This window comes from Azohydromonas lata NBRC 102462, assembly GCF_001571085.1.
Taxonomy (GTDB): domain Bacteria; phylum Pseudomonadota; class Gammaproteobacteria; order Burkholderiales; family Burkholderiaceae_C; genus Azohydromonas; species Azohydromonas lata.
Genome location: NZ_BCTC01000028.1, coordinates 1 through 57,547 on the forward strand (window position 1 = coordinate 1; position 57,547 = coordinate 57,547).

Below are 57,547 nucleotides of genomic sequence, written 5' to 3' on the forward strand. Positions count from 1 at the left end.
CTGCGGGGCCTGCGCCGGCATGGGCGAGGCCGCGGCCATGGGCGGCAGCGGCGGCGCCGGCACGGCCGCCGGCAGCGCGGCGGCCAGGCGCTGCGTCTGCCACCACCAGCCCCCTGCCAGCGACACCGCCAGCACGCCCGTCAGGACGATCACGGCCTCGCGCCGCGACACGCCGGCAGGCCGCGGCTTGACGGTCCGCACCGCGCCGCCGCCGTCCTGGGCAGCGGCTGAAGCCCCGCTGCCGCGCCGGTCCAGGTCGCGCAGCATCGTGTTGATGACGCTCATACCGCCCCCATCCATTCGAAGACCATGAAACCCAGCCCAAGCGCCGCCAGCGCGGCCAGGGCCGCGCGCGGCAACACCCGCGCGCGCAGCGACGCCGTGTCGGCGATGGCGCGGCGCATCTCGCGCCAGCCCACCCTGGGCCGGCCCGCGCCATAGGCGCACATCAGCGCCTTGTGCGCCACGATGTTCACCAGCCGCGGAAAGCCGCGCGTGCGCCACTTCAGCAGCCAGCGCGCGGGGGTGGAGAACACGCCCGCGCCCTGGTAGCCGGCCACCGACATGCGATGGTCCAGGTACTGCGCCAGCTCCTGGCGGCCCAGGGGCGCCAGCCGATACTCGAACGTGATGCGCTGGCGCAACTGCCGGATGGAGGGATGGTTGAGCCGCTCATCGAGCTCGGGCTGCCCAAAGATCACCACCTGCACCAGCTTGCGCTTCTCGGTCTCCAGGTTGGTGAGCAGCCGCAGCGTCTCCAGCGTCTCGATGGGCATGGCCTGCACCTCGTCCAGGCACACCAGCACGTGCCGCCCCTGTGCCGCCAGCTCCAGCAGGCGCAGGTTGAGCGACTGGATCAGCAGGTAGGCGTGATGGGTGCGCGCCGCACGCGCCAGCGGCTCGGTGCTCGCGCCCAGCTCGTCGGCCAGCGCCATGAGCAGCCCCATGGGCGTGAGGCAGGGGTTGGGCACGTAGGCCACTTGGAACTCCGAGCCCAGGCAGCCCAGCAGTTGCCGGCACAACATGGTCTTGCCGGTGCCCACCTCGCCGGTGATCTTGATGAAGCCCTCGCCCGTGCGCGCAGCCACCAGCAGCGTGTTGAGCGCCTGCTGCGAGGAGTGCGAAGCGAAGAAGTAGCTGGTGTCCGGGGTGATGCCGAAAGGCAGCTCCCGGAGCTGGAAGTGTTGCGCGTACATGGCGGGGAAGCCCTTCTCAGTCCGTGCGCATGCGGCTGTCCATGTCCTGGATGCGGCGCGACGCGGCGGCGATGTCCTCGGCCCAATCCGCCTCCATCTTGACCACCGTGGGCTTGATGAGGATGACCAGCTCGCGCTTGCTGGAAGCCTGCTCCGCCTTGCGGAACAGCGCGCCGGCCAGCGGCACGTCGCCCGCGCCGGGAATGGCCGAGCGCGTGTTGTTGCTGCTCTCGGTCATGAGGCCGCCGATGACCACCATGGTCCCGTCCACGGTCTTCACCACGCTGTCGGTCTCGTTGACGCTGCTCACGGCCAGCGGCACGGCCGCCGAGCCGGCCTGCGTGGACGAGGGCTTGAGCTTCTCGGTGATGGCGTTGACCAGCGCGTGCACGTGCAGCGTGACGCGGTCGCGCTCGTCGATCTGCGGCGTCACGTCCAGCGAGATGCCGGAGAAGAAGGGCTGATAGGTCAGCGTGGGCGGCACCGACACCGCGGCCGACGAGGCCAGGCTGGTGGAGCCCGGCGTGATGGCGGTGATGAAGGGCTCCTCGGTGCCGACCTTGATCACGGCCTTCTGGTTGTTGAGCGTGGCGATGCGCGGGCTGGAGAGCACGTGCACGTCGCCCTGCGTCTCCAGGAAGTTGATCAGTGCCGCGAACTGCGAGCCGCGCAGCGCCAGGCCCACGCCGGCGGTGAAGGCGCTGGTGCCCATGCCGTCGAGCATCTGCCCGCCCAGGAAGTCCGCCAGCGTGGCGCCGGTGGCCACGCGCCCGGCGGCGGGCGTGCCGGTGGCGCCCACCAGCGCGGTGTTGGCCCCCACGCCGCCGCGCACCAGGCCTTCGCGGAAGGCGGCCCAATTGATGCCCTGCTGCGAGTCCTTGTTGAGCTGGACGTCGATGACCTTGGCTTCGATGATGACCTGGCGCTCCACGGTGAGCTGCATGGCGCGCAGCAGCCGCTCCACGGTGCGCAGCTCCTTGGGCATGCCGCGCACCAGCACCGTGCCGCTCATCTGGTTGACGCTCACGGCGCGGCCGTCGCCGCAGCCCTCCACGCCGCGCAGCCGCTCGCCGGTGGGCGCGTCGCCCAGGTAGGACACGTCGGCGCGGCTGGAGGCGACGGCGGCGCTGCCGCCGCTGCCGGCGGCGCCGGCGCGCGCGCCGGAGGGGCCGAGCTTGGGAATCTGGCAGGCCAGGATGGTGCGCATCGAGTCTTCGAGTTCGCCCCAGAAGTCCGACTTGGAGATGGTGCTCAGCGCACTGGCCTGCGTGGAGCCGTAGCTGGCCGCGCCGCCGCCGTTGCCTCCACTGCCGCCGCTGCCGCCGGAAGACGACGAGCCGCCGCCGCTGCCGCCGCTGCCGGAGGAGCCCCCGCCGCCGCCCGTGGCCGCGCCGGCCACGACCTGGATGTCGCTCACGCCGCGGCGCTGGCCCAGCGTGTAGTTCACGATGTAGAAGCGCGTCTGCAGCTCCGGCGGCTCCACGACGATGCGCGTGCCGGAGACGCTGTACTCGTAGCCGTAGGTCTCGCGTATGGAGTCCAGCGCCTCGAACACGGTGACGTTCTTCAGGTGCACGGTGAGCAGCTCGCGGCGGCTGGCGGCGGCCGCGGCCTCGCCCTGCGCGCCGGACACGGGTGCGGCCGGCAGGCCGGCCCTTGGGCTGAGCAGGATGCTCCAGCGCGAGTCCGACGCGATGGCATGCAGCACCTGGCTGATGGGTGCGTCGGAAACCACCAGGTCAAAGCGCGGCTCGGCCTGCGGCACGGCGCCGCGCGGCAGCGTGCCGCGCAGCGGCGGCAGCAGCGACTGGCTCACGGCCGGCGGCAGCTCAGGCGCCGGCGCGGGCCGGGGCTGCGCGGCCTGGCGCAGCGTCTCGTCGATGCGCTGCTGCGTGGAAGGGTCGCGTGCGCTCTGCGGAGAAGCGCAGCCGCCCAGCAGCACGGCCGCGGCAAGAAAGGCACAGGTTTTCATGGGCGTTCTCCACCGTTGGAGCCGCGGGCGCCGGCCGCCGCGCGCGTGTTCTTGAGCACCGAGGGGTTGACCAGCAGCCGCTCGGAAGCGCCGTCCTCGCCGGAAAGGGTGACGCCCTGGGCGTCTATGCGCGTGACGCGCAGGCCGTTGACGCTGTCGCCCACGTGCACCATGCGCCCGTCGATGGCGGCGGCCTGGCGCCCGCCGCGCAGCAGGACGACGCGCAGCCCCGGCAGCGCATCGCCGCGCGCGGCGCCGGCATCCGGGCGGGCGTCGGCACCGGCGGCCGGGCGGAAGGACGCGCCCAGGCCGCTCATGGAATCCGCCGCCAGGGCGGCAGGGGTCGCGACGGCGGCCGCGGCGGCGGCCAAGGCCAGCGCTGCCAGGCGCGCGCGCCGGGGGCGGCGGCGATGGTGGTCGGACTTCATGGGCGAGGCTCCGCGATGCATCAGTTGAAGGGCGTTTCCGCGCGATTGCTCAGCGTGTAGAGGCTCAGCTGCAGGCTGGCCTGCGGGAAGTTGGCGGCGCTGAACTGCAGCCGGTCCCAGTACAGCTCGCCGGGCGCGCGCTGCAGGCTCTGCAGGTAGCGCAGCAGCGCGGCGAACTCGCCGTCCAGCGCGATCTCGGCGCGGTGGCGGTAGATGGAGGGCATGTCCGGCAGCGCCACCGGCGCCGCGCTGGCGGCCTGCGCCGCGGCGTTGGGGGCGCCGGGCTTGGGCGCGGGCGCCAGCGCCTGGCGCGCCATGGCGGGGGTGAACACGGCCTCGGCCGGCAGCGCCTTGAGCTGGGTGATGGCCAGGCCGGGCACGCCGGAAGCCGTTGGGCGCAGCACCGAGCCCCAGGCCATGGGCTGGCTCACGGCGGCCAGCAGCTCGCGCGAGGCTGCCACGCGCTGCCGCAGCTCGCCGCGCTCGCGCTGCAACTGGTCGGCCGCGGGCAGCGGCGCCGTGGCGGGCTGGGCTGAGAGCTGCGCCTGCAGCGTGCCCAACTCGGTGCGCAGCCGTTCGGACTCCTGCGCGGCGTGCACGGCGGCGTCGCGCGCGGGGGTGAACCACAGCGCCTCGGCCGCGGCCACCAGCGCCAGCGGCACGCCGGCCACCACCATCACGCGCTCGCGCAGCGAGAGGTCCTCCAGACGGTTCAGGAGCTGCAGCAACTTGGCTTTCATCATTCACCCCCGGTCATCAGCGCAGCCGGAAGGACACGGCGCCGCCCTGCCCGCCCTGGCCGCCGCCCTGCGGCAGCGGCTGCATCTCCAGCCCATCCAGCCGCGCGCCCAGGGGCTGCAGCAGCTCGTTGGCGCGGCGCGCGAAGCGCAGCACCGCCGCGCCGCTGCCGGCCACGCCCTGCACCTCCAGGCGCCGGCCGCCCTCGCCCACGTTGAGCGCCGTGAGCCACAGCCCCGGCTCCTTCACGCTGGCCAGCGCCCCCAGCGCCTGCAGGAAAGCGTCGGCGCGCCCGCCCTCGGCCGCGTGCATCGCGTCCGTCAACGCCTGCGCGGCCTGCGCCTGCGGCCTGAGCGACTCGACCTCCTGGCGCAACTGCAGCACGCCGGCGTTTTGCGCCTGCTCGCCGCGCAGCGCGGCCAGCCGCGCCTTGGCCTGCGAGAGCTGCTGCGCCAAATCGTCGCGCTCGCGCCGCGCCCGGGACGAAGCGGAGGAAACGTCGCTGCCGTGGTAGGCCACGCCCGCCAGGGCCAGCGCCAGCAGCGCCGCCAGCGACTTGCCGACCCCGAACGTGGCCGCGCGCGGCTGCAGCAGGTTGATGTGGATGACGCTGGCGTGCCGTCTCATGCCGCTTCCCTCATGCCGCGCAGCGCCGCGCCCAGGGCCACCATGCAGCGCGCCTGCAGCGCGGCGGACTGCGCCAGGTGCGGCACCTCGGTGAGGTCGAACACCTGCTCCAGCGCGAAAGGCAGCACCGGCTGCGCCAGCCGCGCGGACAGGAAGGTACCCAGCTCCGGCCACCTCGGCGCGGGGCCGGCCAGCACGCTGGCGGGCGGCAGGCCGGGATAGGCATGGCCCAGCACGTCCAGCGAGCGCTGCAGCTGCGTGGCGATGCGCTCCTGCTGGCGCTCGTGCGCGGCGGGGTCGGCGGCCCCCGGCTCCTCGGCCGCCAGCTCGGCGAAGCGGTCCAGGACCAGCGCGCCCTGGTGCGTGAACACCATGGCCACGCCCGCTGCCTCGGCGCTGAGCAGCGCCACGCTCTGGCCCGGCGGCTCCACCGCGCCGGCCAGGTTGCGCAGCGCCGTCTCGCGGATGTCCACCACCTTGGGCCGCACGCCGGCCGCACGCCAGGTGGCCAGCCGCGCATCCAGCGCCTCGGAAGGCGTGCTCACTACGTAGCCCTGGCGGCCGCGCGAGGGCGCCTGCTCCTGCGCGGGAATGGGCAGCCAGGCCAGGTTGTGCTCCTCCTGCGGCGTGTCCCCCTCGGTGCTCAGCGCCCAGCGCAGGCTTTGCAACAGCTCGCGCGCCGGCACCGCCGGCTCGGCCATCACGCGCAGCCGGTATTGAGAGCGCGAGAGCGTGCACAGCAGCGGCAGCCGCCGCTCCACCTGGCCCATGAGCCCGCGCAGCGCATCAGGCTCGGCCTGGGCGTCGGCGCACGCCACCTCCACCGCGGCCAGCACCCTTGGGCGCTGCCCGCCGCGCGCGGCACAGCGCACGCTCACGGCGCACATAGACCGCCCGTCGCCGCTGTCCAGCACCGTCCATCCGCTTGTATTGGCACCTAGTCCCATGTGTCCCACCTGAACCAGCCCGCGCGTTTACGCAAAGCCTCGTCCTGTTGTGAATCTCATGATTTGTTACGACGCCATTAAATACCCGCCCCCCATTCAAGACCATGCGCAAAATGTCCCGGCAAATACCGTGACAAGGCGGTACCCCATCCCCAGGATTGGTGAAAACCATCCCTCACTCATTCAAACAATCAAATATTGAACCGATGGCTTCACTGGTGGAGCGGCAGGCCGAAACAGGCAGAAAACACAGCCCTTCAGACCAGGCCTTAAGCAAAAAACGCCTGTCAATCCACGACTTTTCGTGAAGTAGCCTTGGATTTAACAATCTCCTGATCTTTCATCGAAAGGTTTTTGCCGGCGCCAGCAATCCGTCCAGCCGCTATTGGGTAAGCGCCTCCAGCCGCGCTGGGTAATGGCACGCGGTAGGTATTACCCATTTTGTTCAAGACCTTCCCCCAAAACCCGATCGAAACCCGATCAAAACCAGGACGCCGAATATTTCAGGGCATGGACTTATATGAAACGGTCCATTTAGCCTTGTAACGCGCCATCGACAGGGCCGACCGGCCAACCGCCGTCAGAAGGGATCCGGAGGAGGCGGCGGACGCGGACCGGCCAGGGGCAGCGCACCCCAAGACCGTTGACTTTTAAACCGTGAAGGAAACAGACATGAAGACGCGTTTCGGCAAGCTGGCTCAAAAGGGTTTCACGCTGATCGAGCTGATCATCACCATCGTGATCATCGGCGTGCTGGCGGCGGTGGCCATTCCGAAGTTCCAGAACCTCAGCGGCGACGCCGAGGTGGGCGTGGCCGCGGGCGTGGGCGCAGCCATCGCCTCGGCCACCTCGGTGAACTACGGCCGCAAGAACGTGCCCAACGCCACGGCCTGCACCGCGGCGAACACGCCCGCGGGCTGCACCTACTGGCCGCTGGCGATTTGCACCGACCTGGCCAACGCCGCGCTGACCGCCATGGTGGACGTCCCCGCCGGCTATACCGTGTCGGGCACCACCGCGCTGCCCACTAACGGCACCACGGCCACCTGCACGCTGAACACGCCCAACGGCCGCACGGTCACGTTCAACGCCTACGGCGCCTGAGCGAGCCCTGAGGACCGCTCCCGCCGCCGCCGCAGGGCCTGAAGCCTTCGCGCGGCGGGAGCGCTTTGCGCCCATTCCTGGCCTGAGCACCCGCGCATGAACACAAGGCTGCGCCGCTCCCGGCAGGGCTTCACCCTGCTGGAAGCCATCTTCACCATCGTGCTGCTGACGGCGTTGGGCGGCTTCGCCATGGCCAAGCTCGCCACGCCGGCCAGCCTGACGGTGTCCACGCAGGCCCAGGCCCTGGCCGACTTGCTGCGCCGCGCCCAGGGCCTGGCCATGGCCCGCGCCCAGCGCATGGGCGTGAGCGTGGCGGTGGCCGGCGGCAACGGCCGCGTGGCGCTGGCCTGCACCACCGGCACCACGCCGTGCAACACGGACGAGAGCCTCACGTTCAGCCAGGGCGTCTCGCTCGCGGGCGCCGCCGTGGTCTTCAACACCTTGGGCCAGCCCCTCAACGCCGCCGGCACGCCGCTGGCGGCGGACACCAGTTTCACGCTGAGCGTCACCAGCGCCGGCAGCACGGCGACCTGGACCGTCACGGTCGCCGCGCTGACGGGGCGCGTGTCGGTCAGCCCCTGACCCCGGCAAGACGCCATGCACACGCCACGCCTTTGCGCCCAAGCGCGCCGCGCCGCGGCGCGGCCCCGGGGCTTCGCGCTGCTGGAAACGGTGCTGGTCATCGGCCTGCTGGGCCTGGTGGCGGCCGGGCTGCTGAGCATGCAGCCCCGCGTCTTCGCCACCCAGAACGAGGCGCGCGACCAGTACGTGGGCCTGGAAATCCAGCGCGCCTGCGCCGAGCGGCTGCTGGGCCTGCGGCGGCAACTGGGTTTCACCAACGTCAACGCCAGCCTGTGCAACAGCTTGGGCGGCGTGGGCGGATTCGCCGCCAACCCTGGCGTGGCGCTGCTCGACGCCGCCGGCACCAGCATCACCACCTGCGCCAGCGCCACCTGCACGGCCACCATCACCCTCGCCCGCGCCAACGGCGCCGCCGCAGTGCTGCCGGCGCTCACGCTGCAGCTCAGCGCCTACTGAGGTCCGCGGCCATGGCTCCTGTCCCGTCCAGCGCCCGCCCTCGCCTTCGCCGCCACGCGCGGCCGCCGCGCCAGCACGGCTTCACGCTGGTGGAGCTCATCCTCTCGGCCGGGCTGCTGAGCCTGCTGGCCGTGACGGCCACCTTCTTCTGGGTCAACGGTTGGGAGCTGGCGCGCAGGGTCAATGCCGACAGCGCCGCGCTGGACGAGGGCCGCGCCGCGCTGGAGCGGCTGGCGCGCGAAATCCGCGAGCTCAAGTACGACCGCGCCAGTGCCGCCTACTGTGTGAGCACCATGACGGCCACGCAGATGGTGTTCAACAAGACCAGCGGCGGCTACGTCTCGGCCTGCGGCGGCGCGTCGCCGGCCTCGGCCAACGGCGACATCGCCGTCACCATCCAGTGGCCCGCCAACGGCACCAGCCTGAGCCTGCGCTATGCCGGCAGCCTGGCCAGCCCCGCCGCCACGCGCACGCTCACCGGCTACGCCAGCGCGTTTTCCATGCGCTACCTGGACGCGGCGCTCGCCACCACGACCAGCGCCGCGGCGCTGCGCTTCGTGGAGCTGAGCCTCACCGTGCAGCCGCCCGGGCTGCAAGCCACCCAGACCCGCACGCTGGTGGCCGTGCGCAACAACTGAAGCCCCGCGCGCCATGACGCCCCGCCTTCGCTCCCACGCCAGGCCCGCGACCCAGCGCGGCATGGTCACGGTCGTGGCCATGCTCTTCCTCGTCGCCACCGTGGTGTTCGGCCTGACGCAGATGCTCAACATGAGCAGCGGCAACGTGGCCGAGAGCCAGCGCCAGGCCGACCGCACGGCCGCCTTCTTCCTGGCCGAAAGCGGCCTGGAAAAGGCCCAGGCCAGCCTGGCCGCGGCGCTGGTGGGCAGCTACACCAACAACTCCTGCACCGGCATCGCCAGCACCTACACGCTGGGCCGCGGCACGGTGGGCCTGAGCGCCGTCTCCTCGCCCGCCAACTGCGACAACAGCGGCGCCACGCCCTGCGGCGCCTGCACCGTGACCTCGGTGGGCCGGGTGGGCAACACCCAAAGCACGCTGACGCAGGACATGAACCTCACCGTGCGCAACGGCGTCTACTGCAACGGCGCCACCACCGACTGCGCCAACTCGCCCACGCTCAACTGGCAGCTGCAGCTCCAGAACACGGCCGCCGTCACCGGCATCGGCCTCTTCGCGCTCACCTACGACGAGCAGGGCAACAACCAGGCGAGCTGCGCCGCCGCCTCCAACTGCCGGCTGCAGATGAGCGTGAGCTCGCCGGCCGCGGGCAACAACAGCGTGGGCCTGATGGGCAACGCGGTGCTCATCCCGGCCGGCAGCACCTACCCCATCTACCAGACCATGACCAAGGGCCGCAACAACCTCGCGGAGGTGGGCGGCTTCTTCCTGGGCACCAGCGCGCCCACGCTCACCGGCCCCACCACGGCCGCCGGCGCGGCCAGCTACTGGAACACCCGCAACAACGACGCCACCTCCAAGACCGTGGGCTCCAACGGCAGCAGCACCGGCGGCACCAACGACGGCACGGCCACCAGTGGCGGCACGTGCGCCGCGCCCGGCACCACCACGCAGAGCTGCACCAGCTGGTGCCAGGGCGGCGACACGCTGGTCTTCTCCTTCTCCGCCAACGTCACGCAGCTCAGCGATGAGCTCAGCGGCGTGACCTTTGGCACCAACGCCGGCACGGGCCAGAACGTGGCCATGACGCGCATCGCCAAGTACCCGAGCCCGCAGGTCACCGGCGCGCCGGCCAACGTGAACGCGGAAATCTGGTACGCGCGCAACCCCAACTTCACCGGTACCTCGCCGCTGGCCGTCAACGCCTCCTCCTACAAGGGCCGCGGCAGCGGCGCCGTGGGCGCGCGCTGGGTGAGCAACAACGCCGACACCACCAGCATCAGCAGCGGCACGCTCACCGTGGGCGCCAGCTTCACGGGCAACCCCGGCCAGGTCATCAGCGTGGGCGACACGGTGTCGTGGTCCGGCGGCAACGGCAACCCGAGCTGCCCCACCAACACCAGCTGCGGCACCGTCACGGCCCAGGTGACGCCGCTGCTGGCCAATGAACAGTTGGGCGGCCGCGGCCGCTACCAGCTCAGCGGCGCGCTCAACGTGCCCTCGGCCAACAACCGCACCTGGACGGTGAGCTCCACCGTGCTGCGCGTCTCGGCCTGCACCGTCTGCCACTTCGCGGCGGGCGACGCGCTCTCCGGCCTGGTTTCGGGGCGCAGCATCAGCAGCCAGGCCACACCGAACAACGGCTACGGCGCCACCGAGGCCACGGGCGGCGTGGGCCGCTACGCCATCAGCGGCGCGGCCACCTACGTGGCGCCCGGCACCAACCTCTACGCCGGCACGCCGGGCAGCACGCTGTACCTGCCCGCCACGTCCAGCCAGCCCACGGTCACGTCGCCGCAGATGCTCATCGCGCTCAAGTCCGGCACCGGCGCGATCACGCCCGGCACGCGGGTGACGGCGGTGAGCGCGGCCAACGCCGCCACCACCGCCTTCACCGTGAGCACCACGCCCACCACGCCGCTGGACGGCGCCACGCTGTGCGCGGGCACCTGCGCCTTCTTCGTCCCCAACACCGACACCACCTTCGCCCTGGGCGGCGTCACCGCCAACTTCAACGGCTGGGCCGGCGGCTTCACCTGCCTCAAGGGCGTGGACCTCACGCCCCAGCCCGTGACCAGCTCCACCACCAGCACCGCGCGCTGGACCGAGGCCGTGCAGTGAGGCCATGACGTGAAAACGCCCGCCGTCCGGCCCATCTCCGCAACCACCCCCCCCCACAGCAAAGAGGCTCACATGCAAGCCACCACCAAACCCCTGACCCTGGGCACCGTGCTGATCGAGCAGGGCCTGCTGCGCCCCGACCAGCTCGCCCAGGCCCTGGCCGAGCAAAGGAACAGCGGCCAACTGCTGGGCAAGGTGCTCGTGGCGCTGGACATGGCCAGCGAGGAGCAGGTGGGCCAGGCCATCGCGCGGCAGCTGGGCCTGCCCTTCGTGGACCTGCGCCGCTTCGACGTGCTGCCGGACGTGGTGCGCCAGCTCAGCGAGCAGCACGCGCGCCGCTTCGGCGCCGTGGTGCTGGAGCAGCGCGGGGACGACGCCTGCCTGGTCGGCGTGGTGGACCCCACCGACCTGCGCGCGCAGGACGCGCTGGCCCAGCTGCTGCGGCGCCATGTGGAGCTGGCCGTGATCACGCACGAGCAGCTGCTGGCCACCATTGACCGCATCTACCGCAAGACCGAGCAGATCGGCGCCTTCGCCCGCGAGGTGGAGCGAGAGATCGACGACCAGGACCGGGTCATCGACCTGACCTCCATGGGCGGCACGCTCAGCGACGACGAGGCCCCCATCGTCAAGCTGCTGCAGACCATCTTCGACGACGCCGCGCGCGTGAACGCCTCGGACATCCACTTCGAGCCCCAGGAGCACGCGCTGCTGGTGCGCTTTCGCATAGACGGCGTGCTGCACGTGCAGGTGCAGGCCGACCCGCGCATCACGCCGGCGCTCATCGTGCGCCTGAAGCTCATGGCGCAGCTGGACATCGCCGAGCGGCGGCTGCCGCAGGACGGGCGCATCACGGTGAAGTCGGCCGACTCGCGCTTCGACATCCGCATGTCCACCATGCCCACGCAGTACGGCGAGTCGGTGGTGCTGCGGCTGCTGCGCCAGGGCGGCACGCGCCGGCGCATCGAGGACCTGATGCCGCCCTGGGCCGCCGAGCGCATGGACCGCGCCATCCGCGCGCCGCACGGCATCGTGCTGGTCACGGGCCCCACGGGCAGCGGCAAGACCACCACGCTGTACGCCGCGCTGGAAACGCTCAACGACCCCGGCGTGAAGATACTCACCGCGGAGGACCCGGTGGAGTACCGCATGGCGGGCATCAACCAGGTGCAGATCAACGACAAGATCGAGCTGACCTTCGCCCGCGTGCTGCGCTCGCTGCTGCGCCAGGACCCGGACGTGCTGCTGGTGGGCGAGATACGCGACAACGAGACCGCCGATATCGCCGTGCGCGCGGCCATGACGGGCCACATGGTGCTCTCCACCCTGCACACCAACGACGCGCCGGGCACGCCGGCGCGGCTGCTGGACATGGGCGTGCCCGGCTACATGATCGCCTCCACGCTGCGCGCGGTGGTGGCGCAGCGGCTGCTGCGCGTGTCCTGTGCCTACTGCGCCGAGCCCTATGAGCCCACGCCCAACGAGCGCGCCTGGGTGGCCCACCACGCCAGCGCCCACGAGCTGTCGCTGGCCAGCTTCCGCAAGGGCCGGGGCTGCTCGCGCTGCAATGGGCTGGGCTTCAGCGGCCGCCGCGGCGTGCACGAGGTGCTGGAGATCAGCCTGCCGCTGACCGAGGCGCTGCAGCGGGCCGACGTGCAGAGCGTGGAACGCCTGGCGCGCGAGCAGATCGCCGGCCGCACCCTGGCCCACGGCGCCGTGGCCATGGCGCTGGAGGGCCGCACCACCGTGGCCGAGGCCATGACCATCGCCCACTGACCGTCGCGCACCCGGCGGCGCCCTCACACCGGAGCACTCCACATGCAGACCTACCTCTACGAAGGCCGCAACAAGCTCGGCGAGCGCATGAAGGGCCGCATCGAGTCCACCACCCCGCAGGCCGTGGCCCGCTGGATGCTGGACAGCGAGATCTCGCCCGTGCGCATACGCCCAATGCCCAAGCCGGTGGAATCGCCCCCCTGGCTGGCCGAGATCACGGGCGAGAACAAGGTGCCCATCCTGGAGCTGCAGATGCTCACGCGGCAGCTGGCCAACATGGTGCGCGCGGGCATGCCGCTGCTGCTGGCCATAGAAGGCATTCAAAAGACCACCGGCCACAAGGCGCTGGCCAAGGCTTTGACTGCAGTGCGCAACGACCTGGACCGCGGCCTGGAGCTGAGCGCGGCCTTCTCGCGCCACCCGCACATCTTCGACGACTTCTACGTGAACATGGTGCGCGTGGGCGAGCAGTCCGGCCGCCTGGACGACTGCTTCCAGGCCCTGTACCGGCAGATCGAGTTCGACCGCGACATCCGCAAGAAAGTGAAGTCCGCCGTGCGCTACCCGAGCTTCGTGCTGGGCGCCGTGGCCATAGGCCTGGCGGTGCTGATGCTGTTCGTGATCCCGGTGTTCGCCTCCACCTACAAGAGCCTCAAGGCCGAGCTGCCGCCGGTGACGCAGGTGCTCATCGCCATCTCCAACTTCAGCCGCGAGTACTGGTGGGTGCTGCTGGCCGGCGGCGGCGGCGGGGTGGCGCTGCTGCGGCGCTGGCTGGCCACGGAGCGCGGGCGCTACCGCTGGGACAAGCTCAAGACCAAGCTGCCGGTGGTGGGCAGCATCATCTCCAAGTCCAGCGTGGCGCGCTTTTGCCGCAACTTCGCCATGGCCAGCCGCAACGGCGTGCCGCTGGTGGCGGCGCTGGAGCTGGCCGCGCGCGTGGTGGGCAATGCGTTCTACGAGCGGCGCATCCTGCAGATGCGCCGCGGCGTGGAGCGCGGCGAGGGTTTCACCCGCGTGGCCACCGGGGCGGGCATCTTCAGCTCCATGGAGCTGCAGATGATCAGCGTGGGCGAGGCCACCGGCGACGTGGAGGAGATGCTGGAGCAGATCGCCCAGATCCACACCGAGGACGTGAACTACGAGGTCAGCAAGCTCAGCGAATCGGTGGAGCCCATCCTGTTGGGCGTCATGGGCCTGCTGGTGGGCATGCTGCTGCTGGGCGTGTTCTCGCCGCTGTGGAACCTGGGCCAGGCCGCCCTGCACCCGGCCGGGCACTGAGCGGTTGCGGGGGCAATCAGCCGGGTCAGTAGGTCTTGTAGGGCAGGAACTTGCCCGACATCGTGATGCTCACCCGGTCGCCTGCCGGGTGGGGGTCGCGCTGCAGGTCCATCCTGAAGTCGATGGCGCTCATGATGCCGTCGCCGAACTCCTCGTGGATCAGCTCCTTGAAGGTCGTCCCGTACACGCTCACCAGCTCGTAGAAGCGGTAGATCAGCGGGTCGGTGGGCACGCTGGTGGGCAGCGAGCCCTTGTAGGGGACGACCATCAGCCACTTCTTCTCCTCGTCGGTGAGGCCGAAGAGGTCGGCCACCACGGCGGCCTGCTCGGCATTGAGCGTCATCTGGCCCAGGCAGGCGGCCGTGACCCATTCCTTGCTCAGGCCGACCTGGTCGGCCACGTCGGACCACTTCAGGCCCTTGGACACCTTGGCGGCGATGATCTTTTCGGTGACGTCCAGGCGGCTCATGTTGTCGTGTCTCCTTGCGGCATTGGCGGGTGGGCACCCGCGCGGCGGCGGCACGGCAGGCACCGCCGCAGTGCACGGCGGCCGGCCCCGCCACCCCGGCGCGGGTGGAAAAGGTGCGCCGGCATCAAGAGGCTGCCGGCGCGGGGCGCCAGTCCGCAAGGGCCGTGCCACGCGCAGCCGCGCGGTGCGGCCCGCGCCGCTCAGTATTCGCCCTTGAGCAGCCCGTCTATGGCGTGCGCCTGCTCTATGGGCTGCAGCTCGTCCACCACGCGGCCACCCAGGTGGCGGCGCACCTCGGCCGGCAGCGACGCGAAGTAGGCGGGCGTGAGCTGTATGTCGTGGCGCTCGCCGTTGCGGGCGTCCGGCGCGTCCACGCCCACCACCAGCACGGGGCGCGACGACTGCGAGCGGTTGGCCGTGCCGCGGTGGACGGTGAGCGCCGAGCGCGCGGAGATGTCGCCCATCCTGGGCATGCGCACCTGGCGCAGCGCCTCGTAGCGCGGGTAAAGCTCGCGCGGCGGGAACATGCCGGCCTCGCGGCGGCCGCCGGCCTCGGCGTCCAGGCCGAACTCGTCCCACTGCGTGCCGGGAGCGATCTCGAAGGGGCCCATCTCCGCCGTGGTGTCCACGGCCGTGAGGTTGAAGGCCAGCGAGCTCAGGCGGCGGCCCATGGCCGTTTCCGGCGGCATGGGGAAGTCGCGGTGCCAGGGCTGGTCCTGCGCGCCGGGGCCAGGCACATCGAAGCCGATCTCTATCACCTTGTAGTCCGGCCCAAGCACGGCGCGGCACACGGCGACGAACCAGGGGTGGGTGACGATGTCGATGAAGCCGCGCAGGCGCTCGGGGTGGACCTCGACGTAGTAGCGCTCGGGGCCGCGCGGCAGCGCGCCGCGGGGGCGGGCGCGGGCTTCGGCGAAGAGGGTGTCGATGTCCTCGCGCAGCCGCTCGACCCAGGCGCGCTCGAAGGCGCCGCGCAGGGCGATGATGCCGTCGCCGTAGAGGCCGCCCATGATGGCGGCGGTGTCGTAAGGAGCCTGCGGCGCGGGGCCGCCGGGGGCTGGGGTGTTCATGCGCTGTGTCTCCCGCAGGCTGCCAAGTCAGCCCAGGAGACGGGGCAGGCAGCGCGCCCGCCCCGGCTTCAACGCTCAGGGCGCGCCGTAGCCGCCGCCGCCAGGCGTGTCGATGACGAAGCGGTCGCCGGCTTGCATTTCCACCGAGCCGATGTGCCCCAGCGCCTCCTCGCGGCCGTCCGCCCGCAGCACGCGGTTGCGGCCGGGTTCGCCGGGGCTGCCGCCTGACAAGCCAAAAGCCGGGTGCACGCGGCCATTGGAGAGGATGGAGGCCGTCATGGGCTCCAGGAAGCGCAGCACCCGCGTGCCGCCGTCGCCGCCGCGCCAGCGGCCGGCGCCGCCGGAGCCCGGCCGAATCTCGTAGCTCTCCAGCCGCACCGGGAAGCGGTACTCCAGCACCTCGGGGTCGGTCAGGCGCGAGTTGGTCATGTGCGTCTGGACGACGGCCGTGCCATCAAAGCCTTCGGCCTCGCCGCCCAGGGCCACGCCGGCACCGGAGCCGCCGGAGACCGTCTCGTAGTACTGGTATTTCGCGTTGCCGAAGGTGAAGTTGTTCATGGTCGGCTGCGCGCCGGCCAGCACGCCCAACGCGCCGTAGAGCGCGTTGGTGACGCAGGTGGACACCTCCACGTTGCCGGCGACCACGGCAGCCGGCGGCGCGGGGTTGAGCATGCAGCCCTCGGGGACGATGACTTCGATGGGCTTCAGGCAGCCGGCGTTGAGCGGGATGTCGTCGTCCACCAGCGTGCGGAAGACGTAGAGCACGGCGGCCATGGCCACGGCCTTGGGCGCATTGAAGTTGTCGTCGCGCTGGGGCGACGTGCCGGTGAAGTCCACCACCGCCGAGCGCGCCTGGCGGTCCATGCGCAGCGCGACCTCGATCTTCGCGCCGTTGTCCAGCGGCAGCGTGAAACGGCCGTCGCGGGTGAGGGCCGGGTCCAGGCGGGCGATCGCCATGCGCACGCTTTCCTCGGCGTTGTCCTGCACGTGGCGCATGTAGGCCTGCACGGTGTCCAGGCCGAATTGGGCGACCATGGCGTGCAGCTCCTGCACGCCCTTTTCGTTGGCGGCGATCTGCGCGCGCAAGTCGGCCAGGTTCTGCTGCGCGTTGCGCGCCGGGTAGGAGCCGCTTTGCAGCAGCGCGAGCATTTCCGCTTCACGCAGCCGGCCGCCTTCGACCAGCAGCACGTTGTCGATGAGCACGCCCTCTTCGCCGATGCGGCGCGAGAAAGGCGGCATGGAGCCCGGCGTGATGCCGCCGATGTCGGCGTGGTGGCCGCGCGAGGCCACGTAGAAGAGCACGGCCGTGCCGCCCTCGTTCCACACGGGCGTGACCACGGTCACGTCGGGCAAATGGGTGCCGCCGTGGTAGGGATCGTTGAGGACGAACACGTCGCCCGGACGCATGCCGGGGTTGCGCGCGATCACGGTCTTGATGGACTCGCTCATGGACCCGAGGTGCACGGGCATGTGCGGTGCGTTGGCAATCAAATTGCCTTCGCCGTCGAAGAGGGCGCATGAAAAATCCAGGCGCTCCTTGATGTTCACCGAGTAGGCCGTGTTCTGCAGCCTCAGGCCCATCTGCTCGGCGATGTTCATGAAGAGGTTGTTGAAGACCTCCAGCATCACCGGGTCCACCTGCGTGCCCACGGCGCGGGCGGCGGCGCGCGGCGCGACGCGGGTGAGCAACAGGTCGTGCAGCCCGGTGAGCCGCGCCTGCCAGCCGGGCTCGACCACGGTGGTGGCGTTGGCCTCGGCGATGATGGCCGGGCCGTCGATGACGGCGCCCGGCAGCAGCGCCTCGCGTTGGTACAGGCCCGCGTCGCGCCACTGGCCGTCCACGTGCATGCGCACGCCGGCCTGCTTGAGCGGGCGGTGCTCATGAGCTGCGTCGGCCGCCTGTTGCGGCTGCGCGCCGGGGCCCACGGCCTCCACGGCGGCGCTCTCGATGACCAGCGCGCGGCCGGGCATGAGGAAGGCAAAGCGCGTGCGGTAGGCCGACTCGAACGCGGCGCGCACCTCGGCCTCGGTGCCGAAGGGCACTTCCAGGGCCGTGTCCGTGCCCTGGTAGCGCAGGTGCAGCCGGCGCACGATGCGGATGTCGCCGTCCTCAAAGCCCTGCGCGGCGATTTCGGCCGACGCCTCGGCGCCCAGGCGATCCAGCAGCGCCTGCGCGGCGGCCAGGCCCTCGCCGTCCAGCGTGCGCTCCACGGTGGCTTCGCGCAGCGCGAGCTGGTCGGCCAGGCCCATGCCGTAGGCCGAGAGCACGCCGGAGAGCGGGTGGATGAACACGCGCGTCATGCCGAGCGCGTCAGCCACGGCGCAGGCGTGCTGGCCGCCGGCGCCGCCGAAGCACTGCAGCGTGTACTGCGTGACGTCGTAGCCGCGGGCCACGGAGATTTTCTTGACGGCATTGGCCATGTTGGCCACGGCGATCTTGAGGAAACCTTCAGCCAGGGATTCGGCCGTGGTTGGACGGCCCGTGACGCGGCCGACCTCCACGGCCAGCGCGGCGAAGCGGCGCTGCACGGTCTGGCGGTCCAGCGGCTCGTCGGCGCTTGGGCCGAACACGGCCGGGAAGTACGCCGGCTGCAGCCGGCCCAGCATGACGTTGGCGTCCGTCGTGGCCAGCGGGCCGCCGCGGCGGTAGCAGGCCGGGCCGGGGTTGGCGCCGGCGGAGTCCGGCCCAACGCGCAGCCGCGCGCCGTCGAAGTGCAGGAGGGAGCCGCCCCCGGCCGCCACGGTGTGGATGCTCATCATGGGCGCGCGCATGCGCACGCCGGCCACCTGCGTCTCGAAGGCGCGCTCGAACTCGCCGGCGAAGTGCGACACGTCCGTGCTGGTGCCGCCCATGTCGAAGCCGATGACGCGCGACTGCCCGCCCGCCAGCGCCGTGCGCGCCATGCCCACGATGCCGCCGGCCGGCCCCGACAGGATGGCGTCCTTGCCTTGGAAGCGGTCGGCGCGGGTGAGGCCGCCGCTGGACATCATGAAGTACAGCGGCACGCCCGGCATCTCGGACGCCACCTGCTCCACGTAGCGGCGCAGGATGGGCGACAGGTAGGCGTCCACCACCGTCGTGTCGCCGCGCGAGACGAACTTCATCAGCGGGCTCACCTCGTGGGAAGCCGACACCTGCGTGAAGCCCACTTCGCGCGCCAGCGCCGCGGCCCGCGCCTCGTGCGCCGGCTCGCGCCAGGCGTGCATGAAGACGATGGCGCAGGCGCGCAGGCCGGCGTCGAAAGCGGCTTGCAGCTCGGCGCGCAGCGCGGCCTCGTCCAGGGCGCGCAGGACCTGCCCTTGCGCGTCCAGCCGCTCGGCGGCCTCCACCACGCGCTCGTACAGCAGCTCCGGCAGCACGATGCGGCGGTCGAACAGGCGCGGGCGGTTCTGGTAGGCGATGCGCAGCGCGTCGCGGAAACCGCGCGTGGTCACCAGCAGCGTGCGCTCGCCCTTGCGCTCCAGCAGCGCGTTGGTGGCCACGGTGGTGCCCATCTTCACGTTGGCCACCTGGTCGGCCGGGATGACCGCGCCCGCGGGCAGGCCCAGCAGGCGGCGAATGCCCTGCACGGCGGCGTCGCGGTACTGCTCGGGGTTGTCGGAGAGGAGCTTGGCGGTGGCGAGGCTGCCGTCCGGGCGCCGGCCCACGATGTCGGTGAAGGTGCCGCCGCGGTCTATCCAGAACTCCCAGCGCTTCGTGTCCGTCATGGCTTGGCTTCCTCGTCGTCCTTCGTCCGTGCATCCGTGCGCCGGGGGGCGCGGGTTCAGCATAGCCGCAATCCCCTGCCCCCCGAGGCAGGCGGTGCCGGTCCGTGGTGGCGGGCCGGCTCAGCAGAATTCCCGTTGACGACGCCCACCGCAGCGGCCGCCGCCCGGTGCGGCCGCGCAAGCTTTCGAAGGAGCCCCCATGTTGAAACCCCTGCTGGCCGCCCTGGCCCTGGGTGCCGCGGCGCTGGCCGCATCGGCACAAACCGTTTGGGAAGCCGCCACGCCCTTCCCCGAAAAGGACTTCCAGGCCGAGAACCTGGCCCAGTTTGCCAAGGACGTTGAGAGCGCATCCGGCGGCAAGCTCAAGATCAGCATCAAGCGCGACGCCGCGCTCAAGCCCGCCGACGCCAAGCGCGCGGTGCAGAACGGCCCGCTGGCGCTGGCCGACCTCCGGCTGGCCGACGTGCAGTCCGAATGGGCCACCTTCGGCGTGGACAGCGTGCCCCTGCTGGCCAGCGGCTACACGGCCGCGCGCAAGCTCTACCAGGCGCAGCGCGTGCCCATCGGCAAGAAGCTCGCGGGCCAGGGGCTGGTGATGCTGTATTCCGTGCCCTCGCCGCCGCCGGGCCTGTTCGTGAAGAAGCCCGTGAGCAAGCTGCTGGAGCTGCGCGAGCTCAAGTGGGCCGCCTACAGCCCCGCCACCGAGCGCATGGCCAAGCTGGTGGGCGCCAAGCCCGTGGCCCTGGCCGCGGACCACGTGGCGCAGGCCGTGGCGCAGGGCCAGGTGGACGCGGCGCTGGTGGCGGCCGACGGCTTCAACGCCGACGCCTTCGAGCCCATGCACGCGTTCGTGGACCTGCAGGCCTGGCTGCCGCGCAACGGGCTGTTGATGAACCTCAAGGCCTTCGAGGCGCTGGACAAGGACACGCGCGCCGCCGTCGTGAAGGCCGCCATCGCCGCCGAAAAGCGCGGCTGGAAGGAGTCCGAGACACGCCACACCCGCTTCCTGGGCCTGATCAAGGACATGGGCATGGACGTGGTCACGCCGTCCGAGCCGCTGCGCACCGGGCTGCAGAAGACCGTGGGCGAGCCCATGCTCGACGAGTGGCTGCAGCGCACCGGCCCCGAGGGCAAGCAGCTCATTGACGACTACCGCCGCTGAGGCGCGCCGGGCGCCGGGGGTTTCCCCTGGCGTGAAAAATTCACACGCAACGCGCGCGCGGGCAGCTACACCGCGCGCGTTGCCTACAGTCCGGCCGTTTTCGAACGATCACCTCGTTCAGCCAATTCGTTCAGCAGAAACAGGCGCTGGTTCCGGACTCCTCGAATGCAGGCGGATGCACTCCTCGATCAGCCCTGCCCGTGGATTTTGAGGATCAAGCGTGACGCTCTTATTGCAGGACTCGTGTTGCCCGCCCGCGGCGAACACCGACGCAGCGCTGCGCCGGCTGGCTGACGAGATCACGGTGCTGGTGTGGGTGATCGACGAGCACGGCGTCATCACCCAGCTCAACCGCCAGGCCCGCGTCTACTTCGAGCGGCCCAGCCAGTTCTCCTTCTCGGCCTGGCGCAGGTTCATCCACCCGGAGGACAAGCCGCGGGTGCGTGCCGCGCTGGCCAGCGCCACGGCCGCGCGCGAGGACTACCAGATCCGCTACCGCCTCGTGCGCAGCGACGGCAGCCTGCGCTGGATGAAGGGCGTGGGCGCGCCGTGCTTCGACGCGCAGGGCCGCTACTGCGGCTACGCGGGCACGATCACCGACGTGTCGGCCTCGCACGCGCTGCGGGAGCAGCTCACCCGCAGCGAGGCCGAGTACCGGCTGCTGGCCGAAAACGCCAGCGACCTCATCACGCGCCACGACGCCGCCGGGCGCTACGTCTACGTCGCACCCGCGTGCGAGCACCTGCTGGGCTACACGCAGGCCGAGCTGCTGGGCCGCAACGCCAACGAGCTCATCCACCCGCAGGACGTGGGCGCCGTGCGCGCCGAGGTCGAGGCCCAACTGGCGCACGGCCGCCACCCGGCGCAGATCGAGCTGCGGCTGCGCCACCGCGACGGGCACTACGTGTGGCTGGCCACCGCCACGCGCGCGATGGCCGACCCCGACACCGGCGCGCTCAGCGGCACCGTGGCCGTGTCGCGCGACATCTCCGTCGAGAAGGCGATGCGCGAGCAGTTGCAGGTGCGTGAGGAGCGCTACCGCAGCCTGGCCTCGCTGCTGTCGGACTGCTACTGGGAGACCGACGCCCAGGGCCGCTTCACCGTCATGGGCCCCGAGGCCTCGTCGTGGCTGGGCATGGACGTGGGCTGCCTGCTAGGCAAGACCCGGCTGGACCTCGCCGCCGACCCCGCCGACCCCGGGCTGCAGGAGTACCTGCGCCGCTTCGCGCAGCGCCAGCCGTTTCGCGACCTCTGCTACGGCGTGCGGTCGCAGCACGACCAGGAGCCCTACTACATGTCCATCGCCGGCGAGCCCATGGTGCGCGACGGCAGCTTCGTCGGCTACCGCGGCATGTCGCGCAACGTCACGGAGCAGCGGCGCATCGAACAGCGGCTGCAGGCCCTCAGCGACGAGAACCGCAACCTCATAGACAACTCGCTGGACATGGTGTGCACCCTCGACGCCGAGGGCCGCTTCCTGCGCATCAACCCGGCGGGCTGCCGCATCACCGGCTATGCCGCGCAGGAGCTGCTTGGGCAGCGCTGGCACCAGTTCGTGCACCCGCAGGACCGCGAGCACGCGCTGCGCGTGGACCGCAACGCCTTTGGCGACGGCCACGACGAGCTGCACGACTTCGAGATCCGCTGGGGCACCAAGGACGGCAGCGAGGTCTGCCTGGCATGGTCGGCCAAGTGGGTGAGCGCCCAGCAGATGCTCTACGTCACGGCACGCGACATCACGCTGCGCAAGCAGGCCGAGCAGCGGCTGCGCCGCCTGGCCACCAGCGACATGCTCACGGCCTTGCCCAACCGCGCGCGGCTCTACGAGCACACGGACCACATGCTGGGGCTGGTACCCAAGGACCGCGATTCGCTGGCGGTGATGTTCATCGACCTGGACCGCTTCAAGGAGGTCAACGACTCCATGGGGCACGAGGCCGGCGACCTGCTGCTGCAGCAGGTGGCGCGGCGGCTGCGGCTGCGGCTGCGCCCCAACGACATGGTCGCGCGGCTGGGCGGCGACGAATTCGTCGTGGTGCTGCCCTGCGACCATGGAGCCGACTCCGCCGCGGCGGTGGCGCGCAAGCTGCTGGAGCAGTTTGACGAGCCCATGCTGTTGGGCGGCCAGGAGGTGTTCGTCGGCGCCTCCATAGGCATCGCGCTGTACCCGCGCGACGGCCAGACCAAGGAGGCCCTGTTCCAGAGCGCCGACAGCGCCATGTACCGCGCCAAGTCCGGCACCGGCGGCCGCGGCAGCGGCAACTACCGCTTCTTCACGCCGGAGATGCACGAGCAGGCGCGCGCGCGGCTGACGCTGGAGAGCGCCCTGCGCCGCGCGCTGGAGCGCCGCGAGCTGGAGCTGCACTACCAGCCGCGGCTGGACGTGGCGACGCTGCAGGTGGTGGGCATGGAGGCGCTGCTGCGCTGGAACCACCCGCAGCTCGGCAGCGTGCCGCCGGCCACCTTCATCCCGCTGGCCGAGGACACGGGGCTCATCAACGCCATGGGCGCCTGGGTGCTGCGCCAGGCCTGCCGCCAGAACCAGCTGTGGGTGCAGACCCTGGGGCGGCCGCTGAAGGTCTCGGTCAACCTCTCGCCGCGCCAACTGCACGATCCGCAGCTCGTGGCGGACGTGCAGTTGGCCCTGCGCGAGGCCGGCATGGCCCCGGCGCTGCTGGAGCTGGAGCTCACCGAAAGCTCGCTGATGCAGGACCCGCAAGCCGCCGCGCTGACGCTGCAGCGGCTCAAGGCCCTGGGCCTGGAGCTCTCGGTGGACGACTTCGGCACCGGGCACTCGTCGCTGTCCTACCTGTGGCGCTTCCCGGTGGACGTGCTCAAGCTGGACCGCACCTTCCTGCCCCGGCTCACCAGCTCGGTCGAGTGCGGGCAGGCGGGCAAGCTGGCGCCGGCCATCGTGCACCTGGCGCACACGCTCAACCTGCGCGTGGTGGCCGAGGGCGTGGAAACGCGCGAGGTGTTCGACTTCCTGCGCGACGCCGGCTGCGACGAGGTGCAGGGCTATTTCTTCTGCAAGCCCGTGCGGCCGGCCGAGTTCGAGCGCTACTTGCGCAGCGGCATGGCCGCCGCGCCGGGGGCGGGTTCGTAAAGGGCGGACCAAAGGGTGGACAATTCCATCCCGCGCCGGCGCGGCGCGGGCTGTGTCCTTGTTGCCGGAACCCCCTGCCATGCCCTTGCTGCTGCCTCCCAGCGTGATGTCGCTGGACGACATCCTTCCCCAGGAACCCCTGCTGATGATGGGCGCCGGTCCCGTGCCCATCCCGCACAAGGTGTCCTACGCCAACTCCATCGTGATCAACCACTTGGGCGAGACCATGAACAAGGTCATCGAGCAGGTGAAGGCCATGGGGCGCTACGTGTTCCAGACCGAGTCGGAGCACGTGCTGGGCGTGGCCGGCCCGGGCTCGGCGGCCATGGAGATGGCCATTGCCAACCTGGTGACGCCGGGCGAGCGGGTGCTGTCCATCTGCAACGGCTACTTCTCGCGCCGCATGGCCGAGATGGCCACGCGCGTGGGCGGCCTCGTGACGGTGCTGGAGGTGCCCAACTTCGAATTCGCCGCCGCCGCGGCCGTCGAGGAGGCGCTCAAGGGCGGCGACTACAAGGTCGTGACCATCGTGCAGGGCGAGACGTCCAACACGGTGTTCAACCGCGAGCTGGAGGCCATCACGCGGCTGGCGCATGCGCAGGGCTGCGTGGCCATCGTGGACGCGGTGTGCACGCTCAGCACCATGCCGCTGGAGATGGACGCGTGGAAGGTGGACGCGGTCATCACCGGCGGGCAAAAGGGGCTGTCCTCCATTCCCGGCGTGTCGCTGCTGGCGCTGTCGGAGAAGGCGTGGCGCAAGATCGAAAGCCGCAAGCACGTCCTGGCGCACTGGTGCCTGGACGCGCTGCTGGCCGACAACTTCTGGAACAAGAAGTCCTACCACTACACCGCGCCGGTGTCGGGCGTGCTGGCGCTGCACGAGGCGCTGCGCCTGGTGTGCGAGGAGACGCTGCCCAAGCGCTTCGAGCGCCACCTGGTGTGCTCCAAGGCGCTGCAAAACGGCATCGAGGCCATGGGGCTGGAGCTGCTGGTGCCCGAGGCGGCGCGGCTGAACTCGGTGATCGGCATCAAGGTGCCCGTGGGCATCTCGGCCGACGCGGTGCGCTCCTACATGTCGCGCGTGCACCGGGTGGAGATCTCCGGCTCCTTCGGCCTGGAGATCGTGCGCATCGGCCAGATGGGCGAGCAAAGCCGCGCGCACAACCTGTTCCGCACGCTGCACGCGCTGGGCGCGAGCATCCAGTACGCAGGCGCGGCGCTGGACCTGCCGGCAGGCATCGCCGAGCTGGAAAAGGGGCTGGCGCAGGAGAGCGTGACGGTGGCGTGAGCGCAAGCGGCCGGCCGCCTGTGCGGCCGCCGTTACCCGTCACCCAATCGTCATCAGGCTCGCGTTGCCGCCGGCCGCGGCCGTGTTGACGCTCAGCGCGCGCTCCACCAGCAGCCGCTCCAGCGGGATGGCGGTGTCGCCGGGCTGCAGCGCCGTGACGGACACGATGGCGCCGGCGCGCTGCGCCAGGCCGGCCGACAGCGCCTGCCGCTCGGCCGCGCCGCCGTGCAGCAGCACGGCGTCGAAGTCCGCCTTCAGCAGCGCGGCGTCGGCCTCGTCCACCACCTCCACGCTGGCGCGCACGGCCTCGGGCAGCGACAGGTGCAGCGCACGCGCCGAGGCCGGCCAGACGGCGCGTGCGCCCACGGCCAGCACGGCGGCCAGTTGCGCCAGGCGGTCCTCGTCGCTGCCCGCCACGCTCAGCACGCCCTCGCGCGGCGCCAGCGTGTAGACGTTGCGCTCGCCCGTGGGACCGGCCAGCACGCAGGCGGCGCCGGCGCGGGTCTGCCCGGCGAACTGCTCGCACAGCTCGGAGAGCGTGGTGCGGTTGTGCGCCGCGGCCCAATCGCCCAGCGCCTCCAGCGCCGGGCGCGCCGGGGCCGTGGTCTCCACGCGGCCCAGGGCATCGAACGCCACCGCCGGCGCATGCGCCGGCCGCGCGGCCAGCAGCCGCAGCAGGTACAGCGGGCCGCCGGCCTTGGGGCCCGTGCCCGACAGGCCCTCGCCGCCGAAGGGCTGCACGCCCACCACGGCGCCGACCATGTTGCGGTTCACGTAGACGTTGCCCGCGTGCGAGCGCTCCACCACGCGGGCGATGGTCTCGTCGATGCGCGTGTGCAGGCCCATGGTCAGCGCGTAGCCCGTGCCGTTGATCTGCGTGAGCAGCGCGTCCAGCTCGGCGCGGCGGTAGCGCAGCACGTGCAGCACGGGGCCGAAGACCTCGCGCTGGAGCTCGTCCAGGCTCTCCAGCTCGATCAGCGTCGGGGCGATGAAGCTGCCGTTGGCCGGCACGGGGCGCAGCGCCTGGTGCACGAAACGGCCGCGGCCGCGCAGCGCGTCGATGTGGCGCTGGATGCCGGCCTGCGCCTCGGCGTCGATCACCGGGCCCACGTCCACGGCCAGCTCGTCGGGGCTGCCCAGGCGCAGCTCGGCCATGGCGCCCTTGAGCATCTCCACGATGCGGTCGGCCGCCTCTTCCTGCACGCACAGCACGCGCAGCGCCGAGCAGCGCTGGCCGGCGCTGTCGAAAGCGGAGGCCACGGCGTCGTTGACCACCTGCTCGGCCAGCGCCGAGGAGTCCACCACCATGGCGTTCTGGCCGCCTGTCTCGGCGATCAGCGTCACGGGGTTGCCGCGCGCATCCAGCCGCTGCGCCAGCGTGCGCTGCAGGATGCGGGCGACCTCGGTGGAGCCCGTGAACATCACGCCCTGCACGCGGGCGTCGCCCACCAGGCGCGCGCCCACCGACTCGCCCTGGCCGGGCAGCAACTGCAGCGCCGCGCGCGGCACGCCGGCGGCCAGCAGCACGCGCACGGCCTCGGCGGCGATCAGCGGCGTCTGCTCGGCCGGTTTACAGAGCACCGGGTTGCCGGCGGCCAGGGCCGCGGCCACCTGGCCGATGAAGATGGCCAGCGGGAAGTTCCAGGGGCTGATGCAGACGACGGGGCCCAGCGGCACATGCTTGCCGTTGTCCAGCTCGCGGCGGGCCTGCGCGCCGTAGAAGCGCAGGAAGTCCACGGCCTCGCGCACCTCGGCGATGGCGTTGGCGCAGGTCTTGCCTGCCTCGCGCACCAGCAGGCCCATGAGGCGGGGCATGTCGGCTTCGAGCCGGTTGGCGGCGCGCTCCAGCATGGCGGCGCGCTCGGCCGACGCGGTGGCGGCCCAGGCCGGGGCGAAGGCGGCGGCCTCGCGCAGGGCGGTTTCGACGTCCTCGGCGGACGCCTCCTGCACCTGGCCGACCAGGTCGTCATGCCGCGCGGGGTTGACCACGGGCTGCGCGGGCAGCGGCGAGGGCGAGCCCGCCAGCAGCGGCGAGGCGTTCCAGCTCTCGGTGGCGCTGGCGCGCAGGGCCTCGGTGAGCGCGGCGAGCTGGTCCTCGTTGGCCAGGTCCAGGCCGCGCGAGTTGGCGCGCGCGTCGCCGTAGAGCTGCGAGGGCAGCGGGATGGACGGATGCGGCAGGCCGGCCGAGCCCTCCTTGCGCGCCATGTCGCGCACGGTGCGCACGGGGTCGCGCACCAGCGTGGCCAGGTCCACGGCCGGGTCGGCGATGCGGTTGACGAAGGAGGTGTTGGCGCCGTTTTCCAGCAGCCGGCGCACGAGGTAGGCCAGCAGCGTCTCGTGCGTGCCCACGGGGGCGTAGACGCGGCAGGGGCGGCCCAGGCCGCCGTCCTTGGGCTGGCCCACGACCTGCTCGTACAGCGGCTCGCCCATGCCGTGCAGGCACTGGAACTCGTACTGGCCGGGCTGCCAGCGCGCGGGGCCGGCGATCTCGTGGATGGCCGCCAGCGTGTGCGCGTTGTGCGTGGCGAACTGCGGGTAGATGGCGTCCGGCGCCTCCAGCAGCTTGCGCGCGCAGGCGATGTAGGCGACGTCGGTGTAGACCTTGCGGGTGTAGACGGGGAAGCCGTCGGCGCCGTCGATCTGCGCGCGCTTGATCTCGCTGTCCCAGTAGGCGCCCTTGACCAGGCGCACCATCAGGCGGTGCTGGCTGCGGCGGGCCAGGTCGATGATGAAGTCGATGACGAAGGGGCAGCGCTTCTGGTAGGCCTGCACCACGAAGCCGATGCCGTTCCAGCCCGCGAGCTCCGGCTCGAAGCACAGCTTTTCCAGCAGGTCCAGCGACAGCTCCAGGCGGTCGGCCTCCTCGGCGTCGATGTTCAGGCCGATGTCGTAGCGCCGCGCCAGCAGCGCCAGCGAGCGCAGCACGGGGTAGAGCTCCTCCATCACGCGCGCCTGCTGGGCACGCGCGTAGCGCGGGTGCAACGCCGACAGTTTGATGGAGATGCCAGGGCCATTGACGATGCCGCGGCCGGCGCTGGCCTTGCCGATGGCGTGGATAGCGGCCTCGTAGGAGGCGAGGTAGCGCTGCGCGTCCTCGCCGGTGAGGGCGGCCTCGCCCAGCATGTCATAGGAGAAGTTGAAGCCCTGGGCCTCGCGCTTGCGGGCGTGGGCCAGGGCGTCTTCTATCGTTTCGCCGCAGACGAACTGCTCGCCCATGAGGCGCAGGGCGCGGTCCACGCCGGCGCGGATCAGCGGCTCGCCGCCCTTGCCGATCAGCCGCGCCAGCGCCGAGGACAGGCCGCGCTCGCTGTGGGTGGCCACCAGGCGGCCCGTGATCATCAGGCCCCAGGCGGCGGCGTTGACGAACATGGACGGGCTGCGGCCCAGGTGGGCCTGCCACTGGCCGCGCGCGACCTTGTCGCGGATGAGCGCGTCGCGCGTGGCGCTGTCGGGGATGCGCAGCAGCGCCTCGGCCAGGCACATCAGCGCCACGCCTTCCTGCGAGGAGAGCGAGAACTCCTGCAGCAGCCCCTGCACCAGCCCCGCGCGGCCGGCGTCGGCCTTGCGCTCGCGCAGCGTGCGCGCCAGGCGCTGCGCCAGGGCCTCCGCTGCACCCGCTTGCGCCTGGGGCAGGCTGGCCTGCTCCAGCAGCGGCGGCAAGGCCTGCGGCTCAGGCAGCCGCCAGGCGGCGGTGATGGCCGCGCGCAGCGGCGGCTGCGGCAGCAGCGGGGTGAAGGCGGAAAAAGGCGGCACGGGCATGGCGACGCTCGCAGTATTTGGTGAATCCTGCGATCATGTTCCTAATGCTTCCGAATAACTGATCGTTATTTCTTATTTTCAACGAATATTTCTCTAGACAACCATGCCCAATGACCTGGACGGCCTGGACCGCATCGACCTCAAGATCCTGGACGTGCTGCAGCGCGACGGGCGCATCTCCAACCTGAAGCTGGCCGAGACGGTGGCGCTGTCGCCGACCTCGGTGCTGGCGCGGGTGCAGCGGCTCACGCGCGACGGCTACATCCTGGGCTACGAGGCGCGGCTGAACCCGGAGAAGCTGGGTGCGGGCATGACGGTGTTCGTGGAGGTGCTGCTGGACCGCACCACGCCCAACGTGTTCGAGCAGTTCCGCGCCGCGGTGCAGGCGCATCCGCAGGTGCAGGAGTGCCACATGGTGGCCGGCGGGTTCGACTATCTGCTCAAGACGCGCATGGCCGACATGCACGCCTACCGCGCCTTCGCCGGCGACGTGCTGTGGCAACTGCCCGGCGTGCGCGAGACGCGCACCTACGCGGTGATGGAAGAGGTCAAGAGCTCGACGCGGCTGCACCTGGGGTGAAAGCCGCCACGGCCGCCATCGCTGTCACGGCAGTACCACCGCCATGTAGGGCACGCGCCCCACGGGCACGCTCTTGAGCGCCTTGGCGGTGGCCGTGTCGATGATGGTCACGTCGTCGCTCAAGCCGTTGCTCACCACCAGGCGGCTCTCGTCCGGGCTCAGCGCCACGTGCCAGGCGCGCTTGCCCACCAGCACGGTCTTGGTGAGCTGGCGGCTGGCCACGTCGATGATGCCCACGTGGTTGGCGCGGCCCATGGAGACGTAGAGCGTCTTGCCGTCGCGCGTCATGGCCAGGCCCACGGGCGTGATGTCCTCGGCGCGCGCTCCCTTGAGCTCGAGCTTGACGGTGTGCGTCACGGCCAGGTCCTTGACCGAGATGACGCTCACGCTCGCGCCGAGCTCGTTGCTCACCCACAGCTGCGCGCCGTCGGGCGAGAACACCATGCGCCGCGGGCGCTTGCCCGCGGCGATGTTCTTCACCAGCTTGCCGGTGGCCGTGTCCACCACGTGGACCATGTTGGCCACCTCGGAGGTGACGAACACCAGCTTCCCGTCAGGCGAGGTCTTCACGCCCTCGGGTTCCTTGCCGACCGCAACGGAGGCCAGCGCCTTGCCGGTGGCGGCATCGATGGTGACCAGGGCACCTTCATCCTCGGCCGACACGTACAGCGCCCGGCCGTCCTTGGAAAAATCGAAGGCCTCGGGCTCGTCGCCCAGCGAGATGCGGCCGACCGACTTGCGCGTGGCGACGTCGATGATGTCGGCCTGGCCAGACTCGGTGCACGCCACGAACAGCCGCTTGCCGTCGGGCGCGAGCTGCATGTGGCGCGCGCGCTTGCAAGTGTTGATGACGCCCGCCACGGCCTGCGTCTTGAGGTCCACCAGCGTGATGGCGTGGTCCTTCTCGCTGGATACCCAGGCGGTCTGGGCCAGCGCCCCAGTGGTGCCCATCAAGGCCAGTGCGGCGCCCAGGAACAGCTTGGGCTGGAACATGTCCGGTCTCCTTGTCATGCGCGCAACGCTATCCGCAGCCCAGGACCCCTCCTCCAGGAAAAATTCCCGAAAGCGCATCGCGCCCTGGGCAACACAATGCGCGGCCGCAACGCGCGGCGCCCACCGCCCCGGCACCTGGTGCGCTGGTGGTACTGCCGCCATGGCCCACACCCCTGCGCGGCCGAGCCCGCGCACTGCCGCCTGCAGCCTGCCGCCGCGCTTGCCGGCGCTCCCACCGTCAACCTGCGCCCAAGCACGCCATGGATCTGCGCCGCACCCTCGTCTTCCGCCTGGCCTTGTCCTTTGCCGGGCTCATCGTGGTCTTCGGCGCCATCTGGGTGCACGAGCTGCGCGAGGACACGCTGGCCGAGCAGGTCGCCGCCTCGCGGCTGGTGGAGCTCATGCAGGCCGGCGAGGGCCTCGATGCGCAGGACCGCGTCGTGCAACTGCTGGCCCAGGGCGGCTTGCGCCACGTCACGGTCACGCTGCTGCAAGCCGGCGAGGCCGCCCCGCCCGCGCCAGGGGCGGCCTGGCCTAGCCTGCTGGGACTGGCTGCCAGCCCGGTCACGGACCACCGCATCGCGCTGGGCGACCGGGTGCTGCTCATCCGGCCGGACCCCAGCAGCGAGTTGCAGGAGAAGCTGGGCCCGTCCATACAACTGCTGGCCATGCTGCTGGTCTTTTGCGCTGCCTGCCTGGGCATGACCTGGCTGGCCGTACACCGTGCGCTGTCGCCCGTCAAGGAGCTTGAGGCCGGGCTGCTGCGCCTGGAACGGGGCGAGCCTACGGCCGGCCTGCCCCGCTTCCAGCTCAGGGAGTTCGCGGCCATCGCGGCCGTGATGGACCGCGTCGCCATCAACCTCAACCGCGCCCACGAAGGCCAGCGCCGCCTGACACAGCAACTGATGGAGGTGCAGGACAAGGAGCGCCGCGACCTGGCCGCCGAGCTGCACGACGAGTTCGGACAGTCCCTCACCGCCATCAGCGCCTCGGCCGCCTACATCGAGCACCACGCCCGCAGCGCCGATCCCGCGGTGGTGGTCGAATGCGCCCGCGAGATCGGCAACGAGTCGCGCCGCATCTCCGATCACGTGCGGCAGATGCTCTCCAGCCTGCGCCCCTACGGCATCGAGGACAGCGGCATGCGCGAAACCCTCTCCGAGCTGGTCGCGGCCTGGCGCACGCGGCTGCCGGACCGGCGCATCGAGTCGCGCATCGACACCTTGCCACCGCTGCCCGCGGCCGCCGGGCTGGCCCTCTACCGCAGCCTCCAGGAAGCCCTGACCAACTGGGTGCGCCACAGCGGGGCCGACACGGTGAACGTCGAATGCCTGGACCAGGGCTCAGTCATTCGGCTCAGGGTGGCCGACAACGGACGCGGCACGGCGCGGCAGTTGCTCGACCAGGCCGGCGGCGGACTGCTGGGTTTGCGCGAACGCCTGACGATGCTGGGCGGCAGTTTCGCCATTGAAGACGTACCGAATGGAGGTATTGTCCTCACCGCTTATGTGCCCGTGGTCGAAAAGGAAATGCAATGAAGATTCGCGTGATGCTCGTGGATGACCATGCGGTGGTGCGCACGGGTTACAGGCGACTGGTGGATGCGGAGCCGGATATGCAAATGGTGGCCGCCGTGGCCACTGCCGAAGAAGCCTGTGCCGCCTTGCGGGATACCGAGGTGGACGTGGCGGTCATGGATTTGTCGCTGCGCGAAGGTAGTGGTCTGGAGGCCATACGCCGGCTGCTGGAGCGAAAACCCGATTTGCGGGTTCTGGTTTTCAGCATGCACCAGTCGGCTGGTTATGCGACGCAGGCGATGCGCAACGGCGCCATCGGCTACATCACCAAGAATTCAGAGCCCTTGGAAATGATCGATGCCATTCGCAGGACATTCCAGGGCCAGCGGGTATTTTCGCCCGAGATCGCGCACGCCTTGGCCTGCCAGGCCGTTCAAGGGCCCGGCGCGCTCGAATGCCTGACTCCACGTGAATTCGAGATTCTGCGGCTGGTGACCGGCGGTGTTTCCTCGGCCGGCGTGGGCGACCAATTGCACCTGAGCCCCAAGACCGTGCAGAACCACCTCTCCAATATCCGCCGCAAGCTCGACGTCAACAGCGAGCTGGAGTTGCTGCTGTTCGCGGCCCGGCGTGGCCTGGTGGACCTGCCCGCGGAACACGGGCGTGAGGGATCTGCCTGAGCGCGCACGCGGGCACCAGGGAATGGTTCTTGGCATGGCCGGGAGTTTTTCCCGGGCAGCGAATTCACCGCCGGCGCACCACCCAACGCTTACACTGCAATGACAGGCACGGCTCGTTTTGTGCCAAAACTCCACTCAGATTCCATCCCGGGACAGCCGGGAATTATTCCCGGCTTTGCCAGGAATAATTAACTGCGACCAGATTCGGGCGACCCCATAACATCGTGCCCAGCGGGGAAGAAATTCCGCTGTGTACGGCGTCTTGCCCCAAATGGCGCGCCGGTTCGAATTGGAACGAGAATGTGAGGAGCACAAATGGACAAAAATCAACTCGTCCGCGGCGCCATGGCGATGGCCGTTTCGACCCTATTTTCCATCGGCACGGTCCACGCAAGCAAACCCGTAACCTGGGAAGATCTGCAAAACGACGACAAAACCACCGGGGATGTGCTTTCCTACGGCCTGGGCATGAAGGCCCAGCGTTACAGCCCGCTCAATCAAATCAATGCCAAAACGGTGTCCGGGTTGCTGCCAGCCTGGAGTTTTTCGTTCGGCGGCGAGAAACAGCGTGGCCAGGAAGGCCAGGCGCTGGTGCACGACGGGGTGATTTACATCACCGCGTCTTATTCCAGAATCTTTGCCATCGATGCCAGGACAGGCAAGCGGCTTTGGGAGTATGAGCACCGCTTGCCCGACGATATTCGTCCGTGCTGCGACGTGGTCAACCGCGGCCCGGCCATTTACGGAGACAAGGTGTTCTTCGGCACGCTGGACGCCAGCATCGTGGCCCTCAACAAGGACACCGGCAAGGTGGTCTGGAAAGAGAAGTTCGGCAACCACAAGGTGGGCTACACCATGACCGGAGCGCCGTTCGTCATCAAGGACCAGAAGACCGGCCGCGTGCTGCTGGTGCACGGTTCCTCTGGCGACGAATTCGGCGTGGTGGGCTACCTGTTCGCACGCGACCCCGACACCGGCGAGGAGGTGTGGGCCCGTCCCCTCGTGGAAGGCCACATGGGCCGCCTCAACGGCAAGGAAAGCACGCCCACCGGCGACGCGAAGGCACCGTCATGGCCGCGCGACAAGGACGGCAAGCTGGTGGAGGCCTGGAACCACGGCGGCGGCGCGCCCTGGCAGACGGCCAGCTTCGACGTCGAGAACAACACCATCGTCATCGGCGCGGGCAACCCGGCGCCCTGGAACACCTGGCACCGCACCAAGGAAGGCGACGACCCGCGCAACTGGGACAGCCTCTTCACGTCGGGCCAGGCCTACGTGGACGCCAGCACCGGCGAGCTCAAGGGCTTCTTCCAGCACACGCCCAACGACGCCTGGGACTTCTCGGGCAACAACTCGGTGGTGCTGTTCGAGTACAAGGACCCGGCCACCGGCAAGCAGGTGAAGGCCTCGGCGCACGCCGACCGCAACGGCTTCTTCTTCGTCACGGATCGCCAGAAGCTCGCCACGGGCGCGGGCTACCCGAACAAGCCGACCTCGCTGATCGGCGCCTGGCCCTTCGTGGACGGGATCACCTGGGCCAAGGGCTTCGACAAGGCCACGGGCAAGCCCATCGAGGTCAGCGGCCAGCGGCCGCCGCTGCCCAAGGACGGCGCCGACAAGGGCGAGTCCATCTTCGTGTCGCCGCCCTTCCTGGGCGGCACGAACTGGCACCCCATGTCCTACAGCCCCGACACGGGCCTGTTCTACATCCCCGCCAACCATTGGGCGATGGACTACTGGACCGAGAAGCTGACCTACAAGGCCGGCTCCGCCTACCTGGGCCAGGGCTTCCGCATCAAGCGGCTGTTCGACGACCACGTGGGCACGCTGCGCGCCATCAATCCCGTCACGGGCAAGCTCGCCTGGGAGCACAAGGAGAAGTTCCCGCTGTGGGCCGGCACGCTGACCACCGCGGGCGGCTTGGTGTTCACCGGCACGGCGGACGGCTTCGTCAAGGCCTTCGATGCCAAGGACGGCAAGGAACTGTGGAAGTTCCAGACCGGCTCCGGCGTCGTCTCGGTGCCCGTCACCTGGGAGATGGACGGCGAGCAGTACGTCGGCATCCAGTCCGGCTATGGCGGCGCGGTGCCGCTGTGGGGTGGCGACATGGCCGAGCTGACCAAGCAGGTCACGCAGGGCGGCTCCATGTGGGTGTTCAAGCTGCCCGGCAAGGTCGCGTCCCGGTAATTCCCGCGCATCGACCCGCGATGCCGTCGCCGGCCGGCCACGCCAGTGGCCGGCTTCCGCTGCCTGAACCCTTGAACATCGCCATGCCTTCACCGATGAATGCCCTGACGCGTCTGCTGGGTGGCGTGCTGCTGTCCTTGCTGGGCGCCGCAGCAAGCGCACAGGACAGCGCCGCGGGCGACGCCCGCGAGCCCATGGCCGTCAACGGCTGCCACATCTGGCCGCATGCCCGCTGCCGCGGCGCGGACCTGCGCCATGCCAACCTCGCCGGCCAGGACCTGGCCGGCGCCGACCTCACGGGGGCCGACCTGTCCCGGGCCGACCTGCGCGGCGCCAACCTGGCCGGTGCCGTGCTCGACGGCGCCAACCTCACCGGGGCACGGCTCAACAAGGTCAATGCCCCGGCCGCGACCTTCCGGGGCGCGAGGTTGATCGCCGCCGACCTGGAATTCGCCCGCGTCATGCGCGCCGATTTCAGCGACGCGGACCTCACCGCCGCCAACCTCGAAGCCGCACGCGCCAACTTCGCCTGGTTCCCGCGGGCCCGGCTGGTCAGCGCCAACCTGCAGGAGGCCAAGTTCGTGTCGGTGAATTTCGAAAACGCCTTCATCGAAGGCAGCGTCCTGCGCTTTGCCATCTTCCCCGACGGCTACTTCAAGGGCTGCACCGGCTGTCCGAAGGACTGGTACGCCAATCAATCCGAGTAGTCCCGTGCCGGCCTTGGCGTCCGCATCGCCCATTCATATCGCCGCCACGGCCCGGGCCGGCCCGTTCCGGGCGGCATCAGGAGAACACCTTGAGCAATTGCTTCGTCACCGCCGGGTGGCGCGGGAAAGCCAGCGTCCTCGCCGCCGCCATGGCGATGTTCACGGGCACCGCCGCCGCGCAGGCGGACGCGCCTTACAACGTGGAGGACGTGCCCGCACTGGGCAGCCCATGGTCGCCCAGCAATCCCTACCGGGGCAAAGCCGACGTGGCCCGCTCCGGCGGTGTGGCGTTCAACCACAACTGCGCCCGCTGCCATGGCGTCGATGCCGTGGCCAGCGGCATGGGCGGGATGCCTGCGCCGGACCTTCGCCGGCTCGGCCGGTTCTGCCGGCGCATCAAGGACACCACGCTGCAGAGTGCCTGCATGGACGACGACGACGCCTACTTCCGCACCACGGTGCTCGAAGGCAAGCTGGTGGTGGGCGTGCGCCACATGCCGGCATGGAAAGACCAGTTGAGTCAGGAAACCATCTGGGCCATCAAGACCTATGTCGACTCCCGCGGCGACGTGAAGCGGTGAGCGCGCCGCGCCCGCGTCCCCGTGTTGCCCCCGCGGCGGTGCCGTTCACCGTGGCGACCCCGACCGGCACACGCCCTGCGCAAAGCGCCTCACCTCGCAGCCAGCACCCCCAGGGACGTGCCGCCGCCCGCCGCCAGCGCCGGGGCCGGGTAACGCGCCAGCACGGCTTCCACGTCGTCCAGCGCCACCGGCTTGGTCAGGTGGGCGTCGAAGCCGGCCTCGGCGCTGCGGCGCTTGTCGCCCTCGCTGCCCCAGCCGGTGAGGGCCACCAGCAGCGTGCCGGCCAGCGCCGGATCGGCGCGCAGGCGGCGCGCCACCTCGTAGCCGTTCAAGCCCGGCAGGCCGATGTCCAGCAGCACGATGTCCGGCCGCCACGCGGGCGCGGCCTGCAGCGCCGCGGCGCCGTCGTGCACCGCGCGCGCCTCGTGGCCCATGAGCTCCAACATCATCGCCAGGCTGTCGGCCGCGTCCACGTTGTCGTCCACCACCAGCACGCGCCGCCCAAGGGACTGGAGCCCGTCGGCCGCCTCGCCGGGCTGCCGCGCCTTCACCAGCGCCTCAGCCGCCGCCTTCAGGTTCGATTCCAAAGTTGATTCCAAGCTCGATCCCACCGTCGCTGCTCCCCGCGACGCCAGCGGCAGCCGCAAAGTAAAAGTGCTGCCCAGGCCCAGCCCTGGGCTTTCGGCGCTGATGCACCCGCCGTACATCTCCAACCCAACAGCCTGCGGCCACGCCTGCTCCCGCGTCGCGCTGACGCTGCTCGCCATAGGCACTACTCCAAGTCACGGCCCGCCGGCCTCAACAGCGCTGAGCTTGCGCATCGAACGCACCCTGTTCACGCCGGCTGCCGCAATATTTTCGGCGCACGCACCGCGCACGGCCCTGCAGGCGAGGCGGGCCGAAGCGGGCGGCTAGCATCGCCGCCCATGTCCGAATCCGCATCCCGCCGCCCGCCGGCCCCACGCCGGCGCGAGCCCGCCGGCTCAGCGCATCCACCGCCCGGCTCCCACCCTGCCGACGCGGCGCCTGCCCAAGAGGCAAGCGGCGCGCCTGAGCTGGCCAGCCTGAAATACCTGGCCGGCTATCCCGAGCCGCTGCTGGCGCAGGTGAGCACGCTCATCAGCCAGAACAAGCTGGGTGCGCTGATCGCGCGCCGCTACCCCGAGGGCCACACCGTGCGCACCGACCGCGCGCTGTGGGACTACGTGCAGGCGCTCAAGACAAATCACCTGCGCAGCAGCGAGCCGCTGGCCAAGGTGCAATACGACCCGCAGATACGGCTGCTGCAGCACGCGCTGGGCACGCACCGCCTGGTGTCGCGCGTGCAGGGTGGGCGCTTGAAGGCCAAGCGCGAGATACGCATCGCCAGCCTGTTCCGCGAGGCGCCCGCGGCCTTCCTGCGCATGATTGCCGTGCACGAGCTGGCCCACCTGCGCCACCAGGACCACGACAAGGCCTTCTACCAACTGTGCTGCTACATGGAGCCGGAGTACCACCAGCTCGAATTCGACTTGCGGCTGTACCTGACGCACTTGGAGCTGCAGGGCCGTTTGGCCGGCTGAAACGAAACGGGCGGCCCACGGGAAGGCCGCCCGCATTCAAGTCAAGAACAGGAGCGGCTCAAGGCCGCTTGGTGTTCGAGCTCTTGGGCACCGAGCCCTGGTTGTCGCTGCTGCCCACATGCGCGTCACGCTCGGCCGCGCGGGGGGCGTTGGTGTAGTTGCCGTCCTCGTCGTCAGGAGTGAGGAGCTCCTCCAGCTCTTCGCGCTCCGTGGCGGCCTCGCGGCGCTCGGTAGTGGACTTGCCGGGGCCGGCGGGGCTTTTCGCGTCAGGCATGTCGATCCTTTCTGCTGCTTGCACGCGGACCAGCATGTCCGCCCCCCATCCGCGGCAAGGGCCATGCCCTGCCCCCGGGAAATACCCGCCTGCGTCCCAAGCCAAGGAATTTCCAACACATCACACCCCATGCTGACGTTTCCAAACAAGCTGATACGGACCGAAGATGCCGCCCAATTGCGGCAAACGCACGAAGGCACCGGAGACATTGCATGGGAAGAAACACCGCCGCCGCAGGCCCGCTGCAGGGCCTGCGCATCGTCGAGTTCGCGGGCCTGGGCCCCTGCCCGCTGGCCGGCATGCTGCTGGCGGACATGGGGGCCGACGTCATCGTCATAGAGCGCGCCGCCGCGCCCGCCAGCGGCGTGCTGCCGCGCGTGGCCACCGACCGCAACAAGCGCTCCATCGCGCTGAACCTGAAGCATCCCGACGGGCTGGAGGCCGCGTGGCGGCTGCTGGAGTCGGCCGACGCGCTCATAGAAGGTTTCAGGCCCGGCGTGATGGAGCGCCTGGGCCTGGGGCCGGACGCCGCGGCGTCGCGCAACCCGCGGCTGGTCTATGGCCGCGTCACCGGCTGGGGCCAGAGCGGCCCGCTGGCGCAGGCCGCGGGCCACGACCTCAACTACGTTGCGCTCACCGGCGCGCTGGACCTCTCGCGCCGCGACGGCGCCGCACCCACCGTGCCGCCCAGCCTCGTGGGCGACATGGGCGGCGGCGCCATGTTCCTGGCCTTCGGCCTGGTGTGCGCGCTCATGGAGGCGCAGCGCAGCGGCCGGGGCCAGGTGGTGGACGCCGCCATGGTGGACGGCGTGGCCGCGCTCTCGGCCATGGTGCGCCACATGCGCGGCAGCGCCTGGTGGCCCAGCGAACGCAGCCATGCCGTGCTGCTGGGCAGCGCGCCCTTCTACGACGCCTACGAGTGCGCCGACGGCCGCTTCGTGACCCTGGCCGCGCTGGAGCCGCCCTTCTACGCCGAGCTGCTGCGCCGCCTGGGCATGGACGACGTGGACCCCGCCCACCAGCACGAGCACGCGCGCTGGCCGGCGCTCAAGGAGCGCATCGCCGCGCTGATGCGCACGCAACCACGCGCGCACTGGTGCGCGCTGCTGGAGGGCAGCGACGCCTGCTTCGCCCCCGTGCTGGATTTGCAGGAGGCCGAGACCCACCCCCACAACGCCGCGCGCGGCGTGTACGTGAACATGGCCGGCGAGGTGCAGCCCGCCGCCGCGCCGCGCTTCTCGCGCACCCCCGGACGCGAGCCCGCACCCGCGCCGCGCCCGGGCGAGCACGGCGCCGAGCTGCTGCGCGAGCTGGGCTATGGCGACGACGCCGTGGCCGCCCTGCGCGCTGTCGGCGCCTGTGCCTGAGCCGGCGCACCGCCGCCGCCGCGCCCGCACCGCCTCCACACCGGGACCTTGATGCCCCCGCTCCTGTACGCCTGGGCCGCCGACGCCGTGGTGCTGCTGCACCTGCTGTTCATGGTGTTCGTGGCGGCCGGCGCCGCGCTGCTGCCGCGCTGGCCGCGGCTGCTGTGGCTGCACCTGCCGGCGCTGCTGTGGGGCTTCTACGTGGAAGCCGGCGACCGCCCCTGCCCGCTCACGCCGCTGGAAAACCGCCTGCGCGCCCTGGCCGGCACGCGCGGCTACGAGGGCAGCTTCATCGAGCACTACCTGCTGCCGCTGCTCTACCCTGAGGGCCTCACGCGCGAGCTGCAATGGGGCATTGCGCTCACCGTGCTGGCCGTCAACGCTGCGCTGTATGCGCGCTGGCTGTCGATGCGGCCCTCGCGCGTGCGCCGGCACCGCCAGCACCCGCCGCCGGGCTGAACCGGCGGCGATGCGCGCGCAACCAGGGCCGCGGCGCGGCGGGCGCGGCGGGCGCGGCGGGCGCGGCGGGCGCGGCTGTATCAGCGCGCGCACTGACACAGTCCCACGCCGCGCGCGGCGGCTTGTGCCTTGGTGCGGCGGCATCGCGCCGATACGGTGGCGGCATAGCCCAACCGGAGATGCCGCCATGACCCGCAGCGAAGCGCTCGCCCCGCCTTCCACCGCCCCCGCAGTACCATCGCGCCGCGCCCGGCGGCCCTGGCGGCGCATGGCGCAAGCCCTGGCCCAATGGCTGCGGCGCACGGGCCTGGCGCCCCGGCTGGACGAGGACGGCCGCTGGCTGGCCGGCGCCGCCAGCCTGGAAGAGCTGGAGCGCCGCCAGCGCCGGCTGGAGCGCCACGGCAGCCCGCTGCCCCCCATCCGGCTGCCCTGAAAAGGAAGCACGACCCCATGTTCACCCTGGACCGCGACTCGCCGCTGCCGCTGGCGCAGCAGATAGAGCGCCAGCTCCTGGCGCTGCTGCGCCAGGGCCGGCTGGCCCCGGGCGCGCGGCTGCCCTCCATACGGCAGCTCGCGGCGCAGTTGGGCGTGAGCCCAAACACCGTGGTGGTGGCCTACGACCGGCTGGTGGCCGAAGGCTGGCTGGAGCCGCGCGGCACGGCCGGCTGTTTCGTGGCGCAGCCCGGCGCGCGGCCGGCCGACGAGGCCACGCTGATCGAAGCCGGCGTGGAGCAGGACGCGGTGTGGATGGCGCAGCAGGCCCACGACCTGCCCGTGGGCCTGCTGCAGGCCAGCAGCGGCGCGCTGCCCGCGAACTGGCTGCAGGAGGCCGTGCCGCGCAGCGTGCTGCAGCGCGCCTTCGACGGCCTCCCCGGCGGCATGGCCGCGCGCTGCCCGGCGCAGGGTGCCGCGGCGCTGCGCGAGCGGCTCTCGACGCTGCTGCGCGGCCAGGGCATCGTGGCCGACGCCGCGCGCATCATGACCACGGCCGGCGCCACGCAGGCCATAGACCTGATCTGCCGCGCCTTCGTCAAGCCGGGCGATGCCGTCATCGTGGAGGACCCCGGCTACCACCTGCTGCAGGCCCGCCTGGCCGACAGCGGCGCGCGCATCGTGGGCGTGCCGCGCGTGGCCGAGGGCGTGGACCTGGAGCGGTTCGAGGCGGCGTTGCGCGCGCACCGGCCGCGGCTGGCCTTCATACAGACGCGGCTGCACAACCCCACGGGCTGGACCGCCTCGCCCGCCAACCTGTACCGGCTGCTGACGCTGGCCGAGCAGCACGGCCTGCTGATCGCCGAGGACGACGTGTACGGCCACCTCCTGCCCGGCCCCGGCACCACGCTGGCGCAGCTGGCGGGGCTGTCGCGCGTCATCTACTACTCCAGCTTCTGCAAGGTGCTGAGCCCCGCGCTGCGCGTGGGCTACCTGGCGGCCGAGCCCGCGGTGCTGCAGCCGCTGCTGCGGCAGAAGATCTTTGCCTGCCTGAGCGGGGCGACGCTCAACGAGGCGGTGATGGCCGAGCTGCTGGCCGGCGGCCGGGTGCGCAAGCACATGGAGCGGCTGCAACAGCGCCTGGCCGGGGCGCGGCACGCGTCGCTGGCCGTGCTGCAGGACGTTGGCCTGGCCTTCGACCAGCCGGCGCAGGGCGGGCTCTTCCTGTGGGGCCGGCTGCCCGCGGGCGTGGCGCTGGAGCCGCTGGTGAAGGACGCCTGGCAGCAAGCCATCCTGCTGGCCGGCGGCCCGACCTTCAGCACCCTGGCCGAGCACGCCAACTGCGTGCGCTTCAACGTGGTCCACGCGCAGAACGTGCGCTTGAGCCGCTATTTGCGGGAGCATTTCGACGCGGTGGAGGTGGGGCGCCGGGCGGTGGAGAGGGCGGCGCGGGGGTGAGGGGGCGGGCGGATGACGCCATTGCATTTGCCCATGAAGCTTCGACGCCATGGCGGCGGCCTGCGCCGCCATTGGTGAACGTCAATAGCAGAAAAGTCCTGTAGGGCACGGACCACAAGGTTTCCAAGCGGATTGAGCTGGCTCATGCCATGAGCCATTGAGGCGCGAAGAATTGCGCACACCAACACCGTGAGGGTCCAGATGGACGAAGCCGTGCAGCAACCTCCCCAGCGCCTGTCCAGCCTGACGGCGTGGCCAGTGTTTCCCGCTGGGACGCCAGCCTACTTCCGGTACTGGGGCAAAGCGCGCAAGGAAGAGGAAAGCGGCCCGCCTTGCCATCTGCTGCCCTATCACTGCCTGGATGTCGCCGCAGTGGCCGTCGAGTACCTGCGCCGACACCAAACGCTGCGCGAGCATTTCAAAGCGCTGCTGAAAATTGAGTCCGACGAACACCTCTACGGCTGGATCGCCTTCTGGATGGCGCTGCACGACTTGGGCAAGTTTTCGGAGGCGTTCCAGCGCCAGCGTGAAGATTTATTGAGCCGATTCAAAGAACGGGCCCCACAGAGAGACAAGGCATACACCGTTCGCCACGACAGCCTCGGCATGCTGTTTTGGAACAAACGGCTGCTTGCTGAGCTGACTCGCAATGGTTGCTTCGATGACGATTTCGATAGGGAAGATGGTTTGAATGCATGGGCCCGCGCCGTCACGGGCCATCACGGACAGCCTCCACAGGAGATTGATAAGGCGTGGACATTCTTCTTTGACGAGCAAGACGCAGCAGCCATCCTCGACTTTGCTGGCGAAATGCGCCGGTTGTTCCTGCGCGATGGCGTCTCGGGCATTCCGACACTGCAAGGCGGCAACGCCTTCCGCCTGGCGAGCATGGAGCTTTCATGGTGGGTGGCCGGGCTGGCGGTCATGGCCGACTGGATAGGCTCCAACGCCGAGGTATTCACTTACTGCGCCGAGCCTGCGCCCTCGCTCGATGCCTATTGGGAACGTGCACGGCGGCTCGCCGTGCTGGCGCTGGATGACAGCGGCGTGCTGCCCGTCGAAAGCCATGGCGAACTGAGTTTCGACAAGCTGTTCCCCTCCATCGCCACGCCCTCGCCGCTCCAGGACTGGGCCGCGAAGATGCCGCTTTCAGACGGCCCGCAGATTCACATCCTGGAAGACGTGACGGGCGCCGGCAAGACCGAGGCGGCCGTGATGCTGGTGCATCGCCTCATGGCCGCAGGTGCCGCGGACGGCTTCTTCATCGGCCTGCCCACCATGGCCACGGCCAACGCCATGTATGGCCGCATCGCGCACGTGTACGCAACGCTGTTCGACGGCATCGCCAGCCTCACCTTGCCGCACGGCAAGAGCAGCCTGGTGGAGGAGTTCGCGGCGTCGGTGGTCCGCCCCGGCCAAGAAGAACGGGATGACAGGCAGAAGGACGACACCGCCACAGCCCGCTGTACCGCCTGGCTGGCCGACCACCGCAAGCGCGCCCTGCTGGCGCCGGCCGGCGTCGGCACCATAGACCAGGCGCTTTTGGGCGCGCTGCAAAGCCGCCACCAGTCGCTGCGGCTGCTGGGTTTGTTCCGAAAGGTGCTGGTGGTGGATGAAGTGCATGCGTGCGATGCCTACATGCAAGGCGTCCTGGAGATGCTGCTGCGGCTGCATGCGCAGGCTGAGGGCAGCGCGGTGCTGCTCTCCGCCACGCTGCCTCAAGCCATGAAGCAATCGCTGCTCAAAGCCTTTGCTCAAGGCTGCGGGCTCCAGCAGGCACCACCGGTGGAGAAGGACGATTTTCCGCTGGTAACGAGCTGGAATCCGTCGCAACCGGAGCGACTTGACGAAGAGCCAATAACGACCCGGCCAGACGTCAGCCGCACCGTGGAGTTTCGATTTCTCAGCTCGCAGGACGCCGTCATTGAGAAGATCGAACAGGCCTTGGCTGCCGGACGTTGCGTCGCGTGGATACGAAACACCGTCGCTGATGCGATGGAGGCGCACCAACTGTTCGCATCGAAGCTGCCGCCGGAAAAGCTTCTTCTCTTCCACGCCCGCTTCGCGCTGGGCGACCGGCTGGCGATGGAAACCCAAGTGCTCAAGTGCTTCGGGCCTCGCAGCACTCCTGACGACCGCCGTGGCCGGCTGCTGATCTGCACTCAAGTAGCGGAGCAGAGCTTGGACATCGATATGGACGTGCTGGTCACCGACCTTGCGCCCATGGACCGAGTGCTGCAGCGAACCGGACGGCTGCGCCGCCATGTGCGCGATGCCAACGGTCAGCGCCTGACCGAGCCCGAAGCAAAGGATGGGCGTGGCACGCCTTGCGTCCTGGTCTACGGCCCGCAGTGGACGGACCGGCCCGCCTCCACCTGGGTCAAGCAAGCCTTTCCGAAAGCATGGCGCGTGTATCCGCACCACGGCGAGCTGTGGCTGACTGCACGGCTGCTGCAAGACGTAGCCGTGTCCTTTCCTACACAAGCACGTGGCCTCGTGGAAGGCGTATTCGGCAGCGACCAAGACGTTCCGGAAGGCCTGCGAGGCAACGCCAACGCAGCCGAAGGCCAGCGCTATGGCGACATCAGCCTGGCCCGGGAGAACTGCGTGAAGCCGGGTGGCGGCTACGCCCGCTCGGTCACCGACTGGCTGGAAGACGCCAAGACCCCTTCACGCCTGGGCGAAGACACCAAGGAAGTCCTGCTGGCCTGTTGGGAGGGCGACGAACTGCGCCCCTGGTTCCCACATGAGAAGCGCCGCCATGCCTGGGCTTACAGCAGCGTGCGAATGGCGGCGCGACAGATTGCGGAAGTACCTGACCCGGTTTCTCCAAAGCGGCTCGCGGCTTTGAACGCCGCCAAGGAAAGCCTGCCCGGCAAGGGGCGCTGGGTGGTGGTGCTGCCGCTTGAACTGGTCAACGGCCGATGGGTTGGACAGGCGCTGGGAGCGCCACCCAACGAAAAACAGCCTGGCCGGCTGCGGACCTGGCGCTACGACGAACAGATGGGATTGCTGGCGGAGGAAACGCCGGACGGTTCCCCGTCCGGCGCGTAGCCCCACAGGGGTGGGGAACACCATCGCTGTCGCCTCGGAACCGGCCGCGCATGGTTCATCCCTGCCGATGCAGGAACAGAAGCCGCCATCTTGCACGCGTTGCAGGGATCGGCTGTCCGGTTTATTGCCGCCGACTTCTATTTCTTCTTTCATAGCCGGCTGCGCACTTCCGTTTTTGATTCAGATGGTCTACGATGCGCTCGCCTCCACAGACCTCGGAGGGAGGCACCCAGCGACGCCGGCCGAAACCGGCGCAAGGCGGCTTGCCGCCTGACGCACCCCACAGGGAGGACCATGGATTCACTCTCATTGCTTGAGGAGGCCTGGCTGCCCGTGCGCCGTCACGACGGCACGCGCGACTGGATCAGCCCCTTGCAGCTCTCGGACCCCGGTATCGCCGCCTTCGATGCTCCGCGGGCCGACTTCAATGGTGCGCTGGCGCAGTTCGCCATCGGGTTGCTGCAGGTCAGTACAGACGTGGACAGGCCGGCGCGCTGGCAGCAACTCTTCAACTCGCCGCCGGACACAGCAACGCTGCGGCAGTGGTTCGAGCCTCATGCCACGGCCTTTCGGCTGGACGGCGAAGGCGCCCGCTTCCTACAGGACTTCACCTTGCGCGCCGCGGATGGCGAAGCCCTGGGCATAGGCAACCTGCTCATAGAGACGCCGGGCGAGAACACGGTCAAGAACAACGCCGACCACTTCATCAAGCGCGGCCATGTGCGTGCGCTGTGCCCGCACTGCGCGGCGCAGGCGCTGCTGACGCTGCAGCTCAACGCGCCCGCCGGCGGCGTGGGCCACCGCACCGGGCTGCGCGGTGGCGGGCCGCTGACCACGCTGCTGGTCACGCAGTCCACCTCTGCCCACCCCCGCTCGCTCTGGCACAACCTCTGGCTCAACGTGCGCGACCGGCCGGCGTTCCTCGCCACCAACTGCGATGAGGCACGGACCGATGCGCGCTTCAGCTTTCCTTGGCTGGCCGACGTGGCGGCGCTGCAAAAGGCCGATGGCGCCACGGCGCCCGCGCAGGTCCACCCCGCGCACGTCTACTGGAGCATGCCGCGCCGCATACGCCTGGACTTCGACAACGTGATCGCAGGCGAATGCGACCTGTGCGGCCGGCACAGCGAACGCCTTGTCCAGCACTACGTCACGCGCAATTACGGCCTCAACTACAAAGGCGCCTGGAACCATCCGCTGTCGCCCTACTACGAGAGCAAGGAAGGCTGGCTGCCGCTGCACCCGCAGCCCGGCGGCATCGGCTACCGGCACTGGCTGGGCTGGGTGCTGGGCTACAGCACGGACAAGAAGCACCTGCGCCCCGCGACCATGGTCGAGTACGCACTGGCGCGGCTCACGCGAAAGCTGCCCGACCGGCTGCGCCTGTGGGCCTTCGGCTTCGACATGGACAACGCCAAGGCACGCTGCTGGTACGAAGCCACGCTGCCGCTGTACGGGCTGCCTGAACAGGACGAGGGCACCTACAAAGAGCTTGAAGGCGAAATCGGCTATTGGCTTGCCGGCGCGGAGCTGGCGGCCTCGTACATGCGCAACGCCGTCAAAGACGCATGGTTCAGCGCAGATGCGCGCGGCGACTTCAGCCACTTGGACGCCAGCTTCTGGAGCCGCACGGAACCAGCGTTTTATTCGCAACTCCGGCAACGGCTCGATGTGGCCCGCGCCAATGCCGAAGGTGGCCGGGTGGACCGCGCACAGCACTGGCACGGCGTGATCCAGGGCGCCGCGCTGTCGCTGTTCGACACCGTCATCGTGGGCGCAGGACCGGTGGAAAGGCAGAAGCCTGAACGCATCGCTCAGGCCAGACGTCAGCTATGCATGAACCTGGCTGGCCCCAAGCTCAAGGCCGCGCTGGGCCTTCCAACTGACCCCAAACCCGCCCGCAAGAGCGCCAAGAAAACGGCCGAGAAGGCCTGAGGAGGACGCATGGCTATCCAGTTCAAGAAGGACGAAGGTGCGGGCAAGACGATTTACGAGTGGTGGCAGGGTCTGGACAAGCACCGCGAAGATCGGGCCACCCTGCGGCGTGCCGCCACCGTCACGGACGTGGCCATGCTGCCGGCTTACCAGCGCCTGCTTTCCCGCGTGGACGGCTCGCGAGACTGGAGCTACTACCGGCGCGACTGCTTTGCCGCCGCTGTGGCGCTGCTGGCCCACCTCAAGGTGGAGAGCGGCCAAAGCCTGCCTGAGTCCATGAGCGAGAAGCCCTCGGACTCGGACCGCAACCCGGTGAGCGATCTGCGCTTTCGCCGCCTGCTCGAATCGCCCGACATCGACGCGCTCTTCACCGGTCTGCGCCGTGTGCTGCCGCTGATCGATCACAAGACCGACCCGCTGCAACTGGTCATAGACGTTTTCCATTGGGGCGACAACGTCAAGAAGCGCTGGGCCTACGCCTACCGCTGGACCCCGTCCAAAAATTGAGCCCACCTGCTCCTGACACACCAACACCATTCCTTGGAGGAAAGCGCCATGTCCCGTTTCATCCAGCTCCACGTGCTCACCAGCTACCCGCCCGCCAACCTCAACCGCGATGACACCGGCCGGCCCAAGTCCGCGCTGGTGGGGGGCGCGGTGCGGTTGCGCGTTTCGTCGCAAAGCCTCAAGCGGGCCTGGCGCACCTCCGAGCTGTTCGAAGGCGCGCTGGCCGGCCACCTGGGCACCCGCACCAAGGCCATGGGCAAGGAAGTCTTCAAGGCGCTCAAGGCCGGAGGCATCAGCGACAAGCTGGCGCGCGAGTGGGCCAAGCAGATCGCGCAGCAGTTCGGCAAGCCCAAGTCGGAGAAGAAGACCGAGAACGACGAAGACCTGGAGATCGAACAGCTCGCGCACTTCAGCCCGGAGGAGCGCGAGGCGATAGACGCGCTGGTGAAACGCCTTGTCGAACAGCGCGACGCGCCGCCGACCAGCGACGAGCTTCACCTGCTGGTCAAGCCCCGCCGCGCCGTGGACATCGCCATGTTCGGCCGCATGCTGGCCGACGCCGCGGAGTTCAACGTCGAGGCCGCCGTGCAGGTGTCGCACGCCATCACCGTGCACAAGGCGCCGGTGGAAGACGACTACTTCAGCGCCGTGGACGACCTCAACACCCGCGAACAGACCGGCGCGGGCCACATCGGCGAGCGGGGCTACGGCGCGGGCCTGTTCTACCTGTACCTGTGCATAGACCGCGAACTGCTCAAGGAGAACCTGGGCGGCGACGACGCGCTCACCCAGCGCGCGCTGGCCGCGCTGGTGGAAGCCGTGGCCAAGGTCGCGCCCACCGGCATGCAGAACAGCTTTGCCTCTCGCGCCTACGCCAGCTACGTGCTGGCCGAGAAGGGCCGCCAGCAGCCACGCTCGCTGGTGCAGGCCTTCTACAAGCCCGTGACCGCCTACGGCGAAGAGCGCGACATGCTGACCCAGGCCGTCAATGCGCTGGAGAAGCGCCGCGAGAACTTCGACAAGGTCTATGGCGCCTGCGCGGATGCACGCTGCGCGCTGGACGTGGAGCAAGGCACGGGCTCGATGCAGGAGCTGGTTGCCTTCGTCAGCGAGTAAGCGGCGATGGACCTGCTTCTTTTCCAGCTCCAGGCGCCGCTGGCGTCCTGGGGGGAGCCGGCGGTGGGCGAATTCCGCGGCACGGCCGAGTACCCGTCGCTGTCGGCGCTGATAGGCCTGCTGGGCGCAGCGCTGGGCGTGCGGCGCGACGACGAGGCGGCGCACGCCGCGCTGCGCGACGGCTACCGCTTCGCCATTGGCCTGCAAAGCGGCGGCGAGCTGCTGCGCGACTACCACACCGTGCAGGTGCCGCCGCGCTCGGCGCTCAAGCGCCGCCCGCAGGCCACGCGGCGCGACGAGCTGCGCATGCCCAAGACCGAGCTGAGCACCATCCTCTCCACCCGCGATTACCGGCAAGGCGCCGCCTGCCTGATCGCCGTTCAGGCGCGCGCTGCGGCACCGCACACCCTGCAGGCGCTGGCAGACGCGCTGCGTTGCCCGCGCTGGGTGCTCTACCTGGGCCGCAAAAGCTGCCCGCCTGCTGCCCCGCTCTGGCCTCAGTTGATGAATGAGCCCACGCTGCCGGAAGCTTTCAAGCGCTATTGCACGACGCTGAATGCACTGCGCGCCGAGAAAACCGATGAAGGCAAAGAGCCTGTGCTGGAAGAGGCTGCTCCTGTCATCCGCATCGCCTTCGAAGACGGCATGGACCCCACGCTGCAGGCCGACATCAGCACCGTGCGCAAGGACCGCCTGATCCGCCGCCGCGGCTGGCAGCTCGGTGACCGCACCGAGCACGTGACGTTCATGACACCGGAGAAAGCCCAATGAGCCAGTTCTTCAGCGTGCTCACGCCCGTGCAAGGGCTGGAGCGCGCGGCGGCCCAGGCCTGGGCCGCCGGTCCTTACGCCGAGCACCAATGGCTGTGGCGGCTGTTCCCGGCACCGCCGGGCACGCCGCGGGACTTTCTCTACCGCCGTCGCGACGTGGACGGCCTGCCGCGCTTCTACCTGCTATCGCAGCGCCCGCCGCAGGGCCGCCACGAGTCTTGGCACATCGCCACCTCGGCCTACGACCCCGACGTGCGCGAAGGCGACCGCTTTCGTTTCGAGCTGCGGGCCAACCCGACCATCACGCACAAGGGGCCCAGGCGGTCGCTGCGCCACGACGTGGTGATGGACGTCAAGCGGCGGCTGCTGGCCGAACGGGGCCTGCAGCGCTGGGCGGACTGGCGGGACGACCCGGCCAAGCCCTCGATGCACACCCTGGTGCAGGAGCACTGCACGGCTTGGCTGCGGCAGCGCCAGGAGGCCAACGGCTTCAAGCTGGAGGACGGCACGCTGAGCGTTGAAACCTACGAGCAGCACGAGCACAAGAACGGCGCGCTGCGTTTCACGTCGGTGGACTTCAGTGGCGAGCTGGCCGTGACTGATGCCGCCGCCTTCGGCGCCGTGCTGCGCCGGGGTCTGGGCCATGCCAAGGCCTTCGGCTGCGGGCTGCTGCTGGTGCGCCGCATCGCGGGCAACGACTGAATGAGCACCGGCGCCCCCCTCCCCCCACTGCGCCCCATCCCGCTGCGCGAACGCATCAGCGTTGTCTTCGTGGAGCGCGGCGAGGTGGACATGCTCGATGGCGCCTTCGTGGTGGTGGACGTCACGGGCATACGCACGCACATCCCCGTGGGCGGCGTGGCCTGCATCATGTTGGAGCCGGGCACGCGGGTGTCGCACCGTGCCGCGGCGCTGGCCGCGCGCGTGGGCACGCTGCTGGTGTGGGTGGGCGAGGCGGGGGTGCGGCTGTACTCGGCCGGTCAGCCCGGCGGGGCGCGCTCGGACCGCCTGCTGTACCAGGCGCGGCTGGCGCTGGACGAGGCGCTGCGGCTCAAGGTGGTTCGCAAGATGTACGCGCTGCGCTTTGGCGAGGAGCCCCCGGCGCGGCGCAGCGTGGACCAGTTGCGCGGCATCGAGGGGGCCCGGGTGCGGCGCACCTACCAGTTGCTGGCGCAGCGCTTTGGCGTGAAGTGGAGCGGGCGCGACTACGACCCCGAGTCCTGGGACACCTCCGACCTGCCCAACCGCTGCCTCTCGGCCGCCACCGCGTGCCTGTACGGCGTGACGGAGGCGGCGGTGCTGGCTGCGGGCTATGCGCCGGCGGTGGGCTTCATTCACACGGGCAAGCCGTTGTCGTTCGTGTATGACGTGGCCGACGTCTACAAATTCGAGACCGTTGTGCCGGTGGCGTTCAAGGTGGCTGCGTCCAACCCCGTGGGCAACCCTGAGCGCGCCGTGCGGCTGGCCTGCCGCGACGTATTTCGCCAGACCAAGCTGCTGGAGCGGATCATTCCGGACATCGAGACCATGCTGGCCGCGGGCGAGATCACTCCACCCAAGGCACCGGCCGACGCGGTTGGGCCAGCCTTCGCGGACGACAAGGGAATAGGCGATGCTGGTCATCGTGGTTGAGAACGCCCCGCCGCGCCTGCGCGGCCGGCTGGCGGTATGGCTGCTGGAAGTGCGCGCGGGCGTGTACGTGGGCAACTACGGCCGCAAGGTGCGCGAGCACATCTGGAGCCAGGTGGAGGAAGGCCTGGAGGACGGCAACGCCGTGCTGGTGTGGCGCAGCACGGCCGAGGCTGGCTACGAATTCAAGACGCTGGGCGCCAACCGGCGCATGCCGGTGGATTTCGATGGTGTGCAGCTCGTGAGCTTCCACCCGCCGTCGCCCGGCAACGCTCCTTAACAACTTGATCTACATCAGGCGTTTTTTCGGTAGCTCCGAAGCGGGGCAAAAACACCTTTAAAATCAACGGGTTAGAGATAGAGTATTTCCCGCGCGAGCGGGGATAAACCGCGATCCGCTAGAAATAGGCCGAATAATTGCAAGTATTTCCCGCGCGAGCGGGGATAAACCGAAATGTTATTGCGCATGGGGTACATTCCGCACGTATTTCCCGCGCGAGCGGGGATAAACCGGTATTGGTCGATCCAATCGGGCCGCTTGAACTGTATTTCCCGCGCGAGCGGGGATAAACCGCCGTCGGTGCTGTAGCCAAAGAGCCTGTCGCAGTATTTCCCGCGCGAGCGGGGATAAACCGCCGCTCAGATGATCGAGAAGATGCGCTTCGGCGTATTTCCCGCGCGAGCGGGGATAAACCGGACCAGGCGGCCACGCTGCGCGCCAGCCGCCCGTATTTCCCGCGCGAGCGGGGATAAACCGACGGCCTTGATGACGTAGGGGCCGACCATCCAGTATTTCCCGCGCGAGCGGGGATAAACCGGAACACATCGCCCGCAACCACGAGCACCTGAAGTATTTCCCGCGCGAGCGGGGATAAACCGCCTGCTACGCGATTCTTCGCACTGCCAAGCTCGTATTTCCCGCGCGAGCGGGGATAAACCGCTAGTCGGCATGATGGAAACGCTCACCTTGCAGTATTTCCCGCGCGAGCGGGGATAAACCGGCCGCGTGGCGTCAGCCGGACGACGCCTCCCAGTATTTCCCGCGCGAGCGGGGATAAACCGACCGTGGAGATTCGCACGCAGGACGATATGGCGTATTTCCCGCGCGAGCGGGGATAAACCGGACAGCGCTTGCAATTGCGCCAGCGTCATACCGTATTTCCCGCGCGAGCGGGGATAAACCGACAAATAAAGAAAACGCGTCCGGTGCGGAATCGTATTTCCCGCGCGAGCGGGGATAAACCGTTTAATGTTCATTTTCAAGCCCTTAGTAAATCGTATTTCCCGCGCGAGCGGGGATAAACCGATTTGCCATATAGCCCTGACGTGGCGCTTGATGTATTTCCCGCGCGAGCGGGGATAAACCGTATTCCCGGCCGATTTCGAACGCATCGGCAGCGTATTTCCCGCGCGAGCGGGGATAAACCTAAATGCAATCCTTTCGTCTGCCGTCAATAAACGTATTTCCCGCGCGAGCGGGGATAAACCGTGTCGGGCGTACCGAAACATGACGTGTGAATCGTATTTCCCGCGCGAGCGGGGATAAACCGCCTGTCGCTGGCGCAATTGCAAGCGCTGTCGGGTATTTCCCGCGCGAGCGGGGATAAACCGAGTCGAGCAGACTGCCAAGAAATCCCGTAATTGTATTTCCCGCGCGAGCGGGGATAAACCGCAATCGTGAATCAGGCTGCCGGTCGCGACATTGTATTTCCCGCGCGAGCGGGGATAAACCGACGCTGCGTGAGACTTTGATCATGTCGCGTTCGTATTTCCCGCGCGAGCGGGGATAAACCGCCGACTTACTGGGACGGGATTGATCTCGTAGCGTATTTCCCGCGCGAGCGGGGATAAACCCACAAGTGCGGCTTCGTTGGGGGCGCTGGATTCGTATTTCCCGCGCGAGCGGGGATAAACCGCTTGTGCAGCGTCTCAACCTTGAGTGGGAACGGTATTTCCCGCGCGAGCGGGGATAAACCCGTGTTGCACACCGTGCGCCTCCAAAAGCTGGGCGTATTTCCCGCGCGAGCGGGGATAAACCCCGATCAATCCAGGGCCCCCAAGGGGGCCTGACGTATTTCCCGCGCGAGCGGGGATAAACCGGGCGACGAGGTGCGTGATGGCCTGACGTCGCTGTATTTCCCGCGCGAGCGGGGATAAACCGGAAGAGGCGGTTTCGCGGGTCGACAGACAGACGTATTTCCCGCGCGAGCGGGGATAAACCGCTCGCGCACATGATCTACCCGCGCGACGACGGCGTATTTCCCGCGCGAGCGGGGATAAACCGTTGTGAATGCCGCTGCCCGTGAAGCCGGTCATGTATTTCCCGCGCGAGCGGGGATAAACCGCGCAGGCCTGCCAGCAGCGCCTCAGTGCAGCCGTATTTCCCGCGCGAGCGGGGATAAACCGGTGAGCAGGCGCTGCTGCAGCACGAGTACACGGTATTTCCCGCGCGAGCGGGGATAAACCGGACGGATGCCATGGACAACCAACCCCGTGAAGGTATTTCCCGCGCGAGCGGGGATAAACCGCTCGACAACGGCGGTACCGTTTTCCGTCCCGGGTATTTCCCGCGCGAGCGGGGATAAACCGTGTGCGAGCCGTTTTAAAAATGGCTTAGGGCTGGTATTTCCCGCGCGAGCGGGGATAAACCGGATTGGAGTCGGCCACGACAACATCAGACCCCGGTATTTCCCGCGCGAGCGGGGATAAACCGAGGAACCGGATTTTCACGAAGAACACGCCGACGTATTTCCCGCGCGAGCGGGGATAAACCGCAGGAGCTGTCGTCGGGCATGACGACCAGCACGTATTTCCCGCGCGAGCGGGGATAAACCGGAACTGGAGCGGCAGGTTGAGGCGCAGCGAGAGTATTTCCCGCGCGAGCGGGGATAAACCGAGTACCGGCGCGGTGCCGGCGGGCGGTGGGGCGTATTTCCCGCGCGAGCGGGGATAAACCGGAGCACTGACTCATGTCATCCAAATCTGTTGAGTATTTCCCGCGCGAGCGGGGATAAACCGCCCAGCATCTTGGTCAGCGCGTCTTCCAGGCCGTATTTCCCGCGCGAGCGGGGATAAACCGCGACTCATGGCTGCCCTGCTCGCGGAGCTGCAGTATTTCCCGCGCGAGCGGGGATAAACCGCGTATTTCGAAACTGTCCAAAATCCCCGCGACGTATTTCCCGCGCGAGCGGGGATAAACCGTTGGGCGGTGGGGGTGGTCATGGGAGTGGGATGTATTTCCCGCGCGAGCGGGGATAAACCGGCATGCCCGGAATGCGGATGAAAATCCAATAAGTATTTCCCGCGCGAGCGGGGATAAACCGGTGGACGATGCGGACCCGCTGGCCTCGTTGGAGTATTTCCCGCGCGAGCGGGGATAAACCGTCATAGGACGGTTGCCGCACCCGACAAACACGGTATTTCCCGCGCGAGCGGGGATAAACCGTACACGCACGGGTGGCACATGGACGCCATCTCGTATTTCCCGCGCGAGCGGGGATAAACCGCAGCTCTGCGGACTACGCGGCGGCGTGGTCTTGTATTTCCCGCGCGAGCGGGGATAAACCGGGCAGGCATGACGCTCGAAGAATCATTTTCGGCGTATTTCCCGCGCGAGCGGGGATAAACCGCACCAAGTCCCTGAAGAACATTCGTTAGTGCAGTATTTCCCGCGCGAGCGGGGATAAACCGGCGCCCGGCTCACGCCCTGGTTCGACCCAGCGGTATTTCCCGCGCGAGCGGGGATAAACCGGCTTACGAGTACGGACGAATGGTCGTCAACAAGTATTTCCCGCGCGAGCGGGGATAAACCGTCGGCCGCCAGGCCGTACAGGTGCGCTGAGGAGTATTTCCCGCGCGAGCGGGGATAAACCGCGGTAAAGACTGCTGTTTTTGTAGGCAACCAGTATTTCCCGCGCGAGCGGGGATAAACCGGCCATCCTCGGTGGCGTGGGCGAGGTTGCTGCGTATTTCCCGCGCGAGCGGGGATAAACCGCTCAACGGCCTGGCATCAGGCTCTGTGGCTGCGTATTTCCCGCGCGAGCGGGGATAAACCGAGGTGTGAATGGTGCGGTAGGTCATACGTCTTTGTATTTCCCGCGCGAGCGGGGATAAACCACGCATCCAGTAAGCCAACTGCTCCGTGAGCACGTATTTCCCGCGCGAGCGGGGATAAACCGGCAAAGAAGCCGCGCAAGCCTCGTACTTGATGGTATTTCCCGCGCGAGCGGGGATAAACCGTTCGCGTCATTGCTGAAGAATTAGCCCGCGCCGTATTTCCCGCGCGAGCGGGGATAAACCGGCAGACATTACCCGCGCCGGGGCGGCGCAGAAGTATTTCCCGCGCGAGCGGGGATAAACCGTCTGGTGTGTACCGGGTGTTATCGGCGAGCTTGTATTTCCCGCGCGAGCGGGGATAAACCGGCGCTCGTCAGGCATTGCCGTGCTCCTCAGGCGTATTTCCCGCGCGAGCGGGGATAAACCTCACAGCGACAGTGGACAACCCGCTGCGCCGCGGTATTTCCCGCGCGAGCGGGGATAAACCGTCCGAGGTGGAGTGCATGCCGCCGCTGCTGCGGTATTTCCCGCGCGAGCGGGGATAAACCGGTGTTTCCACCACCGATTTGGAATGACAGCCCGTATTTCCCGCGCGAGCGGGGATAAACCGCCCTGCATGGGGCCCACGTCGCCGGTCTTGAGGTATTTCCCGCGCGAGCGGGGATAAACCGTGGTTGCCGACGCATGGAAGGACGCGCACGACGTATTTCCCGCGCGAGCGGGGATAAGCCGAACGCCAGGCGGTCCAACTCCAGCAGCACGCAGCATTTCCCGCGCGAACGGGAATAAACCGGGTCAGCATTACTTGGCGCAGGATTCGTGCCGGCATTTCCCACGCGAGTGGGGATAAACCGCTGTGGCAGCTTTCATATCAACTGGCGGCAATGCATTTCCCGCGCGAACGGGGATAAACCTTGCACCGGCACATCCAGGTCCACGGCCACGGCTACGGCGTATTTCCCGCGCGAGCGTACTGCTGTCCGGGGAAAACGTAACGATTGCCGAACAGGGCTGTAGGCCGAAGAAAAACCGCCGTCATCCCGGCGAAGGCCGGGATTCACGCGCATCAAGGTGCTGGCGTGAAACCTGTTGGCACGCCGCGGTGCACAACGGGGCGATATCTCGGTACTCGTGGATTCCGGCCTTCGCCGGAATGACGACTCTTTTTCTTGCAGCCCGCACCCGTAGCACTCGTAGTGCTTGATTGAGCAGGGTGCCGGTCATCGTTCGTTTTCCCCGGACAGCGGTGCGCGCAAGCGGGAATAAACCGTAGAACTCGGGCCTGTCCGTCGAGAAGTGCGTGTATTTCCCGCGCGAGCGGGGACAAGTCGGGCTGCGCCACCGCTGCCACCACGCTCAGAAATATTTCTCACGCAAGTGCTCTGCTGCCCGGGCAACGCCTGGGGTTTCCGCACCCCAAAGGCCACAGTTATCGGGGCTCTGGATCAGTATTGGTGGATGCCCGCTTTCGCGGGCATGACGGGTCAGGGGGTGGTTAAGGATTGGCTGACGAGATGCGTCAAATCACCGCAAGCCAAAATACCCTGATGCCTGGACATGAAACATTCAGGCGCTTATACAGCCCAGCAGCCTGAATTTCCCTGGCACAAGCTCACAACGGGCTTTCCACGCAGGCCAGCAACCGCGCCGTCTTATCGCCCTCTGAACACCGCTGCCCGCTTCTCCTGCCAGGCCCGCACGCCCTCGCGCAAATCCTCCGAGGCGTTGACGTGGGCGATGTCGGCGGCCAGGGCCGCTTCGTCCAGCGCGCCACGGCCCATGGCGTTTAGGTGGCGCTTCATGCCCAGTAGAGCCAGCGGCGCCATGCCGGCCAGGCGGTCGCACCAGGCCTGGCCCACTTCGGCCAGGGCCTGCGGCTCCACCATGCGGTCCAGGTAGCCCAGGGACAGCATCTGCGACGCCTCGAACTTCTCCGCCGCCAGCAGGATGCGCCGCGCCATCGGCAGCCCCAGCCGCGCCACGTAGCGCTCCATGCCGCCCCGGTAGAACAGCAGCCCAAGCTGCGCCGCGGGCACGAACATCTCCGCGGCCGTGGTGCCGATGCGGAAGTCGCAGGCCAGCGCCAAATCCGTGGCGCCGCCGTACAGGCCGCCGTTGATCACCGCCACCGTCACCGGGCGCGCGGCCTCCAGCGCCGCGGCCAGGGCCTCGAAACTCTCGGCGGCGTTGGTGATGTGCTCGCCCGCGTCGCCCAGGTTGAAACCGCTGCAGAAGTGCCGGCCCAGCCCCTGCAGCCGCAGCACCAGCACTTCGGGACGGGCGTTCACCTCGGCCAGGTGCGCCTGCAACACCTCCAGGTCCGACAGCTCCAGCCGGTTGGCCACCGCCGGGCGGCGCAGCGTGATGGTGGCCACCGCGCCCTCGACATACAGCGCTGGCGGCAGCGCGACGGGGCCGCCTTCGGCTGCGGGATGGTCGGCGGAGAAAGATGCGGGCGGGGAGGAAGGCTCGTGCGTGCTCATGCTCGGTGCGGGCTGCGGCTCAGTGGTAGCGCCCGCAACGGCTTGGGAGGCGCGTCCTGCGCTTGGGCCGCCGAGGGCAGTTGTGATGATACGCACCGGCGTTGGCGGGGAGCTGATGTTGGTGCTATGCGACCCCAGCCGCCTCGCACGCCTTGCGCGCGCGCCATTCCCAGCCGCGCTTACGCGGCGCCCGCGTTGAGCCTGAACGAGCCCACCACGCCCAGCAGCTGTGCGGCCTGCTGGTTGAGGCTGTCGGCGGACGCGGCGCTTTCTTCCACCAGCGCGGCGTTCTGTTGCGTCACGTGGTCCAGTTGCGCAATGGCCTCGCTGACCTGGCTGATGCCCTGGCCCTGCTCGTTGCTGGCGGAGCTGATCTCGTTGATCAGGTCGCTCACGCGCTTCACCTGCGTCACGAGGTCGCTCATGCTGCGCCCGGCATCGCCCACCAGGCGCGAGCCGGCCTCCACCTTCTCCACGCTCTGGCCAATGAGGGTCTTGATCTCCTTGGCCGCCTCCGCGCTGCGCTGCGCCAGGCTGCGCACCTCGCCCGCGACCACCGCAAAGCCCCGGCCCTGCTCGCCCGCGCGCGCGGCTTCCACCGCGGCATTGAGCGCCAGGATGTTGGTCTGGAAGGCGATGCCGTCAATCGTCCCGATGATGTCGGCAATGCGGCGCGAGCCGGTGCTGATCTCTTCCATGGTCGCCACCACGCGGCCCATCACCTCGCCGCCCTGCTCCGCGGCCTGGCTGGCACTGCCGGCCAGTTGCGTGGCC

At 69.3% G+C, this 57,547-nt stretch carries 45 protein-coding genes, 1 pseudogene and 1 CRISPR repeat array (1 of these 47 cut by a window edge); of the genes and pseudogenes, 30 read left to right on the top strand and 16 right to left on the bottom strand.

The features are described from left to right. From ALA01S_RS12045 to pilM, 7 genes and pseudogenes are all read right to left on the bottom strand, one after another. Positions 1-285: pseudogene (locus tag ALA01S_RS12045) on the bottom strand (hypothetical protein); the annotation flags it as partial. Further along, positions 282-1,196, bottom strand: a complete 915-nt coding sequence (locus ALA01S_RS12050; RefSeq protein ID WP_066336565.1) for an ExeA family protein — start codon at positions 1,194-1,196, stop codon at positions 282-284. The gene ALA01S_RS12050 and the pseudogene ALA01S_RS12045, both read right to left, overlap by 4 nt. 16 nt (positions 1,197-1,212) lie before the next feature. Next, positions 1,213-3,168 (bottom strand): secretin GspD/PilQ domain-containing protein, encoded by a 1,956-nt coding sequence (locus tag ALA01S_RS12055; RefSeq protein ID WP_066336567.1) that lies wholly within the window; start codon positions 3,166-3,168, stop codon positions 1,213-1,215. Continuing rightward, positions 3,165-3,596 carry a hypothetical protein gene (locus tag ALA01S_RS12060; RefSeq protein ID WP_066336568.1) on the bottom strand — a complete coding sequence of 144 codons (432 nt, stop codon included), beginning with the start codon at positions 3,594-3,596 and terminating at the stop codon, positions 3,165-3,167. Before ALA01S_RS12060 ends, ALA01S_RS12055 begins: the two co-directional genes overlap by 4 nt. A gap of 20 nt (positions 3,597-3,616) precedes the next feature. Further along, complete coding sequence (locus ALA01S_RS12065) at positions 3,617-4,336, bottom strand: hypothetical protein (RefSeq protein WP_157118962.1); 720 nt, start codon at positions 4,334-4,336, stop codon at positions 3,617-3,619. A 16-nt stretch (positions 4,337-4,352) separates the two neighbouring features. Further along, positions 4,353-4,961, bottom strand: coding sequence for a hypothetical protein (locus ALA01S_RS12070; RefSeq protein WP_066336572.1), 609 nt, complete (start codon positions 4,959-4,961; stop codon positions 4,353-4,355). Then, a complete protein-coding gene (pilM, locus tag ALA01S_RS12075; protein ID WP_157118963.1) occupies positions 4,958-5,908 on the bottom strand; it encodes a type IV pilus biogenesis protein PilM in 951 nt (316 codons plus the stop codon). The genes ALA01S_RS12070 and pilM overlap by 4 nt, the downstream gene beginning before the upstream one ends. Before the next feature lie 161 nt (positions 5,909-6,069). On the opposite strand from pilM, the gene ALA01S_RS33945 reads away from it, so the two are divergent. From ALA01S_RS33945 to ALA01S_RS12110, 8 genes are all read left to right on the top strand, one after another. Beyond that, on the top strand, positions 6,070-6,216 hold the full coding sequence (locus ALA01S_RS33945; RefSeq protein WP_169805908.1) for a hypothetical protein: 147 nt from the start codon (positions 6,070-6,072) through the stop codon (positions 6,214-6,216). Positions 6,217-6,580: 364 nt separating this feature from the next. Then, positions 6,581-7,012, top strand: coding sequence for a prepilin-type N-terminal cleavage/methylation domain-containing protein (locus ALA01S_RS35315; RefSeq protein ID WP_066336576.1), 432 nt, complete (start codon positions 6,581-6,583; stop codon positions 7,010-7,012). A 96-nt stretch (positions 7,013-7,108) separates the two neighbouring features. Next, positions 7,109-7,594, top strand: a complete 486-nt coding sequence (locus ALA01S_RS12085; RefSeq protein WP_066336579.1) for a pilus assembly FimT family protein — start codon at positions 7,109-7,111, stop codon at positions 7,592-7,594. A 15-nt stretch (positions 7,595-7,609) separates the two neighbouring features. Continuing rightward, positions 7,610-8,050: a hypothetical protein gene (locus ALA01S_RS12090; protein WP_066336581.1), complete on the top strand. Its 441-nt coding sequence runs from the start codon at positions 7,610-7,612 to the stop codon at positions 8,048-8,050. A gap of 11 nt (positions 8,051-8,061) precedes the next feature. Continuing rightward, on the top strand, positions 8,062-8,688 hold the full coding sequence (locus tag ALA01S_RS12095) for a prepilin-type N-terminal cleavage/methylation domain-containing protein (protein ID WP_066336582.1): 627 nt from the start codon (positions 8,062-8,064) through the stop codon (positions 8,686-8,688). A 13-nt stretch (positions 8,689-8,701) separates the two neighbouring features. Continuing rightward, positions 8,702-10,810, top strand: a complete 2,109-nt coding sequence (locus ALA01S_RS12100) for a hypothetical protein (protein WP_157118964.1) — start codon at positions 8,702-8,704, stop codon at positions 10,808-10,810. Positions 10,811-10,882: 72 nt separating this feature from the next. Continuing rightward, entirely contained in the window at positions 10,883-12,586 is a 1,704-nt protein-coding gene (locus ALA01S_RS12105; protein ID WP_066336588.1) for a GspE/PulE family protein, read from the top strand. A 42-nt stretch (positions 12,587-12,628) separates the two neighbouring features. After that, complete coding sequence (locus ALA01S_RS12110) at positions 12,629-13,864, top strand: type II secretion system F family protein (RefSeq protein WP_066336591.1); 1,236 nt, start codon at positions 12,629-12,631, stop codon at positions 13,862-13,864. A gap of 25 nt (positions 13,865-13,889) precedes the next feature. Here ALA01S_RS12110 and cynS read toward each other — a convergent pair whose 3' ends face one another. The 3 genes from cynS to ALA01S_RS12125 form a co-directional block, all read right to left on the bottom strand. Then, positions 13,890-14,333 (bottom strand): cyanase, encoded by a 444-nt coding sequence (gene cynS / locus ALA01S_RS12115; RefSeq protein ID WP_066336592.1) that lies wholly within the window; start codon positions 14,331-14,333, stop codon positions 13,890-13,892. 200 nt (positions 14,334-14,533) lie between these two features. Further along, positions 14,534-15,403 carry a phytanoyl-CoA dioxygenase family protein gene (locus ALA01S_RS12120; RefSeq protein WP_066336595.1) on the bottom strand — a complete coding sequence of 290 codons (870 nt, stop codon included), beginning with the start codon at positions 15,401-15,403 and terminating at the stop codon, positions 14,534-14,536. Positions 15,404-15,478: 75 nt separating this feature from the next. Further along, a complete protein-coding gene (locus ALA01S_RS12125; RefSeq protein ID WP_066336599.1) occupies positions 15,479-19,111 on the bottom strand; it encodes a hydantoinase B/oxoprolinase family protein in 3,633 nt (1,210 codons plus the stop codon). Positions 19,112-19,310: 199 nt separating this feature from the next. On the opposite strand from ALA01S_RS12125, the gene dctP reads away from it, so the two are divergent. The 3 genes from dctP (at position 19,311) to ALA01S_RS12140 (ending at position 24,667) form a co-directional block, all read left to right on the top strand. Next, positions 19,311-20,273, top strand: a complete 963-nt coding sequence (gene dctP, locus ALA01S_RS12130) for a TRAP transporter substrate-binding protein DctP (RefSeq protein WP_066336603.1) — start codon at positions 19,311-19,313, stop codon at positions 20,271-20,273. A 220-nt stretch (positions 20,274-20,493) separates the two neighbouring features. Further along, entirely contained in the window at positions 20,494-23,379 is a 2,886-nt protein-coding gene (locus ALA01S_RS12135) for a sensor domain-containing protein (RefSeq protein ID WP_084267478.1), read from the top strand. A gap of 79 nt (positions 23,380-23,458) precedes the next feature. Next, positions 23,459-24,667 carry a pyridoxal-phosphate-dependent aminotransferase family protein gene (locus tag ALA01S_RS12140; RefSeq protein WP_066336608.1) on the top strand — a complete coding sequence of 403 codons (1,209 nt, stop codon included), beginning with the start codon at positions 23,459-23,461 and terminating at the stop codon, positions 24,665-24,667. A gap of 39 nt (positions 24,668-24,706) precedes the next feature. Here the strand turns inward: ALA01S_RS12140 and putA are convergent, their stop codons facing one another. Continuing rightward, positions 24,707-28,426: a trifunctional transcriptional regulator/proline dehydrogenase/L-glutamate gamma-semialdehyde dehydrogenase gene (putA, locus tag ALA01S_RS12145; protein ID WP_066336610.1), complete on the bottom strand. Its 3,720-nt coding sequence runs from the start codon at positions 28,424-28,426 to the stop codon at positions 24,707-24,709. A 103-nt stretch (positions 28,427-28,529) separates the two neighbouring features. On the opposite strand from putA, the gene ALA01S_RS12150 reads away from it, so the two are divergent. Continuing rightward, entirely contained in the window at positions 28,530-29,006 is a 477-nt protein-coding gene (locus ALA01S_RS12150; RefSeq protein ID WP_066336613.1) for an Lrp/AsnC ligand binding domain-containing protein, read from the top strand. 24 nt (positions 29,007-29,030) lie between these two features. Here ALA01S_RS12150 and ALA01S_RS12155 read toward each other — a convergent pair whose 3' ends face one another. Continuing rightward, complete coding sequence (locus tag ALA01S_RS12155; protein ID WP_066336616.1) at positions 29,031-29,999, bottom strand: PQQ-dependent catabolism-associated beta-propeller protein; 969 nt, start codon at positions 29,997-29,999, stop codon at positions 29,031-29,033. 260 nt (positions 30,000-30,259) lie between these two features. On the opposite strand from ALA01S_RS12155, the gene ALA01S_RS12160 reads away from it, so the two are divergent. The 5 genes from ALA01S_RS12160 (at position 30,260) to ALA01S_RS12180 (ending at position 35,671) form a co-directional block, all read left to right on the top strand. Continuing rightward, on the top strand, positions 30,260-31,537 hold the full coding sequence (locus tag ALA01S_RS12160) for a sensor histidine kinase (protein WP_066336618.1): 1,278 nt from the start codon (positions 30,260-30,262) through the stop codon (positions 31,535-31,537). Continuing rightward, positions 31,534-32,196 (top strand): response regulator, encoded by a 663-nt coding sequence (locus tag ALA01S_RS12165; RefSeq protein WP_218011462.1) that lies wholly within the window; start codon positions 31,534-31,536, stop codon positions 32,194-32,196. The genes ALA01S_RS12160 and ALA01S_RS12165 overlap by 4 nt, the downstream gene beginning before the upstream one ends. 315 nt (positions 32,197-32,511) lie before the next feature. Next, on the top strand, positions 32,512-34,383 hold the full coding sequence (locus ALA01S_RS12170) for a methanol/ethanol family PQQ-dependent dehydrogenase (protein ID WP_066336621.1): 1,872 nt from the start codon (positions 32,512-32,514) through the stop codon (positions 34,381-34,383). Positions 34,384-34,466: 83 nt separating this feature from the next. Further along, entirely contained in the window at positions 34,467-35,090 is a 624-nt protein-coding gene (locus ALA01S_RS12175; RefSeq protein WP_218011463.1) for a pentapeptide repeat-containing protein, read from the top strand. Positions 35,091-35,179: 89 nt separating this feature from the next. Beyond that, positions 35,180-35,671: a c-type cytochrome gene (locus tag ALA01S_RS12180; RefSeq protein WP_066336625.1), complete on the top strand. Its 492-nt coding sequence runs from the start codon at positions 35,180-35,182 to the stop codon at positions 35,669-35,671. Positions 35,672-35,760: 89 nt separating this feature from the next. Here the strand turns inward: ALA01S_RS12180 and ALA01S_RS12185 are convergent, their stop codons facing one another. Continuing rightward, entirely contained in the window at positions 35,761-36,258 is a 498-nt protein-coding gene (locus ALA01S_RS12185; protein WP_066336630.1) for a response regulator, read from the bottom strand. A gap of 339 nt (positions 36,259-36,597) precedes the next feature. Here ALA01S_RS12185 and ALA01S_RS12190 point away from each other — a divergent pair, with 339 nt between their 5' ends. Next, entirely contained in the window at positions 36,598-37,233 is a 636-nt protein-coding gene (locus ALA01S_RS12190) for a YgjP-like metallopeptidase domain-containing protein (RefSeq protein ID WP_084267480.1), read from the top strand. A gap of 58 nt (positions 37,234-37,291) precedes the next feature. On the opposite strand, the gene ALA01S_RS12195 is transcribed toward ALA01S_RS12190, so the two are convergent. Continuing rightward, positions 37,292-37,507: a hypothetical protein gene (locus ALA01S_RS12195; RefSeq protein WP_066336632.1), complete on the bottom strand. Its 216-nt coding sequence runs from the start codon at positions 37,505-37,507 to the stop codon at positions 37,292-37,294. 212 nt (positions 37,508-37,719) lie between these two features. On the opposite strand from ALA01S_RS12195, the gene ALA01S_RS12200 reads away from it, so the two are divergent. The 12 genes from ALA01S_RS12200 to cas2e all read left to right on the top strand — a co-directional run bounded on the left by ALA01S_RS12200 (position 37,720) and on the right by cas2e (position 50,514). Next, positions 37,720-38,874, top strand: coding sequence for a CaiB/BaiF CoA transferase family protein (locus tag ALA01S_RS12200; protein ID WP_174548619.1), 1,155 nt, complete (start codon positions 37,720-37,722; stop codon positions 38,872-38,874). A 51-nt stretch (positions 38,875-38,925) separates the two neighbouring features. Beyond that, on the top strand, positions 38,926-39,333 hold the full coding sequence (locus ALA01S_RS12205) for a DUF2784 domain-containing protein (RefSeq protein ID WP_066336635.1): 408 nt from the start codon (positions 38,926-38,928) through the stop codon (positions 39,331-39,333). Between the two features lie 268 nt (positions 39,334-39,601). Next, a complete protein-coding gene (locus tag ALA01S_RS32940) occupies positions 39,602-39,766 on the top strand; it encodes a hypothetical protein (protein ID WP_157118965.1) in 165 nt (54 codons plus the stop codon). Between the two features lie 17 nt (positions 39,767-39,783). Continuing rightward, positions 39,784-41,223: an aminotransferase-like domain-containing protein gene (locus ALA01S_RS12210; RefSeq protein WP_066336638.1), complete on the top strand. Its 1,440-nt coding sequence runs from the start codon at positions 39,784-39,786 to the stop codon at positions 41,221-41,223. A gap of 201 nt (positions 41,224-41,424) precedes the next feature. Further along, positions 41,425-44,277 carry a CRISPR-associated helicase/endonuclease Cas3 gene (locus ALA01S_RS12215; RefSeq protein WP_066336641.1) on the top strand — a complete coding sequence of 951 codons (2,853 nt, stop codon included), beginning with the start codon at positions 41,425-41,427 and terminating at the stop codon, positions 44,275-44,277. A 294-nt stretch (positions 44,278-44,571) separates the two neighbouring features. Next, the gene (gene casA / locus ALA01S_RS12220; protein ID WP_084267481.1) at positions 44,572-46,212 is read left to right on the top strand and encodes a type I-E CRISPR-associated protein Cse1/CasA; all 1,641 of its coding nucleotides are present in this window, start codon (positions 44,572-44,574) and stop codon (positions 46,210-46,212) included. Between the two features lie 9 nt (positions 46,213-46,221). Further along, entirely contained in the window at positions 46,222-46,719 is a 498-nt protein-coding gene (casB, locus tag ALA01S_RS12225) for a type I-E CRISPR-associated protein Cse2/CasB (RefSeq protein ID WP_066336646.1), read from the top strand. A gap of 48 nt (positions 46,720-46,767) precedes the next feature. Further along, a complete protein-coding gene (gene cas7e, locus ALA01S_RS12230; RefSeq protein ID WP_066336648.1) occupies positions 46,768-47,835 on the top strand; it encodes a type I-E CRISPR-associated protein Cas7/Cse4/CasC in 1,068 nt (355 codons plus the stop codon). A gap of 6 nt (positions 47,836-47,841) precedes the next feature. Continuing rightward, entirely contained in the window at positions 47,842-48,606 is a 765-nt protein-coding gene (gene cas5e / locus ALA01S_RS12235; RefSeq protein WP_066336652.1) for a type I-E CRISPR-associated protein Cas5/CasD, read from the top strand. Continuing rightward, positions 48,603-49,307, top strand: a complete 705-nt coding sequence (gene cas6e, locus ALA01S_RS12240) for a type I-E CRISPR-associated protein Cas6/Cse3/CasE (RefSeq protein WP_066336654.1) — start codon at positions 48,603-48,605, stop codon at positions 49,305-49,307. The genes cas5e and cas6e overlap by 4 nt, the downstream gene beginning before the upstream one ends. Further along, a complete protein-coding gene (gene cas1e, locus ALA01S_RS12245) occupies positions 49,308-50,237 on the top strand; it encodes a type I-E CRISPR-associated endonuclease Cas1e (protein ID WP_066336656.1) in 930 nt (309 codons plus the stop codon). After that, positions 50,218-50,514, top strand: coding sequence for a type I-E CRISPR-associated endoribonuclease Cas2e (gene cas2e / locus ALA01S_RS12250; protein ID WP_066336658.1), 297 nt, complete (start codon positions 50,218-50,220; stop codon positions 50,512-50,514). Before cas1e ends, cas2e begins: the two co-directional genes overlap by 20 nt. An 82-nt stretch (positions 50,515-50,596) precedes the next feature. Beyond that, a CRISPR array of direct repeats spans positions 50,597-55,205; the repeat unit is 29 nt; unit sequence GTATTTCCCGCGCGAGCGGGGATAAACCG. 737 nt (positions 55,206-55,942) lie between these two features. Here the strand turns inward: cas2e and ALA01S_RS12255 are convergent. Beyond that, complete coding sequence (locus ALA01S_RS12255) at positions 55,943-56,773, bottom strand: enoyl-CoA hydratase/isomerase family protein (RefSeq protein WP_084267482.1); 831 nt, start codon at positions 56,771-56,773, stop codon at positions 55,943-55,945. Positions 56,774-56,952: 179 nt separating this feature from the next. Continuing rightward, positions 56,953-57,547, bottom strand: partial view of a methyl-accepting chemotaxis protein gene (locus ALA01S_RS35320; RefSeq protein ID WP_066336660.1) — the 3' portion only. Its footprint extends 965 nt past the window's final position; 595 of the gene's 1,560 nt are visible here — the last part of the coding sequence; its start codon lies beyond the right edge, outside the window; it ends in the stop codon at positions 56,953-56,955.

Excerpts from the sequence above, each read along its gene's own strand:
- ALA01S_RS12200 (WP_174548619.1), top strand. The coding sequence starts at position 37,720 with ATGGGAAGAAACACCGCCGCCGCAGGCCCGCTGCAGGGCCTGCGCATC.
- casA (WP_084267481.1), top strand. The coding sequence starts at position 44,572 with ATGGATTCACTCTCATTGCTTGAGGAGGCCTGGCTGCCCGTGCGCCGT.
- ALA01S_RS12070 (WP_066336572.1), bottom strand. The coding sequence starts at position 4,961 with ATGAGACGGCACGCCAGCGTCATCCACATCAACCTGCTGCAGCCGCGC.
- cas2e (WP_066336658.1), top strand. The coding sequence starts at position 50,218 with ATGCTGGTCATCGTGGTTGAGAACGCCCCGCCGCGCCTGCGCGGCCGG.
- ALA01S_RS12060 (WP_066336568.1), bottom strand. The coding sequence starts at position 3,596 with ATGAAGTCCGACCACCATCGCCGCCGCCCCCGGCGCGCGCGCCTGGCA.
- ALA01S_RS12150 (WP_066336613.1), top strand. The coding sequence starts at position 28,530 with ATGCCCAATGACCTGGACGGCCTGGACCGCATCGACCTCAAGATCCTG.
- cas1e (WP_066336656.1), top strand. The coding sequence starts at position 49,308 with ATGAGCACCGGCGCCCCCCTCCCCCCACTGCGCCCCATCCCGCTGCGC.
- ALA01S_RS12055 (WP_066336567.1), bottom strand. The coding sequence starts at position 3,168 with ATGAAAACCTGTGCCTTTCTTGCCGCGGCCGTGCTGCTGGGCGGCTGC.
- ALA01S_RS12095 (WP_066336582.1), top strand. The coding sequence starts at position 8,062 with ATGGCTCCTGTCCCGTCCAGCGCCCGCCCTCGCCTTCGCCGCCACGCG.
- ALA01S_RS12090 (WP_066336581.1), top strand. The coding sequence starts at position 7,610 with ATGCACACGCCACGCCTTTGCGCCCAAGCGCGCCGCGCCGCGGCGCGG.
- cas5e (WP_066336652.1), top strand. The coding sequence starts at position 47,842 with ATGGACCTGCTTCTTTTCCAGCTCCAGGCGCCGCTGGCGTCCTGGGGG.
- ALA01S_RS12065 (WP_157118962.1), bottom strand. The coding sequence starts at position 4,336 with ATGAAAGCCAAGTTGCTGCAGCTCCTGAACCGTCTGGAGGACCTCTCG.
- ALA01S_RS12190 (WP_084267480.1), top strand. The coding sequence starts at position 36,598 with ATGTCCGAATCCGCATCCCGCCGCCCGCCGGCCCCACGCCGGCGCGAG.
- ALA01S_RS12195 (WP_066336632.1), bottom strand. The coding sequence starts at position 37,507 with ATGCCTGACGCGAAAAGCCCCGCCGGCCCCGGCAAGTCCACTACCGAG.
- ALA01S_RS12255 (WP_084267482.1), bottom strand. The coding sequence starts at position 56,773 with ATGAGCACGCACGAGCCTTCCTCCCCGCCCGCATCTTTCTCCGCCGAC.
- ALA01S_RS32940 (WP_157118965.1), top strand. The coding sequence starts at position 39,602 with ATGGCGCAAGCCCTGGCCCAATGGCTGCGGCGCACGGGCCTGGCGCCC.
- ALA01S_RS12175 (WP_218011463.1), top strand. The coding sequence starts at position 34,467 with ATGCCTTCACCGATGAATGCCCTGACGCGTCTGCTGGGTGGCGTGCTG.
- cynS (WP_066336592.1), bottom strand. The coding sequence starts at position 14,333 with ATGAGCCGCCTGGACGTCACCGAAAAGATCATCGCCGCCAAGGTGTCC.
- cas7e (WP_066336648.1), top strand. The coding sequence starts at position 46,768 with ATGTCCCGTTTCATCCAGCTCCACGTGCTCACCAGCTACCCGCCCGCC.
- ALA01S_RS12110 (WP_066336591.1), top strand. The coding sequence starts at position 12,629 with ATGCAGACCTACCTCTACGAAGGCCGCAACAAGCTCGGCGAGCGCATG.
- ALA01S_RS12160 (WP_066336618.1), top strand. The coding sequence starts at position 30,260 with ATGGATCTGCGCCGCACCCTCGTCTTCCGCCTGGCCTTGTCCTTTGCC.
- ALA01S_RS12085 (WP_066336579.1), top strand. The coding sequence starts at position 7,109 with ATGAACACAAGGCTGCGCCGCTCCCGGCAGGGCTTCACCCTGCTGGAA.
- ALA01S_RS12155 (WP_066336616.1), bottom strand. The coding sequence starts at position 29,999 with ATGTTCCAGCCCAAGCTGTTCCTGGGCGCCGCACTGGCCTTGATGGGC.
- ALA01S_RS12120 (WP_066336595.1), bottom strand. The coding sequence starts at position 15,403 with ATGAACACCCCAGCCCCCGGCGGCCCCGCGCCGCAGGCTCCTTACGAC.
- ALA01S_RS12210 (WP_066336638.1), top strand. The coding sequence starts at position 39,784 with ATGTTCACCCTGGACCGCGACTCGCCGCTGCCGCTGGCGCAGCAGATA.
- casB (WP_066336646.1), top strand. The coding sequence starts at position 46,222 with ATGGCTATCCAGTTCAAGAAGGACGAAGGTGCGGGCAAGACGATTTAC.
- ALA01S_RS35315 (WP_066336576.1), top strand. The coding sequence starts at position 6,581 with ATGAAGACGCGTTTCGGCAAGCTGGCTCAAAAGGGTTTCACGCTGATC.
- ALA01S_RS12050 (WP_066336565.1), bottom strand. The coding sequence starts at position 1,196 with ATGTACGCGCAACACTTCCAGCTCCGGGAGCTGCCTTTCGGCATCACC.
- ALA01S_RS12125 (WP_066336599.1), bottom strand. The coding sequence starts at position 19,111 with ATGACGGACACGAAGCGCTGGGAGTTCTGGATAGACCGCGGCGGCACC.
- dctP (WP_066336603.1), top strand. The coding sequence starts at position 19,311 with ATGTTGAAACCCCTGCTGGCCGCCCTGGCCCTGGGTGCCGCGGCGCTG.
- ALA01S_RS12100 (WP_157118964.1), top strand. The coding sequence starts at position 8,702 with ATGACGCCCCGCCTTCGCTCCCACGCCAGGCCCGCGACCCAGCGCGGC.
- ALA01S_RS12140 (WP_066336608.1), top strand. The coding sequence starts at position 23,459 with ATGCCCTTGCTGCTGCCTCCCAGCGTGATGTCGCTGGACGACATCCTT.
- cas6e (WP_066336654.1), top strand. The coding sequence starts at position 48,603 with ATGAGCCAGTTCTTCAGCGTGCTCACGCCCGTGCAAGGGCTGGAGCGC.
- ALA01S_RS12170 (WP_066336621.1), top strand. The coding sequence starts at position 32,512 with ATGGACAAAAATCAACTCGTCCGCGGCGCCATGGCGATGGCCGTTTCG.
- ALA01S_RS12165 (WP_218011462.1), top strand. The coding sequence starts at position 31,534 with ATGAAGATTCGCGTGATGCTCGTGGATGACCATGCGGTGGTGCGCACG.
- pilM (WP_157118963.1), bottom strand. The coding sequence starts at position 5,908 with ATGGGACTAGGTGCCAATACAAGCGGATGGACGGTGCTGGACAGCGGC.
- ALA01S_RS12105 (WP_066336588.1), top strand. The coding sequence starts at position 10,883 with ATGCAAGCCACCACCAAACCCCTGACCCTGGGCACCGTGCTGATCGAG.
- ALA01S_RS12215 (WP_066336641.1), top strand. The coding sequence starts at position 41,425 with ATGGACGAAGCCGTGCAGCAACCTCCCCAGCGCCTGTCCAGCCTGACG.
- ALA01S_RS12205 (WP_066336635.1), top strand. The coding sequence starts at position 38,926 with ATGCCCCCGCTCCTGTACGCCTGGGCCGCCGACGCCGTGGTGCTGCTG.
- putA (WP_066336610.1), bottom strand. The coding sequence starts at position 28,426 with ATGCCCGTGCCGCCTTTTTCCGCCTTCACCCCGCTGCTGCCGCAGCCG.